Here is a 57671-nt window from a genome sequence, read left to right on the forward strand (position 1 = left end):
CCTTCCGACGGCAGAGTGCCTGGGCTTACAAGAGGCGGCCATACCCCTACCACCTCGTTTTCGGCCCGGCCGGCACTGTGATCTGCCCTGATGCACCTGGGCGGGATTGCTCGCCTGGAGGTGAAGTAAATGCAGGCGCACCGGGCTGAAAACGCTTTGTCAACGCGACGAAAACGCAGCGCCTTCCACACTGGATCCAGGTGCCCCAGGCGTCTGCACAGGACTGCCGGTAGCGTCCGGGCGCCACATTCAGCAGCGCCACCGAGCGCAGGCTAGCCGATCCATTCGGGGAAAGGAGGAACTCCCTCGCCGAACCAGTGTCCCTCGCGCCGATCCGCCCCAGTTCCCGCCTCTCGCCCGATGCCCCGGCATCAGGAAAGGAACGTCACCATGCGGACTCCCCAAACCCTCAAGACCCTGCTGCTCGCCGCCCTGTCTGCCGCCGCCCTGGGAAGCCCGGTCTCCGCTTCGAGCGTCTACGTAAACAATCGCCACGGTCCGAGTGGAGCGATCAACGCCTATTGCGACGGCGTTCTCATAACCTCCAATGTCCTTCCCCAGATGTTCATGATGTTTCCCATTGAAGTGAGCCCTGGGCCGCACGTGTTCGTGGTCACTCCGAGCAATATGGCGTTGGGTCAGGGCGATCTGGCGCGGGCCTCTGTTAACGTTGAGCCCAACGTTACCTACACGCTCAGGTACTTCTCGGAAAAGGGCACTGACCCAGCCTCCGCAGTACTCAAACTGCAGAGGGGCAGCTTCGGCAACGGCTGAAGGTGCCAGGCCAACCGTAGGCGGGGAACCTGTGACAAGGTCCCCCGCCGATGGGTTTTCAACCGCCACCCTCAGTCAGTTGCCAGCACTTCCGCTTCCGACGCAGTGGGCGAGTGGCCTGCAGTTCAGGCCGCCCGCTGCCCATGGAAGTGGGGGCTGTCCTCCCCTGGAAAGGCAGCCACCCGACACAGGGTGAAGGGTTAGCGGTGACAGTGGCATCATTGATCGTCAGCCCACCCTCCGGGCCTTCGTCAACAATGCTCAGAGGAGCAGGGCCGAGGTCAAGGATCACCAGGTCAGGGCTGTGCTCACGTGCGCTGGTGAGGCCGGTCACGCCGTCTGGCGCAGTGAGGACCTGGTAGCCCGCCTGTTCCAGCTCGTACTGAACGACGCGGGTGATGTCGGGGTTGTCTTCGACCAGCAGGATGCGTGGAATCATCGGGTTCGTCTTTCTCCGGAGGACGGTGAAGTGCGGTCGTGCTTCATCGTAGGGGAAAGGCGTTCCAGGGCGGGAGCTCAGGAATTTAGCGTTCCCTATGGCTGCACCCAGGCTCGCCTCCGGGTCGACCGCCTGAGGAAGCCGTGACCCGGCCATCATGCGGCCTGCGGTGAGGCGACGGATGGCGATCTCCGAGAAGCGTTGGGGGACAGGTCAGCAGCTGTTTCCAGAGTGAGGTCACAGCCCTGCCGTGAACCTGGTGGGGCGGCCCAGCACAACCTCCGCTCGGTGAACTCGGGGCCCTCACTGAACTCCGCCCGGCCCTCAAAGCCTGCGGGAGGCGAGGATCAGACCAAACGTCAGACCGTGGCGAATCCGGTCGTGGGTCACCTGCGCATCCGCCTCCTGCTCCGTCTCCGCGAGAGCGAGCAAAAGATGGCCGAACACCCGACCCGGACGAGCCCTCAGCCACCGCCGGAGGAAGCGCGACGCCTGCTCTGCGGAGGACGCCGCAATCCCGATCCGGGCGATCCCGGTGCGAGGGTCGGCCTCGAGTTGTCCCACGCACCGCAGGCTCTCCTCCCGCGGGAGCTGCTGCACGCTCGTCCCCCAGTTCACCGCCACGACACCGGACTCCTGGCGTGCTCGCTCAAGTCATCCTGAGCGGCATAACCGATGACTGCCATCCACGTGAAATACGGACCGCGGGTGAGCAGGGCCAGCCCGCAACGAACCCGCCCCGGGTGGTCCTCCACCAGCTACACGCCGCTGACTTGGCGGTCGACCAGCACCCACATCGCCGTACCGTCGTCCGGTCTCCGGGTTGGACATGTTGATGCCGCGGGCGGGGTCGAGTGTGCCAGCCCAGAGCCCCTCGGCGTGCAGACCTGAGCACCAACACATTGGCATCAGTTCTAGTTCGGTATCCGGCACGCCCACCCCAACCGTCAGGTCGAAGCCCCTGCCCTCCCACACCTGTCGCGCCGTCCCCCAGTCCTCCGGGACGGTGGCCGCGAGGCTGAGGTCTCACTGGGCCCGCACGTCTTTCAGAAGCAACTGGGTGGCGAGCGCGCTGACGCGGCGGACGGCGGTCCAGTCGCCTGCCTGCTTGTGGATCTCCGCCAGGCAGAGGACGAGTTTGGGTCAGTGCGCACGGCGGTGCGGGTCCACCAGGTGGCGCGGGCAGGGTGACCGGCAGCGAGGCGGCGGGAGGCGAGGTGGAGGAGCAGGGCGGGGGAACGGGCGAGCATCCCCTCTTGATGGTACGGGCCCTTCGGAACACTCAGACCTTTTTGATTCGAGGAGAATCACGTACAAACTTCGGCAACGTTTACGGAAATGACCGAGTGAAACGGTCTGCACTGCCTGCACCCCCCCGGGGACCTTCATGGCCAGGAAAAAACAACCGCTGCCCCACTACCGCAACACCTACCCCGACTCCCTGGCGACGCAGGAGGAGCTCAAACTCGAGGGCCTGAAGCCCGGCCGTCCGGAACCTGCAGCACTCCTGGAGTACGAGCGGGGGGACATCAGTGGTCTGTGCGGGCTGCACGAACGCGCCGAAGCCGTCCCGCTGGACCAGCCCTCCCCTGCCCCGCGTACGGACCAGTAACGGCCAAGAGCGCCTTGAGAACCGTAATTCTCCCCTGTCTGGAGGATGTTGTCCTGGTGTACCAGCTCTATAAAGGTCGGTCGGGTTCTGGCAAGTGAACGAGGTGCAGGCCAACGTTCCTGGCGGGCCGCCTGAAGTTCAGGCGGCCCGTTGCACGACATCCCAGACGTGCAGCGCATTCCACAGATGGCGTCTCGCTATCGGGCAGACACCGTGGCGCGGGGGTGCGGGTGAAGGTTCGAGACTCGGGCGTGCAGGGCGAGAAATTCCTGGGTCCGGCGTCGTCGCCCCAGGCCCAAGTGTTGCCGTTCTTGTTGCCGGGTCGAGCGGTGCGACTGCAGGGTCAGGTTGTTCCACCCTAAAGCCGAGGCGACCTGGACGTGCTCCACGAGGTGGAGCACGGAAAGTCCCCGGATGGCCACTCCGCCCTGGAGCTTGTCGCTATGAATCACCTCGGGCACGTCGTCCTCACCGAGCAGCCGAGTCAAGAAGGTCCGGGCCACCTCCGTGTCCGGGTGCGGTTGGAGCAGGAGGTCGAGCACCGCCCTGCTCGTCCACCGCACGCCAGAGCCCGTGTTTGACCGTTCCTCCTGGCCCGCAAACCTCGTCGAGATGCCACCGGGAGGGGACTTCGGGGCTCCCGGTGACGCAGCGGAGCAAATCTGATGTTCCACAGCCGCGGGGTTTCGTGACTGACGGTGCTGCCGCGCCATTTGCAGCAACTCCTGAACATCCCGTTGGCTGAGGGGGAAGCGGTAGTAGAGCCACAGGGCGTAACCGATGATGCTCAGGGGGAGGGCGACGGCGGTACGGCTTGCGGTCAAGCACAGCTCACCACCCTACTCGCCTTAACCTGCCACAACCGGTGCGGGCTCTCCACGGCGTGACCTTCTGAGGCGCGCGTCAGTGCAGGGTGGTGAGATGGGGCGGGCTGCTGCAGCCCGCCCCATCCCACCTCAAGGGTTACTTGACGCTCCAGTTCTGATACATCAGTCCCCAGACAGGGTGACGCTCGAAGTTCTGGATGCGCGGGTTGACGAAGTCGTACTGCACGGGGTGGTAGAGGGGCACCCAGGGGTAATCGGCCAGGATCATCTTTTGTGCCTTCTGGTACAGCTTCACGCTGGCGGCCAAGTTCACCCCCTGCGCCTGGTCGAGGATGCGGTCGACTTCCTTGTTGGAGTAGCCCGAGAGGTTCCAGCCGCCCCGCGTATATGCCGTCGACTTGAACAGGATCGGCAGGAAGTCCGACGCGTCGGGGTACGCCTGATACCAGCCGGAGAGGCCGATCGCTGTGGCGCCAGGAGTGGTGATGGTGTTGATGTACTCGGCCTGCGGCAGGGCCTTGATGTCCGCCTTGATGCCAATGACGGCGAGTTGCTGCTGAATGGCCTGCGCGATCTTTGTAAAAGCCTCGTCGTTGAGGGTGATCAAGGTCGTGGTGACGTTCGTGAGCCCGGACTGCTTCATCAGGGCTTTGCCCTTCTCGGGGTCGTAGGTGGTGTCCTTCACCGTCTCGTCGTGCCCGGCGAGGCCAATCGGCAGAATCTGGCTGGCGACCTTGCCGCGCCCGTTCACAAGCTGCAGGATGCGTTTCTTGTCGATGGCGTGCGCCACCGCCTCGCGGACGAGCTTGTTGTTGAACGGCGCCTTTTGTGTGTTCATGTACAGGTAGTTCGTGCCGATCTGCACCGCGTCGTGCACATATCCCTTATACCTGGGGTTCTGCTGAATTGCGGCGAACTGCGCCGTCGGGATACCGTTACCAAGCACGTCCACATCACCGCGCTGCGCGCGCAGCAGCGCGACCTGCTCGTTCAGGCTGAGCAGAATCTGAATCTCGTCGACCTTGGCCGCGTTGGCCTTGTCGAAGTAGTTCGGGTTGCGCGCGAGCACCATCTTCTGGCCGGGGACCCACTGCTTCAGAACGAACGGACCGTTGGCGACCACATGGTGGGAGTAGTCGGAGCCCCACTTCTCCACGGCCTTGCGCGGGACCGCTGAAGCGAACGGCGTCGCGAGATAGTTCAGGAAGGTGCGGTCGGGTTTCTTCAGCTGGAATTGGATCGTGTAGGGATCAAGGAGCTTGATGCCGCTCACGTCCTTCGCCTTGCCGTCCACAAAGGCATCCGAGCCGACGAGGTTCCCGAACCAGCCGTTCTTGCCGCTCTGCGGGGACTTGCTCTTGGGGTTCAGGACCCGCTCGATGGCGTATTTGAAGGCGGCTGCATCGGTGGGTTCACCGTCCTGGAAGGTGATGCCCTTCTTGATCTTGAAGGTGTAGGTCTTGCCGTCCGCGCTGACCTTACCGTTGTCGGTGGCAGCCCACGGCACGAGCTTGGTGCCCTCACGGTAGGTGAGCAGCGTGACAAACAGCGCGTGCTCGACCGGCCAGTTCTGCACGTCGTCCCCGATGGCCGGGTCGAGCGTGTGGAAGTCCGAGGGGTACGCGACCGTGACGGTCTTGCCAGCGGCGAGCGCGGCGCTGGCGGTGAGAGCGAAGGTCAATCCGAGCAGGGAAACGATACGGCGGTGCATGAGGGCTCCTTGTGAGGGCTGTGGCCTCGGGTGGGCAGCTGGGCGACGGGCGGAACGCGGACAGGCTGCCGGGCGTGCTGCGACACGCCGAGCGTCAGGAGACGGAGATGCGCGGGTCAATCACGCTGTAGAGCATGTCGACGATGATGTTGGCGAAGACGATGCACGCCGCGGAGAAGAGGACGGTGCCCATGATCATCGGCAGGTCAATGTTCTGCACGGCCTGCCACGCGAGCGTCCCGATGCCGGGCCAGCCGAAGACCTGTTCGATGATGAGGGCACCGCCGAGCAGGACGCCCAGGTCGAGGGCGGTCATGGTGAGCAGCGGGCGCAGGGCGTTGCGGAACGCGTGCTTGAGCATGACCTGCGCGGGGGCCACCCCCTTAGCGCGTGCCGTGCGGACGTAATCCTCGCCCAGCACCTCGAGAAGGCTGGCCCGGCCCATGCGGGCGTAGTAGCCAGCGCCGGAGAGGCCGAGGGTGAGGGCGGGAAGAAGCAGGCTGATGGGCCCGGCGTCCGCGCCCCCCAGGGGCAGAAGTGGGTACTTGTAGCCGAAGACGTACAGCAGGATGATGCCCAGCCAGAACGACGGCACGGCCAGGGTCAGCAGGACGAAGGTGCTGGCAAGGCCGTCGATGGCGCGGACTTTCGTTCCAGCGGCGAGCAGGCCGACAGACGCGCCGATCAGGAGCTCGAAGGCGAGGCCAGCGAGGGCCAGCGCGAGCGTGTAGGGGAAGCGCTCGAGGATGGTAGGTAGCACCTTCTGCTCCGTCTTGTAGGAGCGTCCGAAGTCGCCCTGCACGGCGTGCCCCAGGAAACGGCCGTACTGAGCCAGGAAGGGTTGATCGAGGCCGAGCTCGTGGCGGATGCTGCGTACCGTTTCGGCGGTGGCGTTCGGTCCGGCGATCATGCGCGCCGGGTCGGCGGGCACCTTGTAGCCGATGAAGAAGGTGAGGAGGGACGCGCAGAGCAGCACCAGCGCGCTCCACGCCAGGCGGCGCAGGAGGAAGGAGAGCATCAGATGGCCTTCTTTCCGCTCTTCGGATCCAGAGCATCGCGCAGACCGTCGCCGAGCAGATTGAAGCTGAGAACGGACAGGCCGAGGAACACGCCGGGGAAGATCACGAGCCACGGACTGACCGTGAGGTACTGCGAGCCGTCGGCGATCATGTTGCCCCAGTCGGGCGTGGGGGGCTGCACGCCGATCCCGACGTAGGACAGCGCGGCGACGAACAGCACGGTGGTGGAAAAGTTGAGCGTCCCGTAAACCAGCACCTGCCCGAGCACCTGGGGAATCGCGTGCCGGAAAAGGATGCGGGCGTCACTGGCGCCCAGGGCGCGCGCGGCGTCAATGTACTCGCGGTGCCGGATGGAGAGCAGTTCGGCGCGAATGATGCGGGCCAGGTAGAACCACGACACGCCGCCAATCACGGAGACGATTACGCCGATGCCGGGCCGCAGCACGGCGGCGAGGAACGCCGCGAGCAGCAGGACGGGAAAGCTGATCAGGATGTCCGTGAGGCGCATGATGAGCGTGTCGACCAGCCCGCCGAAGTATCCGGCGATGGTGCCGAGCGTCAGGGCGACCGTGGTCGCGATCAGGTTGGCCAGGACGGCGATGAGCATCGAGGTGCGCGTGCCGTAGACCAGGCGACTGTACACGTCGCGTCCCAGGGCGTCGGTGCCGAACCAGAAGTTGTGCGTGGGGGGGAGGGGCGACCCCATGTCGGAGAGCCCGTTGGGGTACTGCACGCTGGGGTCGTGCCCGGTGAGCCACGGCGCGAAGATGCAGATGAGCAGCAGCACGGCCGTGATGACGAGGCCCAGCACGCCGCCGGGGTGACGGCGGAAGCGGCGCCAGAAGGCCTGGGTGGCGCGCTCGGCGCGTGGTGTGGGAGTGACAGGGGTGGGCGTGGCCGTCATGGCTTTCACAGGACCTCCGGGGGCGGGTTCCGGGTGACGTGGCGGCCTCAGGAGCGCGGCGTGCTGGGGAACGCGCCGCACTCGACGTCCTGCAGGAAGGTTCTGAGGGCGGTGAAGTACGTTTCGGCGTCGTCCCACATGCTGAGGTGGCTGCCGTTCTCGCAGATAGACACGCGGGCGTTCGGGAGGCGCCGCCCCATCTCCTCGATGTCGGCGGGGTTCATGGAATCGTGCCGCCCGACGGAGAGCAGCGTGGGCACAGTGATGCGGTGGAGGTCGTCCCAGCGGTCCCAGGTCTTGAAGTTCCCGACCACCACGAACTCGTTGGGACCCTGCATGGTGTTGTACACGGGGGCGGCGAGGTGCTCGAACATGCGCCCCACGGGCTCCGGCCAGGGCACGACGCGGCAGATGTGCTGGTTGTAGAGCCCCATCAGCAGGGCCTGGTACCCGGGGTCATCGAGCGTCCCTTCCGCCTCGTGACGCTTCATGGTCAGGACGTCCTCGGGGGGCAGGCGCTCTCGCAGCACGTTGAGATAGCGCTCGTACGACGCGATGCTCGCCGTCATGTTGCTGACGATCAACCCCCTGAGGTGCTCCTGGTACTTCAGGGCGTATTCGATGCCCAGCATCCCGCCCCACGAGTTGCCGAAGAGGTAGAAGTCTTCCAGGCCCAGGGCGGCGCGCACCTGCTCGACCTCCTCGCGGAAGCGCTCGACGGTCCAGAGGCTGGGGTCGTCCGGCTGGTCCGAATAGTACGAGCCAAGCTGGTCGTAGTAGTAGAAGGTGTACTCGTCCGGGGAGAGCCATTGCTCGAAGCACTCGAAGTACTCGTGGGTGCAGCCGGGGCCGCCGTGGAGCAGCAGCAGGGTGACCGGGCCGTGCCCGACCTTCTTCGTCCAGACGTGGTAGTGGCCGTCCACGGGGATCAGGCGGACGTTCGGGTCTTGGGCGGTCGTCATGCGCGGCTCCTTACGAATGGAATGTCGTGCGTGGGAGCGGGGATTGGGCTGGTGACGCCGGAATGCTACCGAATATTGACTACAAATTCAAGAATAGCATCTGAAGTTGACTAAATATGCGAGTTCGGTAAGTAATCTGGCGTTTGCCCAGCCAGGCCGTGGTCATCCGCAAGCGGAGTCGCGGGCGACACCAGTTCAAACGCTGCGCGTGACGGCAGGGCCACCTATGGCGCGTTCAGCCCCGTCCAGGCTGTACAACTGCAGCGCGTTCCCGCGCAGCACGCGCCACGCGGCTGCCTCCGCCTCCTGCGCCGTCAGGTCGCCGTCGGCGACGGTCGCGTCGAGCACGCGCTCCAGCACGCGGCGGCCCCACAGGGCCGCGAGGTAGTAGAGTTCCGGCGTGCGGGACGCGTCGGTGGACAGCAGCACCTTGCTCAGCGGCGCGAGATGCAGCGCCTCGTGGACGTGCGTGCGCATCGCATGCTGGCTGGTGAAGGGAATCGTGAGCCCCAGGTCGAGGAACACGCCCGGGTAAACGCTCGCGAGGTACCCCGCCTGCCGCGTGTACGGATAGCAGTGCAGCAGCACCACCTGCAAGCCGCGCAACCCCGCGTCCTCGATGACGCCGCGCAGGTGCAGGGGGTTGGCGAGGCGCAGGTCGAGGTCCGGGTCGCCATACCCGGTGTGAAACTGCACCGGCAGCCCCAGGTCGCGCGCCACGCGCAGACCGACGCGGAGGGCCGTGTCCAGCAGGGGCTTGCTCGTCAAGCGCGGCAGGCGGCCCGGCACAAGGCCGCGCTTCAGTTGCGCGTACTCCGCCTCCACCTCCGGCCCACTCCACGTCTGCACGTCGAGCCCAGTGCGGTAGGCGATGACGCTCTTGAAGCCCACGATGCCCGGGCTGACGGCGCGCAGGCGTTGCTCAAAGGCATCGAGCAGCGCCTGCGCGCCATCGTGCTGCGCGACCAGCGCGGCGAGCTCGACCTCGAGTCGCAGCACCCGCCGCGCTCGCCAGGGCAGCAGGGCGTCGCATTCCGCGACGCTGAGCAGTTCGTCCGGCATGAACCCGTCATCCAGCAGGACCTCGTCAATGTTCGCCGCGCGGATCAAGTCCCGGGCGAGCGTCAGGTAAGGCCGCGACGCACGCGCCAACATCACGTCGTCCAGTGTTGGCGCGCAGCCGTAAAATGCTGCGAGGTCGCGCAGCGAGCGGCGGTAGAAGATGGCGTGCGGGGTGTGCTCAGCGAGGACGCCCGCGTCGTACGCCTCGGTGAAGTAGGCACTCAGCGGCGTCGTCCGCCACACGTCCTCACGAAAGATGGCGTGGGCGTGGTGATCAAGGAGGGCGATATGGTCAGTCTTCACTGGAAACTCCTTACGCGGCAGGACTGCCGCCGTCCGCTCAGTAGGCGAAGCGGTGCAGGGCGAGCTCGACGTCCTCCGGCTGCTGGGCGAAGTAGGCGGCTTCGGCCTCCCGCACCGCCGTGAAGGACCGGGTGAGGTCGGGGCCGAGCGCCTCCAGCAGCACGGCGTCCCCCCGCAACGCGGCCACGGCGTCCGGCAGCGAGGACGGCAGGGGGCGGATGCCCCGCTCCTCACGCTCCGCGTCACTCAGCGCTCCGGGCGCGACCGCGAGGGGCGGGCCTGGGTCGAGGCGGCGACGCACCCCGTCGAGGGCGCTGGCGAGCAGTCCCCCCAGCGCGAGGTACGGGTTGGCCGCCCCATCGCAAGTCTTGAGCTCGAAGTTGGTGGAGTTCCCGCTGGCGCCGGGCAGGAGGTGCGTGCTGGCAACGCGCACGCTCGCCTCACGGTTGTCGAGGCCGTAGCAGGCATACGCCCCCGCCCACCAGCCAGGTTCCAGGCGCCGGTATGAGTTCACCGTCGGCACCGTGAGGGCACACAGCCCCGCCTGGTGCTCCAATACGCCCGCGATGGCGTGGCGCGCCACGTCCGACAGCCCCAGTTCTCCTTCCGAGTCGTGAAAGGCGTTGCGCCCCTCCCGCCACAGGCTGAGGTGGATGTGGCAGCCGCTGCCCGCACCCGTGAGGACGGGCTTCGCGGCGAAGGACGCCCGCAGCCCGTGGCGCACCGCCACCGCGTTCACCGTCGCCTTGAACAGCACCTGCCGGTCGGCGGCGCTCACTCCGCGTGCGGGGGTGATGGAGATCTCCTGCTGGCCCGGGCCCGCCTCGGGGTAGTACATCTCGGGCGTGAGGCCCTGCGCGGCCAGCGCCGCGAGGATGTCGAGCGTGACCTCGTGGGCGGGCACGAAGCCCGCGAGGGTGGCGTAGGTGCTGTGGTCGAGCGGCTCGTCTCCCCGGAACAGGTAGTACTCGTTCTCGAAGCTCGCCATCACCTCAAAGCCCAGCCGGGCCGCCTCCGCCACCTGCCGTTTCAGGAAGGCGCGCGGGCAGTGCCCCCAGGCTTGCCCGTCCAGGGTTCGCATGTCGCCGATGGCGGCGGCGATCCCGGGCAGGTACGGCAGCGCGACGAGCGTGTCAGGATCGGGCACGAGGCGCACCTCCCCGACGGCGCTCAGGCCGCTGGCGGGCTGCACGGCGTCCATCATCATCGGCAGGGCCTGCTGGCCCATGCTGATTCCCACCCCATTCCGCAGGGTATCCGGCCAGGTCGCCCCCGTGACGGACTTCGCCCGGGTGAGGCCCGCGTTATCGCACCACAGCACCCGAGTCAGCGGCGCGGGCGTGTCGCCAGGTTGGTGTGCCGAGCATTCGGGTGAAACGTGAACGGTCAAATCTGCCTCCTCGTACGTCCCGCATTAACCGCGGTAACAAATATTCCTTTCAAGCTTCATCAAGTTACGATTCCTTCCGAATGGACGCAACTCTGGTGTATAGAATTCACTCTCGGTGCGTCATTGGATTGACAGCCTGTTGGCGGGCGTGCTGATCTGGGGCATGGACAGCATCGACAGGCAACTGCTCGCCGCGCTGCAGGACGACGCCGAGGTCAGTCACGCGGCCCTCGCGCAGGTCGTGGGCCTCTCCCCCGCGGGCGTGCACAAACGCCTCGCCCGCCTCAAGCAGCACGGGTACATTCAGCGCACCACTGTCATCCTCGACCGCAGCAAACTCGGTCTCGACCTGATGGGATTCCTGCTCGTCAACTTCCGCTCAAACCTGCGTGCGGACAACCTCGATGCCCTCAAGACCGCCGTGGTAGGCATTCCCCAGGTGCTCGAGTGCTACACCCTCACCGGCACCAGCGACGCCATCCTCAAGATCGCCGTGCGCGACCATAAGGAACTGCGCCAACTCCTCCACACCCTGGCGCTGGCCCAGGACGTCATCGAGCGTGTGCAGACGTGCATCGTCCTCGAAGAGTTCAAGGAAGGCCCGAACCTGCCCCTCCCGGGCACCCTCGAGGCGGGAGCATGAGCGCCGCCCAGCTGCCCCGCCCTCGTGGTGACGCCCCATAACGCCGGTGAAGCGCCCGCTGGGATTCTCAGCGCCGCCCTCGACCCGCTGCTGGGCGAGGGTGACCCCGACACGAACCTGATCTTGCATGCGCCGGAAGCCCACACCCTGCACGCCAGCGTGAGCCGCTTCGTGGTCGACTTGAACCGTGACCGCGCCGAGGGCGACGACAACGGCATCATCAAACTCACCGACTTTGAGGGCGAACCCCTGTACTCGCCCGACTTCCACCCAGGCGGAGCGGCGTCTCCAGCGCTACTGGGATCCCCTCCACGCTGAAATCGAGCGGGTCCTCCGCGAGGACGGCGCGCGCCTCATCGTGAACGGGCACACCATGCAGGCGCGCGGGCCCGTCATCGGCCCGGACCGCGGCGTGCCGCGGCCCGCTCTGACGCTGCTGACCGGCGGTGACACCCACGGTGAGCCCGTCGCTGGCCGCCACACCAGCGTGCGGCCTGCAGCGGCGCGCGCCCTGAGCGGACTCCTCGCGTAGCACTTCACCCCACTGCGGCGCGGCGCCGACCTGCCCCCCCGTGATCGCCCTCAATGATCCCTGGTCCGGTGATCAGCTCAGCCTGCGCTACGGTCACCCGCACCGCGCCCGCCTTCGGCCTTGGGGTCAGCTGTACCTCACGCCGTCCGATAGCGCTACCCCTGACGAGGACTCCATTCGCACGCTTAACGCCGCCTTCCGCATGTTCCTGCACGACGCCGCTAGCCTCCTCACTTCCACCTGATCGGTGACCCCACCCGGCCGCGCGCCTCCCCACTGGCGACGTCCCGGGCCGCAGGTACCCGACTCCGGCCCGGCGATACTTATAGTGACCGAATGCACTCCAAGGACGCGCAGGCCACCGGGACCAAAGCCCACATCACCACCACCCTCCTCGGTTACCTGGAGCGCCTCGTGGCCCTCACCGGCCCCAGCGGCTCCGAGGAGGACGTGGCGCGCCTCGTGCTGCAGCTCGCACGGCCGCTAGCGGACCGCGTCAAAGTCGACGCCTTTGGGAACGTCTTCGCCACTCGCCATGCCTCCGGGAGCGGCGCGCGGCGTGTCGTGATTGCCGCGCACATGGACGAGGTCGGCTTCCGCGTGCGGACCATCGAAGCTGACGGCTTCCTACGCCTTGAGAAGGTCGGCGGGACCGACGACCGCGTCCTTCCCGCGCAGCGCGTGTGGGTACGCACGGAAAGCGCGCGCCTGCTGGGCGTGATTGGTGCGAAGAGTGCACACCTCCTCACAGACGCCGACCGGCAGCGCGTCACACCGTACGAGGAGCTGTACGTGGACGTCGGCGCTCGCACCGCCGAGGATGTCACTCGCATGGGTGTGCGCCTTGGCGACCCGGTCGGATTCGTCGGGGACCTCACCGAACTCGGGCAGGGCACGGGGCGCTACACGGCGCACGCCATTGACGACCGCGCCGGATGCGCCGTACTGCTCGCCCTGCTCGAAACCTTCCGGGATGAAGCGCCGCCCGTCACGCTCACCGTCGTGTTCAGCACTCAGGAAGAGGTCGGTCTGCGTGGCGCGCAGGCGGCCGCCAGCCAGCTCGACGTGGACGTCGCCCTTGCCCTGGACATGACCGCGGCCGATGACACGCCCGACACGACGGCCCGCGTGAAAGGACGTCACCTGCAGCTTGGCGCGGGACCTGCGGTCAAAGTGATGGACTTTTCCACCCTCGCGCACCCCGCCGTGCGCCGCGGCCTGCTTGCCGCCGCGAACGCCGCGGGGATTGAGGTGCAGCACGAACTTCTCAAGGGCATCGGCACGGACGCTGGTGCACTGCAGCACGCGAGCCACGGCGTGCCCACCGGTACTGTTTCTGTCGCCAACCGCTACACGCACACTGCTGTGGAGGTCGTGGATCTGGCCGACCTTGAGGGGGCTCTCCAGGTGCTGCTTGCCTTCGTGCGTCAGCTCCCCGGCATGGACCTGCAGTTCATCAGCGTCGAGGACGCCTGAGGGTTCTGGCAAGTTGTGTGTCGAGCTGAGCCTTGGAAGCTCGGCTCGTCACGCCCACTCGAGCTGGCCAGCCTGCTCGCAAGGAGGGTCCTCCAAGGTCGTGGGAGTACCTGGATTTTGAGTACCTGAGGAAACGCCCCGAGAATCTGAGCGAGGTGGGCTGTGAGAGAGCGGAGTGTGGTGCTCGATATCCTGCTCCAGCCACACCAAGACACCCAGGCAGCTCGCAGCTTCTTCGCTCGGCTGCTCGGCGAGGACGACGTTCCCCAGGTCATTTATACCGACAAGCTGTGGAGTTATGCGTCGGCCGTCCGGGACCTCCCGTGCTCCACGGCGTGGGGCACATTCGGGTTGCCTCGACTGCACGCTGAAACAAGCTTACCCTGCAATCGCACCGTGCCATCCAGCAGCAGGAGCGACAACAACTGGCCTTCAAGCGACGACAACGGGCCCAGGAATTTCTTGCCTTGCACGCCAGAGTTTCGAACCTTCACCGGCACACCCGCACCACCGTGTCTGCCTCGGTTCGACGAAGTCACCCGGAGGCTGCACGGCGGACCTGGAGTGGGATGGTGCAGCGGGCCGCCTGAAGTTCAGGCAGCCCGGTCAGCCTGCTCGTCCTTAACTGGCCAGAACCTGAATGCCCGCCGTCGCGACGGCGGGCATTCTTCTGCGGGCAACCTCAGTCGGTCGCCCCCAGGGAGGTGGCTGGGATGGGCCGGGGGCGGGGCGTCAGGAAGGCAACGATGGCGCTGAGGACGCCCACGGCAGTGAGGAGCCCGAACGCGAGGCGCAGTCCATTCAGGAAGGGGTCGAGGGTGGCGGCGGGCAGGTTGGAGGCGAGCCCCGAGAACACCTCCAACATGACCGGCCGGGGCACGCTGGCGACCACGATGCTCATGGTGAAGATGATGGCAATGACGCTCCCCATGCTCATCAGAAGGCTGCGAATCCCGGCGGCGATGCCCCGGCGGTCGGGCGCGACGCTGCCCATGATCATGCTGGAATTGGGCGAGTTGAACAGCCCGTTGCCCACCCCGTTGAGGAACATCAGGGTGGCGGTGAGCCAGTAGGGCGTGGTCAGGCTGACGGTGAGAGCGAAGCCCGCCAGCGACAGCGCGGTGAGCACCAGCCCGGCCTGCATCAGGAGCCGGGGGTTGACCCGGTCGGCTAGGCGACCGGCGATCGGCGAGGCGATCAGCATCCCCGCCGCCACGGGCACCAGCATGATGCCTGCGACCACGGCGTCGAGACCTTTGGCCCCCTGGAAGAAGAAGACGAACAGGAAGGTGAGCGCGAGGCGGGTCAGCGCGTTGAGAAACACCGTGACGTTGTTGAGCGTGAAGCTGGCATCCGTGAACAGCCGCAAGTCGAGCATGGGAGCCCGGACCCGCCGCTCGATGAGCACGAACGCGACCACCCCGAGCAGGCCCAGCCCCAGGAGGGGCAGCACACCCGACCACGACTGGATCCCCCCCTCCGACAGACCGATCATCAGGAGGGCGAACCCCACCGCGTAGGTGAGGTTCCCCAGCACGTCCACCCGGTCCCGGCTGTCCTTCCTCGCCGTGTCGCGCAGGGTGAAGAGGGCCCACACGGTGGCGATCAGGCCGATCGGCACGTTGAACCAGAACACCCACTGCCAGCCCAGCGAGGTGAGCCAGCCGCCGACGATGGGTCCCAGGATCGAACCGACGGCGACCATCATCTGGTTCGTCCCGATGGCGAGCCCGAGTTCCTGACGCGGGAAGGCGTCGGTGACGACGGCGCTGGAGTTGGCGATCATGAAGGCGCCGCCGACACCTTGCAGGGCGCGCAGGGCGATCAGGAGCGGGACGTTGGCGGTGAAGCCCGCCAGCAGCGCGGCGAGGGTAAAGACCGCGAAGCCCAGGACGTACAGGCGTTTGCGGCCGTACATGTCGCTGAGCCGCCCGACGTTGAGGACGAGCACGGTCTGGGCGACGTTGTAAGCGAGCAGAATCCAGATCAGGTTGAGCAGCGTGGTGTGCAGGTCACGCATGAGGGTGGGCAGCGCGATGATCAGGGTGCCCGAGTTCATGCTCGCCATCAGGGCACCGAGACTGGTGACGCTGAGGGCCAGCCATTTGTAGGGCAGGGGTTCACGGCGGGTCATGCGGAGACCTCCGGGGAGCCAGCGGTGAGCTGGGATTCGAGACGTTCGAGGAGACCAAGGAGAGCGCTGACCTCCGCCTCTTCCAGACCAGTGAAGAGCGTGGTGACGTCGTGGCGGACGCCGCGGACGATCGCGGCGGCCCGGCGTTCCCCCTCCCCGGTGAGGCGGAGGAGGACGTAGCGGCGGTCGTCGTCCCGGCGCTCGCGCTGGAGCAGGCCGCCCTGTTCGAGCCGGTCGAGCACACCCGTCAGGTTTCCGGGCGTGACGCCCATGCCGTCCGCGAGCACGTTCGCGGGCTGGGGGCCCTGCTCCCAGAGCCGCCGCAGAACGCCGTACTGCGCCCGCGTCAGGTCGTGCCGGGCGAGAATGTTGTGGACCTGCCGGGACAGGATGCTGTGGACGCGATCCAGGCTCGTCCACAGCCTCACTTCAGGGGGAACGGACTCACTCATATGCTATAAGTCTAAACCTTATAGGCTTATAGCGTTCAGTCCTCCCAGACAGCCTGGAAAGAGAGGGCCCGCTGCGCGAGCCCCGGCTCTCCACTCGCAGTCATGAACAGCTCCACAGCCCCTGGAATCCCTCAAGAGTCTTGGAGCTGTCCTCTTCCTGCAACATCCAGTCGACAATACGATGCCAGCCCTCCCCCGGCCCACAGCTCCGGACGTTTGCCCAGCCCCAGCAGCATCAGGGAGGAAACCCCTGTAAGACCAGCGCGTACCCGTAATCCAGCCAAGCCTGAACGGACGGCAGTCGGGCCGCCATGGATGTTGAGGATGGGCGGGCAGAGTCCTCCGGCAAGGCCCGCACGTGCGCGGCCTGCGTCCCGGCATTACGCCCTCCAGGATCAGGCCGGGAGGGGTGTGTGCTGAGCGTGGACGTGGTCCACCCCAGATCGACGCACAGCCGAGGTCAACTTCCAGCTCTATGGCTGGGCAGTGACTCGGTTCTCCGCCTGCCCCTGGGGAACACCCAGCACCCCGCGCAACCAGATGTTGGCCTCCTCCAGCGCCATCCGGGTCTGGTCGTACACCCCCACGCCCCCGAAGAACCCATGATGCATCCCGTCGTACCGCGTGAAGGACGCCTCCACCCCCGCCCCCCGCAGCGCCCGGGCGTAGTCCTCCCCCTCGTCCCGCAGCGGGTCGTACTCCGCCGTGATCACCAGCGCGGGCGGCAGATCCGCCAGACTCTGCGCCTTGCTGGGCGACGCGTGCGGGTGCATGGCCTGGGCGGGATCCGAGAGGTAGTGTCCCCGGAACCACAGCATGTCCTCGGTGGTCAGCCCGTAGCCCTGCCCATTCTCACGCCGGGATTCGGTCTCCCCGTAGAGATCCGTGGAGGGGTAGATCAGCAGCTGGCCCCGCAGGGCGGGGCCGCCCTCGTCCCGGGCACGCAGGGCCACGACCGCCGCGAGGTTGCCCCCTGCACTGTCCCCCGCCACGACGATCCGCTCCGGGTCTCCTCCCAGCCCCGTCACGTGCTCAGCCACCCACCGGGTCGCGGCGAAGCAGTCGTCGGGCGCGGCGGGAAAGGGGTGCTCGGGCGCGAGGCGGTAATCCACACTCACCACCACCGCCTGAGCTCCCGCACACAACTCACGGCAGATCGGGTCGTGGGTATCGAGGGTGCAGATGGTCCAGCCACCCCCGTGGAAGTACACGATCAGCGGGAAAGGACCCTGCCCTTGTGGAGTGTAGACCCGGATGGGCAGTTCTCCGGCAGGACTGGGGACGCTCCGATTCTCGACCCCAGCCACGGGGGCGGTGGAGGTGGGCATCAGGTGGAGGGAGGCGGCGATCCCCTGACGCACCACGTCGACGGGAAGCGTGGAGAGGCGGGGCAGGGCGGCTTGCTGGTCGAGGGTGGCTTTAACCTTGGGGTCCAGGGGCATGACAGCGGTCCTTTCCAGAAAGCAAGTTGGGTTTGGCAACGGGAACACTCGGAGCATACACAACTCGCCTGGCCAGGACGAACGGCGGCTTCGAAGAGGTTCCAGTCCCATGCTGCCGAACCCCTCGGGCACCATCACCTGCCGCGTTCAACCCTCCGGCCACTGAAAGAGCTTGTGGAACTTCTGGAAGGGGTACTCACCCAGCTCCTGGATCAGGACGCTCTGGCTGGTGACTTCCATCACGGTGTAGAGCTTCCCGCTCTCGCGCCCCTGCCACTGCTGGCCCGCTTCCACGACGCTGAACTGGGCGGCCTGCGCCTCCTTCTCCTCCCGGGTCAGGTAGGCGCCGGGGAGGGTGACGACGCTGCCCGCCCCGCCACCCTTCGTCCGGGTCGGCGCGCCGATCAGGCGGTCGAGGCCACGGATCGCCAGCGTCTGGAAGTTCGCCCCACTCGCCCTGGCCTCCACCTGCGCCGTCATGCGGACGAGGTCCAGCTCCGCCTCGGTGAGCCTAAGCCAGTCCCGGCGGGACAGCGCCCCGCTCGGCGTGAGCTCGTCCAGGAGGCCCGCCTCCACCGCCCGCTTCCCACCCACCATCCCGACCACCCGGCGGTACGACGGGTTCCCAGCAGTCGCCCGGGGCCGCCCGGCTAGCTCGGCGGGCGGAACGGGAACCAGCGCGTCCACGGTGGCGGGCGCGGCGACCTGCGGAACTTCAGGGACCGTTGCGGCCTCTTGCCCGCCTTCGGCTGGACCGAACAGCAAGGCCAGATCTGCGTCCGTGATCGCTATATCAGCGGCCCTGCCAGCAGGCGGCAGCACGGCGACGCTCGTGCCTGGCTCCCGCTGGGCCTTCAGGGTCGTGTCTGCCGTTCCCTCTCCTGAGGCCGTGGTGGTGTGCGGTCCCGGGCTGGGCTCAGCGGCCTGGCAGGCGTCCCGCTGCTCGCGCGCGTCATCTTCCAACTGAAATACACCACCTTCTCGTGGACAGGAAATCTCTGGGGAAGTCTCGTGATATATGTCCCGGAATTTTGGGAGGTCGCCGCCGGGATTTTGGGAGGTTGACCTCGCAAAATTTCGGGAGGTCGACTCCTGTCCTCCCCCGAAACTGAACCCCCCAGAATTCCGGGAGGTCGATTCCGGGGCAGGGGCGAGGACGCTTTCCCCCTGGTCGGCCACCCCCGTGTCCTCGGTGAGAGGCTCGTCGGCCATCCCGGCTTGAACATGCCGCTCCCGCTTCGCCCCCTTCGCCTTGACGCCCGGGTCGACGTCGGGGCCCTGAAGGGTCACCGCGATGGCCTCGGGGATGGGTTCGACGTAGACGACGTTATGGAGCAGGCGGCCCTGGACGCGCTCGGTCCGGTACTCTATGCGGATCAGTCCGGCCTTCTGCGCCCGGTTGCAGGCTTCGCGCATCTCACGCTCGGACATGCCGAACACGGCCGCCCGGCGCTCGTAGTTGTACTGCAGCATCTCCCGCTGGAACTTGCGCTCGTAACCGACGACCAGGCCGCCCCGCTCCTCATCGCGCACCTCGGAAGGGCGGTACCAGTAGAGGATGTCCGCGACGGCCGTGATCATGTTGCGGTCCGGGCGGTTGGCCTCGGAGCGGAACTCGGAGCGCCGGTACCAGACGTGCGGGGTGACGTTCCCCGTGATGTTCAGCCTGCCAATGGCAGCGACGACAGGCGTCATGGGTTTTGCGACATTCACGCTGAAGTCCTCAGGCGGCCCGCCAGTTCCCGCCAGCGGCGAGGGCCAGGGCTCACGCCCTGAGGGTCAAGGATTGACCCTCACCCGATAGTGCGCCTAAACTACGGGTGGCCGCGACCCGAAAGGGTCGTTTGGTTCAGAGCCCGAGAGAACTCTGTTGACTGTGAGCTCCCCTTTCCCGAGGGGAGTTCCTCTTTTTGGTGTTCCCGCACCCGTCGGAGGGGAGGGCAGCGTACCACGCTCAGCCCAGCTTCAGGCACCTCAACCTGCCCAGTGGATGACGACGAGGGCTCCTTTCCGGAAGGCCACCCGGGCGCCGACCTGCGGCGTCCAGGGCTCCGCGTGGGGGACAGTTCCCACACGGCCACAGTAATGGATCCTGGGCCGGAGATCAAGCGAAAACACTGTCCAGGACATACTTTTTAGGTATTCTGCACCCCAAATGCACCTGTACCGGCTCGGCCACCGCGGCCCTGCTTCCCGGAGAAGGCATGGCTGACGCCCTGATCGGTTTTCCTCTCCCTCACGAGGTGACCCACCCCGCAGGAGGGCGACTTCGCCGCTTCCCGGAGAGAAGCCGGGGGTGTTCCGGGAAACGCCAGTCTCCCCTCCCCACCTGACTGCGGCCCATTACCCCCGAAGAGCCCTCAGGCTGCTCCTCGCGGCAGACGCTCCAGCTCTGGCCGCCCCCCAGGGCCAACTGGCCTATCCCTGCGGCCAGAAAGTCTCGCCACAGGAAACCGCGCACTGTCCAACCCTGTCGCCAGCAACAGAGACCGTGGCCTACTTCAAGGCCACGACGACAACCTTGAGAACCTGACCGTTCGGGGAGTGCGATTGCCCCGGCCCAGCACGGCTCCTCAGGTTCTCCCAGGACAACGGCACTCCGCGCCTCCACAGTGGTTGAGGTGGACGGGCGGACGTTAGAGGCAGACAACAATGCAGGCGGTCTCTCCCTCCGGTGGGAGGCTTCACCCTTGATTCCGAGAACGACACTCTGGACGTGCCCCGTGCGCTCAGGGGCTGGCGGAACTCACCACGGGGATCGGGGTGCGGGGATACGCGTACGCCTGGCCCTCGCCTCATCTGGTCTTTCAAGATGTGAGGTGTGAGGTTCACGAAGAAGGACCGTGCAGAACAACCGATTCGGCCTCACTCCTCTGCCCCCGCTCGACCTCACATCTTACCGTGAATAGGGGTTGCAGTTGGGGGGGAACTAGGGTAAAGGGATGAGATCGCAGAATTTGAGGTTATAGGTCAGGACGAGAAGGGCGACCTTGAGCCGGGGTGTCGCGCGTGTCTTGACCTGCCCCCAACGCAGCCCCATCGCCTCCAAGGCGGAGAACGCGGATTCGATGACTTTACGCGCCGCTCCATATTCTTCCTGCCATCAAGGGTCAGGGTGCTTCGCGTTCTTCTTCGGCGGCGTAAGGTCAGTGCCTGACGGGTAGCCTTATGACCGATGGGATGCCGCATCCAGTTCGGTGCCCTATGCACACCGGCGCCGCTCTATTGTGGTCCATCGTGCTCCGATGACCCCATTTCCGCTCGGTGGTGTCCCGGCGCGCCTCATCGCCACCAGGATGGTTCACGATGCCCTGTGCTGTCCCTTGCAAGGTCAGTTGCACACGTTTCTTTCGTGCTGGGCTGCAACAGCAGGGAGCGCGGCATGCCGCGCTCCCTGCTCGGGCGAGAAGTTTAGTAGCTGCCGCCCCACATGCCGAATTCGAAGGCGCTGGTGTCGTTGTTGGTGAATTTCACCCAGAAGGTGCCGTTGGGCGCGGCGCTCCTGGCGACGACGATCCGGCCCCCCCTGTTGCTGGTGGTGGTGTCGGCGTGCGGGGGCAGCGGCGTGCCGTTCAGGGTGTTGTAGGCCACGACACTGATATTGTCGGGGGCGTTGTCGATTTCATTCTCCATGTACCCCAGGAACAAGTTATCGCCGGGTTGGGGGAAGGTCACGTAGTCGGCTTTGATCCACAGCGACTGGCCGGGCTGGAGGACGAAGCCGCCATAGCCACCGCCCGTGCCGTAGACCGTGAGGTAGTTCGTCTCGGGCTCCGTGGGCTCGGTGCTGGGCGCGGAAACGCTGACCGATGGGGTAAGGCTGCTTTCGTTGCCCGCCGCGTCGCGCGCGACGATGAGCAGGGGGACCGCACCGACCGTTTCGGGCGTCCAGGTGGTGCTCCAGTTACCGTCGGCGTCGGTGTCAATGGCGTGCACCCCGTCGGCGAGTTCGCCGCCGGTGGGGTTGGTGGCGGCGACGAGGGTGTTGTCGTCGTACACCTGGATGCCAGCGACGGCGTGGTCATCGCGCGCGGTGCCGCTCAGCGTGACGTCCTGGCCGGTGCTGACCGTGCCGAGGGGGTTCAGGGTCAGTTCGTAGGGGGCCACGGTGTCGGCAACCACGGCACTCGTTGCAATGGCGTGCTGGAAGGCAGGCAGGTTGACCGGCTGGAACACCGCGACGTCGCTGTTCCCCTGGCGTACCCAGGCGCTCAGGTTCGCGGTGACGCGCAGGTTGGGATCGTCCACGGTTCCGCGGGCGGTGAGGGTCACGCCGACGGCGCTGCCTTTGCGGGTCGTGTCGGCGCCGCTGACGGTGTAGGGCACCTGGGGGTTCATGACCAGGTCGCCCAGCGGCAGGGCGAATTTCTGGCCCTTGACGGACTCGCTGTACGCGTAGAGCTTCAGGTTGACGGTGTCGTTGGTGAACACCTTCTGGGTGTTCATGGCGAAGTCGAGTTTGCTGTTGGCGAGGTTCAGGACGCCGTGGAAGCGCAGGTTGACGACGTTGGTCTGCTCGTCCAGTGCAGCGGTGTTTTCTTCGGCGCTGCCGTAACTGAGCAGGGCGTTGGTCTGCTGGTCTTCGTATTTGCCAGCGTTCTCGAAGCTGTACTGGCCCTTGGGCAGCAGCAGCGTCTGAGCGAAGCCGTTGCTCTGGTCGAGCACCACGGTGTTGCTGGCGCCCGGCACGTTCTCGCCGCCGGGGGTGTAGACGCCGTCTCGCAGGTACACGGCGTTGCCGTTCGCGTCGCGGACAGTGACCTTGATGCCGGTGAGGGGGGCGTTGTTGGGTAGGCCCAGGGCGCCCAGGCCAGCGCTCTGCTGCGAGAACGCGGCGCTGCTGATGTGAACTTTAACGTTCGGGCCGCTGGCGGTGAGCGCGTCGGGGGCGCTGGGCATCTGGCCGCAGGCGGCCAGAGTGAGCAGGGAGGTCAGGGCCAGCAGGGGGGTTTTCTTCATGCACGCTCCAGAGTGATCTGGCGTCCTCTCCAGGGTGGCGGTCCGCGCCACGCCCTTCATGAAAGCGCCTTTATCTGGTGCACACAGTAGAGGCGATCTTCTAACAATCCGATGACAAACACGGCCGATCCGGACGGCCCGGCGTCTCCCTGAAGCCAGCGCCTGCCCGCTGGACTTCGCTGCTGCGGGCGCGCGAACTCGTTCGAGCCACCCGAGGACAACGCCTGCGCCTGCCCGGGTTGAAACCCACTCGGCACGGCACGAAATTCGCGGAGACTTCAACATCGAGCCCCACCCCGGGTGGGGCTCGACGTTCCGGTGTCGGGGCGGCGTGCGCGTCGCGTCCGCCAAGACCTCGAGGTGTACGGCACAAACAAGCTGCCTTTGAACTCGATTTGGTACGTGGCTGGCGCCAGGCTCACGTCGCCCTCCCCCTGCTTAAACCTTCTCTTTCGCGCGACAGTTTGGGCAATGCATCCGGGAAGTGTTCAGCTCGCCGGACCGCTGCACGAAACGGAATGAGCTCAGAGGTCCAGGACGGAGTGGGTCGGCAGCCGTGTACTCGCCTTCCAGGCAGAGAGCTTGTCATGGTCCCCGCAATCCCCCTCCCTGCTGGGATTCAGTCCTCGAGCAGGCTTAGCAAAGCCTCACCCCGTGCGCTCAGCGCATGGTGTACCAGGCGGCCCGAGCGCTGATCTGTGACCACACCAATGCGGCGCAGGTCGCTCACCTGTTGCGACACGGCGCCAGGCGTCACACCCAGTCGACGAGCCAGTTCGCTGGTCGTCGTCGGTACTGCCAGCTCACGCAACAGGACCGCGCGGCCGTGCCCAAGCAGCATCCGCACGGCATCCTCCGCTGCGTGCCGTTCCTGCCACAGCCGGAACGCGCCCCTCGCTGGGTACACGATCATGGGCCGCCAAGGCTCCGCGAACGTCCATCCGGGCGTATGCCACCTGAACACAGACGGCACCAGGACCAGGCCGCGCCCGCCGAGAGCAATGTCCGCGTCCGTTCGGCGACTGGCAATTTACAGAACTCCCTCGTGGAACGTCAGGCCCGGGTGGAGCTCCGAGAGCAAGTCCTCGGGTCCGTCACCGGCGAGGCGCAGCGCCCGCTGCGCCATATCCGCCTCGAGCGTCGCGCGGATACGCCGCCAGTACGGCGCGAGTGCCCCCTCCCAGCACGCACTCAGCGCCTCGACGAGACGCTCGAGCGCCGCGTCGGATGCATGGAGAAAGGGAGTGACGCCGTCCTCAGAATGACCGTTGCTCATGCAGAGCAGCCCTTCAACCTCACGACGAATGAGCGTCCGGTCAGTGACAAGCACGGCACGAAGCTGGTCTTCGAACCCGGGTGACGGTCGCTGTGGCGGCGGCGCGAGAAAGTCTGGCACGTGAACGCCATTGCCCATCAAGGCTCTCAGCGGTGTGAGTTCGACGCGCTCCAACGCCGTTCGCGCCTCAGTTGACCACCTCGTAAAGGGCGCCTGCCGCCAGGCGGGACCGTTCAGCACATCGACGGCCTCCACAACCTCGCCGAGCGGATGCAAGGCCAAGCGTACGCGGCCGAGATCCTCCGGGGTGAAATGGACTCGAATTGGCATGGGGATGGCGTCATTGTGCCTCGCGAACGCCCCACTCGTGACGATTTAGCCGCGCACTAAACCGTTGGAATGAAGCGGAAGCGGGTTTTAGCCTGGGTGTCTCCGGAACAATTCCGGAGCAGGAGGAGAGCATGCGTGTCCAGATCATCACGTTTCAGCTTCAAGGTCTCTCCGCCGCCGAGTACCGCGAGATGTGCAGTGCGCTGGCTAAGTCCGTATCGGCGCTGCCCGGCTGCTTGAGCAAGATCTGGCTGGAGGACGAGGCGTCGAACCGGTACGGTGGAGTGTACGTCTGGAGGGATGACGCGGCGATGACCGCCGCGATGGCCTCGGACCTCATGCAGGCTGTCGCGAACCACCCCAACCTCAGTGGCTTCGAAACGCATGACTTCGGCGTCCTTGAGGAGCCAAGCCGAGTAACGCGTGGTCTGCCCGAACGGGTTCCCGGGTGACGACATGACGAGCAACGCGGCTCCCCCCTCCTTCGTTCGTCCGGAATTCTTGGTTGATTCCTCCTGGGTGTACTCCTGCCTTCAGGACCCAGGCGTTCGGATCGTGGATTGCGGTGACGCGAACGACTACGACCGCGCCCACATCCCGAATGCAGTGCCGCTGGGCTTGCACCCGTGGCTCAAAGATGAGGGCAGCCCGCATGTCATCAACCCGGACGCTTTCGCGCAGCGGATGTCTGAACTGGGAGTGTCGGGCAATACGACGGTCGTGGCTTATGACGGGAACACGGGGTGGTTATCCGCGCGCTTGTGGTGGGTGCTGCGACATTACGGGCATGACGACGTTCGCGTCCTGAACGGCGGATGGCGGGGATGGGTGCGGGCAGGATACCCGGTCAGCGTCGATATGCCGAAAGGTGAACTGGCGACGTTCGAGGTTCGGCGCAATAACGACATCCTGATCCGCGCAGACGAGCTCATGAAGAAGGTGGGGCAGGGGGACGTGCAGGTCGTGAACCTGCTGCTGCCCGCGGTGTACCAGGGGGAATCCAATCCGTTTGGCAACGCGCGGACCGGACACATTCCGGGGTCAGTCAACGTTCCGAACGAAACGTTCTCAGGAGAGGCAGGGCGATTCGAGTCCGCGGAAGCCATCCGGCGAGCGTTCGGGGAGGTGGGGGTGTCGCCGGAGCGGGAGACGATCGTGCACTGCCAGGCGGGCATCCGTTCCGCACACGCGTGCCTTGCTTTGACGCTGGCGGGCTGGGAGCACGTGAGAGTGTACGACGCTTCGCTCGCGGAGTGGGCCAACCGCGAGGATACGCCCCTGGTTCATTCGTCTTGATGCTCTCTGGCTTCCATTTCGTCCGCAGACCTCAGTGATGCTGTCCTGGTGCGAGAATATGCGGGAGTCACTCAGGTGGAGGACCGCCAGATCAGCTCTCAGGGTCAGGTCCGCTACAACGATCACTCGAATGAGCGGTGCCTCTGAGGTGGCCCGGAAGTCTCGTAGAGCCCCGCTGGAGTCCCCGCGCTTCCCGCCGGGGGGGCCCGGGGCATCGTGTTTGCACTGGAGGTCCGCTTATGACGCAGCCGCAGGTCGACCTGGAAGCCCTCAAGTCACGCCTCAAGCTGACCTGGATGAGCGGGGACTACGGCACCTTCGCCCAACCGCTCCTGCCCGGCGCACTGGAGTTCCTGATGCGGGCGAACGTCGGGCCCAGCGAGCGAATGCTGGATGTCGGCTGCGGCGCGGGGCAAACAGCGATTCCCGCCGCGAAGGCCGGGGTGACCGTGACTGGAGTAGACATCGCCACGAACCTGATCGAACAGGCGCGCACTCGTACGCAGCAGGAGTCGGTCGAGGTAAGGTTCGAAGAAGGTGACGCCGAGAACCTGCAATTCCCCGACGGGAGCTTCGACGTGGTGCTCAGCCTGTTCGCGGCGATCTTCGCCCCGCGGCCCGAACTCGTCGCGCACGAACTGACAAGGGTGTGCCGGACAGGCGGGCGAATCGTGATGGGCAATTGGACACCGGACGGCTTCATCGGACGGATGTTCAAGGTCATCGGTCGGCACGTCCCACCCGCCCCCATGCCCTCCCCGATGTTGTGGGGGCAGGAGGACACCGTCCGTGAACGTTTCGGCGACCGCGTGCGCGACCTGCTGCTGGAGCACCATCCGTACCCCCTCAAGTACGCCTTTCTGCCCGAGCAGGTCGTGGAGTTCTTCATTCAGCATTACGGACCGATGGACCGGGCGTTCGCGTCACTGGACGAGGCCGGGCAAGCCGCGCTCAGGCGGGATCTGGTGGCGTTGTGGTCAGAGAACAACGAGGCGCAGGATGGTACGACGCTCGTGCAGAGTGACATGCTTATCGTGCAAGCCGTGCGGGCGTGACGGCTGGAGTGCGGCGTGGGACCGAGCGAGAGGCTACCTGGCACAGCCATACCGCGAAAACCTTCGATTTCGCCTGCCCCTAACGGCACTTGGACTGTGCTACCCCACCCCACGGGGCCTCCCCACGTCTTCACGGCTGTCCCCTCAAGCGGTCTTCACGCGGACATTCCGCCCCTTCGGGCCTGCTGCCACGCCCGGCCGGACCACGGTCGCGACGGAATCGCGCTGCACGAGCGGACAGGGCAGCAGGACCCGTTCTGGTGCTGTTGTTTCACGAAGCAGTTCCTCCACGCTGCGTCGGCCCATCTCGTAGTGGGGAAGTTGCAGCGTGGTGAGCCCCGGCCGCAGGTGAGCAGACAGGAGCACCTGGTTGTCGAAGCCGACCACGGACATGTCACTGGGAATGCTGAGGCCGTGCTCGTTCAGCGCCGCGTAAGCCCCCATGGCCATGCGGTCATTGAAGCAGAAGAGGGCGGTAGGCAGGTTGCCTTCGGCCTCCTTCAGGAGAGTCACGGCGGCGTCGTACCCTGCGGCCTGGTCACTGCCCGTCGCCCGCACCACCAGCTGCTCATCCTCAGCAATGTTCGCGGCCCGCAGCGCCTCACGGTAGCCAGCAAGACGCAAGCGCGTGGCAGGAATGTCATCCACGTTGTTCAGGTACGCGATGCGGGTATGCCCGTGGTGGATCAGGTGCGTCACGGCATCGAAGCCACCCTGAAACTCGTCGGGAATGAAGATCGGGACCGGCCGCGTGGTCGTGAAGCAGTTGGCCAGCGCGACCGGAACGTCCTCCAGGACCCCGGGAACGTCAATCCCCCGGTGGAACATGGTCGCCAGGACCACGCCCTCCACACGGTGCTCGACCATCACTCCACCAACCTGCTCCATGCTCCAGGGCTCGTCGGTGACCGTGAGCACCACCAGCAGTTTCCCGGCTGCTTGCGCGGCGTCCTGCGCGCCCTTAACAATTTCGACGGCGTACGGGGTCGTGATGATTTCGTCCGTGATCAGGCCGATGAGGTTGGAGGTCCCCCGGCGGAGCGCCTGTGCCACCGCGTTGGGGCGGTAGCCCAACTTCCGCATGGCGTCCAGGATGCGGGCCTTGGTCTCGTCCGAGATCCCTGCCTCCTCCCGCCCATTCACCACGAACGACACGGTCGTTTGCGAAACGCCAGCGAGCCGCGCGACATCGTGCATGGTGGGCCTGGACCCCGTCGACCTCCGCCGCTTGGGCGTCCCTTCACTCATCTTCTCTCCATGGTAATACGAATAAGTTCGTCTGCTGGGCGTTCTGTGCAGGGAACAGCCCAGAAGCAGCTCGTATGGGCTCGCCCAGGACGAACGGGGTCACTGCTGTGGAAGGCGTGAGAGGCCCGAGGAACGCGCCCTCTCACTGGGGGCCGCGTTCCTCGGAAACTTGTTTCCCTGGGTCCAAAGAGTTAAGGTCCCCGGCGCGAGAAGTGGTCACCCCGACGGACGGTCCACAGGGTGAGCGTGGCGCGCGTGTCGCGTTCAGCAGTGATCATGCCGGTGGTGGTGTCACGGCGCGTGGGGTACACGCGGCTGGTCAGGCAGGCCCGGCCGTTGGCGTACACTTCCAGCACACTGCCGTCCAGCAGCAGGCGCAGGTTCAGCCCCTCTCCACGCTCCAGGGCGATGTGAGTGCGCTGCGAGTCACGGGCCGTCCGGTCATCCAGCGAGCTGCGTGCACGCCGCAGCTTCAGGAGTCGCGCACTGGGATCGAACGTCAGCACGGTTTCCTCACTGCCGTCCGGGGCGCGCAAGACGGTCACATGGACCGGGTGTTCGATGTCCGGCTCCAGTTCGAGATGCAAATCAAGGTGAGTCCCATCGAAAAGCAGCGGGGTGCCGGGCTGGAGGACGACTTCGCCGTCGTGCAGCCGCTCCTCGTGAAGCTGGGCCAGTTCCCTGGCCGGTTGCACGCACAGGTCCCCGTTCCGGAGACTCAATTCTCGCGGCACGCTCAGGGCCCCTGCCCAGCCGTCCACGTCGATCAGGTCCTGGTGGCGCTGCTCGTTGATCCACGCCCACTGAAGCACACGTCCGTCCGCGCCCTGCGCGGTGAGGTGCGCGAAGGCGCCGCCGTCCCCGTCGATGACGCCCTCGCGTTCGGCCTGAAAGCGTTTGTTCTCGAAGGTGCCGACGAAGTACCGGGCCCCCAGTCCCGGCCAGACGGAGACGACCAGCACCCACCGGTCCCCCACCGGGAAGAAGTTCGGACACTCCCACATCACGCCCTGGTCCGTCCGGGTGGCCTCGTACAGGACGTGCAGGTACGTCCACCGTTCTCCATCCTCCGTGCCGTACAGCAGCACCGCACCCCGGTCATGATCGAGGGAGGCTCCCAGCGCCATGTACCACCGCCCCGCGTGCTGGAAGACGTACGGGTCACGGAAGTCGTCACTCCGCACCCGCCGGGGTGGGTGCGGGATGATGGGGTTCCGGGGGTGCTTTTCCCAGGTGATGAGGTCACGGCTGGTCGCCATGCACTGCGTCTGCACGCCGCCGGACCAGCCGGTGTAGTACAGGGTGGGGGTGCCGTTCACCAGAGCGAAGGATCCCGAGAAGCAGCCGTGCTCGTCCGCACCGCCCGGTGTGGGCGCCAGGGCCATGGGTTCGTCCCGCCAGGTGACCAGGTCCTCGCTGCTCGCGTGCCCCCAGTGGATGTCGCCCCATTGCGGGCGGCGGGGGTTGTGCTGGTAGTACACGTGCCAGCGGCCGCCATGGTGGGCAATGCCGTTCGGGTCGTTGAGCCAGCCGGAGGGCGCGGTGAAGTGGTAAAGGGGGCGGTGGATGTCCTGAAGGGTGGAATGTTCTGGCGCGGGCATGGTGGGAGGCAAGGTCATGGCAATATCCGTTCAGGAGGGAATGGGGGGAGCTGCTTAGCCCTTGAGGCCGCCCGTGGCAACACTGCGGACGAAGAAACGCTGGAACAGGATGAAGATGATCAGCAGCGGGAGCGTGACCAGGCTGGAGTACGCCATGATCTGCCCCCATTCCGGGGACCGCGTGAAGAACTCTTGGATGCCGGGCATGACGGGGCGCGCCTCGGCGCTCTGCACGGCCATGATGGGCCACAGGTACTGGTTCCACATGGCCAGGGATTGCAGGATCGCGACCGTCGCGATGACGGGCTTGGCCAGCGGCATGACGATCTTCCAGTAGATCTGGAAAGGTGTGGCGCCGTCCACGCGCGCGGCCTCGTCGAGTTCCTTCGGCAGGTCCAGGAAGAACTGGTAGAAGAGGAAGATCGTGAAGGCCGAAGCGACGAAGGGGAAGATCTGCACGATGTGGGTGTTGAACCATGAGTCGGTCAGGGTCATGCCCTCTGCGCCGAACGCCACACCCGGCAGGCGGCTCACCATCAGCAGCATCGGGATGGCGATCGCGTCGAACGGCACGACCAGCAGGGCGACGATGGCGAGCATGACGGCCGAACGGCCGCGCCAGCGGAGCCGGGCGAGGGAGTAGGCCGCCATGCTGTTCACGAGGATGCTCAGGGCCACGGTGCTCCCGGTGATGACCACCGAGTTCAGCAGGTAGCGGGGGAAGTTGCCGCGTTCGAACACATACCGGAAGTTGTCCCAACTCAGGTCGCCGACCGGCAGGAACGCGCGGATGGAGCGCAGGTCCGCGAAGATCGCCTCGTTCGCTTTCAGGCTGGACACGAACATGAACAGCATCGGGAAGATGAACAAGAACGCGAAGAAGATCAGGACGGCGTACGTGAGCGTGATGTTCAGGACCCGTCCGGCCTTGACCGAGCTCTTCCGGCGTCTGAGGGTGGTCATTTGTTGCCTCCGAGCACCAGCCGGCGCTGGATGAATGCGAGCATGAGGATCATCAGGAAGAACACGACCGTGATGGCGCTGCCGTACGCGATGTCCTGCTCGCGGAACCCGCTGCGGACCGCGTGCAGCATGATCGTCGTGGTCGCCCCGTTCGGGCCGCCCTGCGTCATGACGTCCACCTGCGTAAAGAGCCCCAGGGCCGCGATGGCGGTCGTCGTGAGGACGAAGACCATGGTGTTGCGCAGGCCGGGAAGCGTCACGAAGCGGAAGCGCTGCCAAGCATTCGCGCCGTCGAGGTCGGCGGCCTCGTACAGTTCCTGGGGTATGCCTTGCAGACCGGCCAGGAAGATGACCATCTGAAAGCCCATGCCCTGCCAGGCGCTCATGATCACGATGGCGAGCATCGCGGTGCTGGGGTTACCGAGCCAGTCGATCGGCGCGACGCGCCCGAAGCTCGCCGCGGTGAGCAGCTGGTTGATCAGGCCGAACTGACGGTCGTACAGGAAACTCCAGACGATACTCAGCACGACCATGGACGCGACCACCGGACTGAAGAAGACCGTCCGGAAGAACGGCACGCCGGGCAGTTTCTGGTTCACCAGCATGGCGAGTAGGAGGGCCAGGCCGCACTGAAGGGGCACGACCAGCAGCGCGAACGTGAGGGTGTTCAGCAGGGCCCGCCAGAACACCGGGTCCCGAGCGATCATGGCCACGCGCCGGGTTCCGACGTCGAGGGTCAGGACGTCCTTGTAGCCGTCGAGGCGGTCGTTCCCACGGATGACGCTTCGCACGCGGGGGAAGTCGATATGGCCTTCCTCATCGCGTAGCACCTGGCCGCTGGCGTCACGGGGCGCGGGGATAACCAGCGGGCGGACGCTGAGGAGCCGCGTGTAGTTCTGCAACCCCACGAACTCTGTGGGGTTCGGGGACAGGAGGCGCTGGTTGGTGAAGCTGAGCGACACCGCCAGCACGAACGGGATGACGACGAACAGGATCAGGCCGAGCAGGGCGGGCGCGACCATCAGCAGGGCCGCAGGTCCGTCCGAGGAGCGCGGGCGAGGCTGCCTGACGCGCGCGGAGGCCATAGTGGGGGCACCATCAAGGTGACGGGGTTCAGACCTGGTCATGCGGACTCCTGCGTTCACCGATCGAAGGGTGAGGGTTGTGCGTCCCTCACCCTGACCGTCCTGACGCCGTGACGTCTTTAGAAGCCGTAGTTCTTGTTGCGCTTGATGTTGCTGTCGATGGCGTCCACCGCGTCATCGAGGGTGTCCTGCACGTTCGCACCCGTGACGATGGCGCGCAGGGCCTTCTCAAAGGAGCTGGTCAGGATCGGGTAGGCCGGGGTGGGCGGGCGGCTCAGGGCGTAGTTCTTGGCGAAGTTGTAGAAGAAGCGGGCGGGACCGCCCGTGCGGTAGTCAGTGGTGAGGCCAGCGGCACTGCCGGTGGTGGGAATCAGGCTGGTGGCCTTGCTGATCGCCGCGACTTCCTTGGGGCTCATGACGAAGTTGATGAACGCGGCGGCGCCCTCCGGGTTCTTGCAGCTGGTGCTGATCCCCCACTGCCACGAGCCGCTGCCGATCTTCGGTCCCTTCCCGAAGTTGGGCGAGGGCAGGACGAGCAGGTCGCTTCCCCACTTCTTCTTGTAGTCCGCGTAGGACCAGCTGCCGTTGTAGTCGAGGGGAACGCGGCCCACCAGGAAGGGGGACTCCGTGACGGTCGGCTTCTTGTTCGCGTAGCCCTTCGTGAACACGCTCTGGAACCACTCACCGAACCGGACGGCAGCGTCCCCGTTGAGGGCGCCCTCGGCGGTCGTCATGCTCTTGCGGTCGATCAGGTCCCCGCCGAAGCTTTGCAGCCAGGGGCTGAAGGCGTACGACCACCATTCCCCGTCGTTGCCATTGTGGAGGTCGATGGCGTACTCGTACGTGCCCAGACCCTTGAGTTTGGCGAGGGCGCTGTTGAACTCCGCGAGCGTCCAGGGCTGGGCGGCGGTGGGAATGCGCAGCCCGGCTTTTTGCAGGGCGCTCTTGCGGGCGAAGAGGGCGAGGGCGACGTCGAACTGCCCGACGGAGTAGAGCTTGCCTTTGTAGGTGCCGCGGGCGCCGGAACTGAGGTCGTTTTTGATGCTCGCGTTCAGGTAAGCGTCCAGGGGGCGCACGTAGCCTGCCCACGCGAAGTTCGGCACGGTCGGTTGGTCCATGTCGAAGACGCAGGGCAGCTTCTTGGCGAGGGCAGCGGCGGTGATCGCCTCGGTGTAACTGCCTTTGGGGAGGTTCTCCGCGACGACCCGGTACTTGTTCTGTGAGACGTTGAAGCGCTGGATGGCGGCTTTGGTGGCGGCGACTTCCTCGTCCCCGCTCTCGTGTCGCCAGAGCGTGATGGTGACGGGCGCGGCAAGGGCTGGTGCGGAGGCGATCAGGGCGAGGGTGGTCAAGGCGATTCGCTTCATACTGTCTCCTAATACGTATTAGGGTGGCAAACGAAGGGAGGTGGCGGCATAGGGTGGGGACGCGGGTGAACGCTTCCTCTTTACTTTTACGTATTAGCTGGGTCTTACTCTGGCATTCCCTGACCACCTTGTCAAGTCACCAAACCGATTTCTACTTTCGGAACGCGAATGCGCCAGCCCACTGCATTGCTGAAAGAGCGAGAGGGCTAGGCCACCGTAGCCCCTCACATCCAATCAACCTGACCCGTCACCTGGCGGCAAGCTCAACGGGGACCATAAGAGAGAAGGGGTACGTTCGTGCTGCGCGGCCCAGGTGCTCCCTGGGGAAGCACCACCAGGGAGCACGCCCGAACAGGGTCCCTGGAGGACAACAGGGCGACCCAGCCAGCCGAGGCTGTTGTGGAGATACTGATGGTACGAGCAGAACGTCGGGCCGTGACTGTTCCTGGTTAAGGCCGATCTCCCTGGCACGCCAACCACGACGGGGAGCGGGGCTCAAGTGACGGAGCGTGCGGCGAAAGGAAAGGTATGTCACTCGGTTGAAAACGCTTCGTTGTCGCCTGGGTGCCACACCGGGGTGTGGAGGAACTCCCGCATGGGCCGGGCGCGCAGGTTCCCGCAGTGCAGCCGCACCAGCCAAGGCGGCAGACGTGACCATCGAGCATGGGGGCGCTGACCGATACATCCCGGCGGGGGCGCGCGTGATTCTGGACATTCTCAACGCCGACGCCTCGGTGGTTGGCGCCGAGCCGCTCACGTTCTGCCCGCACCGCGCCCTGCAGGAGCAGGCTCTGAGCTTTGGGGACGGCGCGCACCGTTGCCCCGGCGCCTTCCTCGCCATCCACGAGAGCGACGTGTTTCTCCACCGTCTGCTGAGCCTGCCGCTGCGCATCGTGGGCACGCCGGGACTGACCTTCAGCGAGATGCTGATGAGCTATAAGATCCTATAAGATCCGCGACTTCACCGTTGAAGTTCATGAGCAAAAGGACGAATGAAAAGCGTCAGCGTACGTGTTGAGCCAGGCAGCACACCATGAACTGTACTTCGGGGCGTCTTCGCCAGCGCCGTCCCTCTCGCATTTCTACCCCCAGAGGCTGCCAAAAGAGGGGTCGAAGCAAGGAGGGTTGAGTTCGGTCGCATCAGAATGTTGAGGTGCCGCGCCTACCCCAGCGACATCGACGACGACACCTCCCACTTCCTGGTACCCTACCTCGTCCTGAAGCCTGAATTTGCGCCCCAGCGTCGTCACCCCCTGCGCGAAGTCTTGAACGCCTTGTTCTGGGTCACTCGGACAGGAGCGCAGTGGGCGTACCTGCCGCACGACTTTCCGCCTGCGGAAGTGGTGCGCTCCCAAGTACAACGCTGGTTCGAGGCAGGCTGCTTCGAGAACGCAGCTCACGATCTGCGGGTCCTCTCCCGAGTCCAACAGAACCGAAAGGGTGACCCCACGGCGGTCGTCAACCCGCTTCTTGGGAAGCTCGTTCGGTAGCTTCTAGCCCAACAACTTGCCATAACCTTCTACCCCACAGGCGAGTAGTGTCCCGGTCAGCACCTCCGACATTCCAGATCCTTGCCCCGTCGGCTCATCCTTTTGATGGATTACCCCCCAGATACCCCAACCCGAGTTACATCCTTCGCCCGATGACAGTTCAACCCGTAAACGTTCACTCTGGCCCCATTAGGAAGGCCGTTGCAGGACGCCCGCCACTGAGCACACCACGCGGCCGAACCGCTTGGTCATATCCGGGGTGTAGCGCCCGCAGTCGTAAGCAGTACTGAAAAGGAGGCGTGTGATGAAGATTCGCCAGCTTCGAAGCGTCATCGCTCTCGCTGAAGAACTCAACTTTACGCGGGCGGCAGAACGCTGCAATATTGGCCAGCCTGGCCTGACCCGGATTGTGGCGGACCTGGAGAGCGAACTGGGTGTTTCGTTGTTTCACCGCGACAAACGAAGAGTCGCCTTGACACCGCAAGGCGTGGGGTTCGTGGCGAGTGCCCGCGCCGCGCTGCAGGAGTTGGAACGTGGTGTGCAACGCGTCCGGACCGGTCGTGCGCATGCGGAATTGCGCGTCACGATGGACGAGTACGCCTACGGAACCGTCCTCGGACCAATTTTGCGCCGTTACCGTCAGACGTCCCCGGAAGTGCAGATTATCCCTGTCAGTGATAATGGCCTCGCACGGGTTGATGTTCTCCGCGCCAGACAGGCAGACGTCGGCGTCATGTCGCTCCCGGCAAACCTGACCGGCCTCGAGAGTGAGCTGCTGGCGAGGGAAAGCCTCTGCGTCTACCTGCCGTTCCAGCATCCTCTCGCCTCGCGCACGCACCTCACGTCGCAGGATTTGGTGGGGCTGACGCTGCTGGCGTTCGATGCGACCTCTAGCAAAGCGACACACGAGCACGTCACGCAGGCCGTCGCCGCCGCGATGCCGTACGCCGCGGTGCGGTGGTTGGGTCGTGACGCGCCCGCACCGTCAATGCGTGAGATGTGGCGCCTGATTGCCGCTGGCGAGGGGGTACACTTGGGCCTCGCTGCGGTCGGGCGCTGCTTAGGATTGCCCCCCAGCCTTGTGGCGCGCCCATTGGTGGGCCCCAACGCGCACGTCGACCTGGTGGTGGCCTGGAGTGTCACGGACGCACGGATCGCGAGGTTTATGGAAGTGCTGAGATTGTTCCGCGACGTGACGCCCGACCAGCGTTATAGCTCTACGGACCCCGTGTGGCCCCCCGCACCTGCGCCGAAGCTCACGGTTGCCGTGTGACGGTTCAGAAGTTCGCCATTCCAGGGAACGCCAACTCGCACTTCATTCGGGGTGTCCGGAATGCCATCTTGTCATGTGTCGTTGCGTTGTCGGCTAGGGCCCTGAACGTCACCTCGAACGCCTCGCATTGCACCTGCAGTTCAAAAGGGCTCGCGCCTGAGGCCGGGTGACCGTCACCCGGTTGATGAAAATGGCGTGATCACCAATGATGCTTTATGGATACCCGGCAATTGCGCTGTATGGTCGTGCTTGCTGAAGAGTTGAGCTTCAGTAAGGCTGCGCGGCGTTGCAACGTCACCCAGCCTCACCTCAGCCGCTTGATCCACGAGCTTGAGGCGTGGGTAGGGACACCGCTGGTCGTGCGGGCACGCGGCCGCCGGGAGGTGGAACTCACTCCTGCAGGGCAGGCGTTTGTCGTGCGTGCCCGCCGGGTGCTCGGGGAACTGTCGATGGCCCTGGAGGAGGCGCAAGCGGTCAGCACGGGGCGAGCCCTGGACTTGCGCATCGGCCTGAGCAACTATGGACGGCTGAGCCCCTGGCAAGACATCGTGAATCGCCTCCTCGCACGCCAGCCAGACGCGAGGCTGAAGTGGCACGAAATGCAGGCGTCCCGCGAGCATGCCGAACAATTGCTCGCAGGACAGTTGGACGCCGCCTTCATCGCGCCGTACGGCTATGAAGGACGACTTGCCATGCAGGAAGTCTGGCAGACGAACCTGGTGGTGCTCCTTCCTGCGGACCACCCACTCACGGCCTTGACGGAGGTGCCATTGGCGGCGCTGAGGGAATCCCTGCTGTACCCGGTACCACCCGCTTTGAACCTGGGGCTGTTCGACCACATCAACCGGTTCACGCGCAGCGTGGGATTTGAAGTGCAGCCAGCGCCCAGCGTCATTGGATACACGAACGTTCAGGATAAGCTCCATCTGGTCGCCCTGAACGGCTGGGTTCTGCTGGGCTTGCCGGATTACCTCAACGAGCTTCCGGTGGGTGTGGAGGCCCGACCCATCGTCAATCCCACAGTCCCATTCGCCATCGTCTTGGCCTGGGACGCCTTCAACCATCACCCGTTGCTGCGCCACTTGATCGACACGGCACGCACCCGGGAGGTCTCCTGAGATCGAAGCAACCGCCGGGGTGAACCCGGAACAGAACGGCGAAGCTCTGCCGGAACCACCTCGGTTAAAGTCGTCCCGTTAATCCGGGCTCGTCTGCTCGAGCACGGCAATCCTCCAGGACGCGGGGGGCGAGAGGCGTGCGCTATAGCGAAGAAACGCCCTGCAATGCTGCTGACACCGCCCCAAATGCATTCACGCACGCTCGGATCGGTTTGGCGGGTCCCTTCACCGTTGCGGCACGCCCATGCGCGACACTGGACATGCTCTGGACGGTCGACGCGACGGTACGTGCTCGGAGTGCAACTCGCCTTCGATTTGCTTGGCCCCGCGCCTGTGGAGACCGTGCGGATGATTGACACGGTGGGTTGACGAGCTCAAGGGCCGATGTGTAGGGCAACTCCTACCCGGTCGAGGCGAGCGAAAACACAGGCCAACACCGACCACTGTCAAGCACGAACAGAGGTTTTCAGTTGCTGAACACGCTTGGCAGGGTAACGCCGACTTAACGGGGTGCGGCCTAGCCTGCAGTGTGCGTGAGGACGGGCACTTGCGCCTGAGGCTCTAGTAACCGACTTGGAGGTTCACGCACCTGAAATCAGTCCGGTTCTGTCCGGTCGGGTGTGCTCCTCTGGCAGGAGAGTGGAAATGCCTGAGGCCAAGCACAGAGGCGCTTGGTTGAGGTTCCCTGGTAAGGACGTGGAGGAGGAGGCTCATGCTCAGCCGATGGAGTGTCGCCCTGGCCGCCTGCACCTGCACCCTCGTGCTCTCCGCTTGTGCTCCGGCGCACACACCAGGGAGCTCGATCACCCCCTCGTCCGCCAACCAGCCCGTGAAAGGAGCCCTCATGAACTTACCGTTCATTCCAAGCGGTCCCGGCTCGGTGTCCGGCGCCCCGAATCTCCCTACCGGATTCACCGATACGTTCACGAGCCGGTACATCGACGTCGGTGGGGTACGCCTGCACGTTGTGATGGGAGGCAAGGGGCCACCGCTGCTGCTTGTACATGGCTGGCCCGAGACCTGGTACGCGTGGCGCTTTGTGATGCCCGCACTGGCCCAGAACTTCACGGTTATCGCGGTCGATCAGCGCGGCATGGGGCTGTCCGACAAACCTGAGAGCGGGTACGACACGGCCACCCTGGCCAACGACCTCGTTGGGCTGATGGACGCGCTCGGCCACAAGCAGTTCGCCGTGGTCGGTCACGACACTGGGTTCAGTATCTGCTACGCGTTGGCCGCTGACCATCCTGACCGGGTTGCGCGTGCGGCCCTCGCCGAGATTCCAGGCTCTCCAGGGGCGGCTCCCTTCCCACCCCTGCTCGTCCCCGGACCGCTGAATAACCGGCTCTGGCACCTCTCCTTCAACCGGATAGACAAGCTCAACGAACAGCTGGTCACGGGCCGTGAGGACATCTTTTTCGGCTGGGAGTTCACGGTTCAGGGCGGAAAGCTCCCCGACGACGTGATCAAGTACTACGTCGGGCTGCTCTCCAACCCCGACTCCCTGCGCGGCAGCTTCGGCTGGTACCGGGCGCTCGACGCGACCATCGCCCAGGACCAGCAGCGCATGACCAGGAAGCTGCCCATGCCTATTCTCGCGATCGGCGCGGCGAGAAGCTTCGGCGAAAGGGTTGGGGACGCGCTGAAACCCGTCGCCGAGAACGTGCAGAGCGTAGTCATCCCCGATTCCGGCCACTTTGTCGCGGAGGAGGCGCCCGAGAAGCTCCTGGCGGCACTTACAGCGTTCCTGACGCCGTACCACGAAAGCGCCCGCACTCCGGCCACCAGTCGCTAAGCACGGGCACACCGCCGCCAGGACCGTGCCGTATCGAAGCGTCAGCAGGGAGAGTTCCCAGGAAAGGGGTCACCGTGACCGAAGTCGTGACGGCCACCACACAGGCGGAAGTCCGTCCGTTCCGCATCAACGTTTCGGAGGAGCAACTCGCCGACCTGCGTCAACGGATTCTCGCCACACAGTGGCCCGAAAAGGAAACCGTTCCCGACCAGTCTCAGGGCGTGCCACTCGCGACCATGCAGGAACTCGCCCGGTACTGGGCGTCCGAGTACGACTGGCGCAAGGTTGAAGCGCGGTTGAACGCCCTGCCGCAGTTCATCACCGAGATCGACGGGCTGGACATTCACTTCATTCACGTGCGCTCACAGCATGAGGACGCCCTGCCGCTGATCGTCACTCACGGCTGGCCCGGCTCGGTCATCGAGCAGCTCAAGATCATCGAGCCGCTGGTGAATCCCACAGCCCATGGTGGGAGCGCCTCGGACGCCTTCCACGTCGTCATTCCCTCCATGCCCGGTTATGGCTTCTCCGCAAAGCCCACCAGCCCCGGATGGGGTCCTGAGCGGATAGGCCAGGCGTGGGCAACACTCATGCGGCGCCTGGGGTACGCGCGGTACGTGGCGCAGGGCGGCGACTGGGGCGCGTTCGTCGTCGATCAGATGGGTTTGCAGGCTCCTGAGGGATTACTCGCCATTCACACCAACATGCCAGCCACCGTTCCTGCCGACGTCGACCAGGCCCTCCAGGCGGGCAGTCCGCCGCCAGCAGGGCTGGCGGACGACGAACGCCGGGCGTATGAGCAACTCGTCAGGACGTTTAAGCAAGTCGAGTACGCCAAATACATGGCGGCCCGCCCGCAAACCCTGTACGGCATCGCGGACTCGCCGGTCGGTCTCGCCGCCTGGCTGCTCGACCACAACGACGCCGACGCGCAGCCTGCGGCAGCGGTCACCACTGCCCTCACCCGGACCTCGAGCGCCACGGGCGAACTGACCCGTGACGAAATTCTCGACAACATCACGCTGTACTGGCTGACGAACACGGGCGTGTCCGCGTCTCGCCTGTACTGGGAGTACAAGGGAGGTTTCTTCAACACCAAAGGCGTCTCGATTCCGGTGGCAGTCACGGTCTTTCCCAGCGAGCAGTACGAGGCGCCGCGAAGCTGGACCGAGAAAGCCTACCCCAAGCTTATCTACTATCACCAGGCCGAGAAGGGCGGGCACTTCGCGGCCTGGGAACAACCGCAGCTTTTCGTGGATGAGCTCAGGGCGGCGTTCAGGTCGTTGCGTTCATTGTGAAATCACAAAGGTGAACCCGCGCCCAAGGACACGAGGAAAAGGAGGTTGAACGGACGAGCCGAAGCATGTCCTGACGTGACGGCGTTGTTGTTAGCTTGGCCGACTTTCTTTCGGGGTACTTGAGAAGACAAGAGAAAGGGGACCCCATGACCCAGGCTCCTCAGATGCCCACCATAACTGGCCAGGAAGTCCGCCCCTTCCGGGTGAACGTGCCGGAAGAGGACCTTGTCGACCTGCGTCGGCGCATCGAGGCGACCCGGTGGCCCGACCGGGAGACGGTGCCCGATCGGTCGCAGGGGGCGAAGTTGGACGAGTTGCAGGAGCTCGTTCGGTACTGGGGCACGGACTACGACTGGCGGAGGGCCGAGGCGCAGCTCAACGCCTGGCCGCAGTTCATCACGGAGATTGACGGGGTCGACATCCACTTCTTCCACGTCCGCTCCCGGCACGAGAACGCGCTGCCGCTGATCGTCTCACACGGGTGGCCGGGCTCGGTCTTTGAGCAAATCAAGATCATCGGCCCGCTCACTGATCCGGCCGCCTTCGGGGGTCAGGCGGAAGACGCCTTCCACGTCGTGATCCCGTCGCTGCCGGGCTTCGGGTTCTCCTCGCGGCCGACCGAGTTGGGCTGGGGGTTGGAACGCATCGGCCGTGCGTGGGACGTCCTGATGAAGCGGCTGGGGTACACGCAGTACGTGGCGCAGGGCGGCGACTGGGGCGGGGGACTCGTCGAGGTGATGGCGCGGCAGGCTCCGGAAGGACTGCTCGGCGTCCACACCAACCTGCCAGCCGTGTTCCCACCCGAGGCAGCCGAAGCGGTCGCCAGCGGCGGGCCCGCGCCGGAGGGACTCTCCGAGAAGGAACGTGCCGCGTTCGACGACGTGAGGGGGTTCATCCAGAATGGAGGCTGGGCCTACCTGACGATGATGAGCTCGCGGCCTCAGGCGGTCGGCTACGGCCTGACGGACTCCCCCGCCGGGCTCGCGGGGTTCATGCTCGTGCACGGCGGGTTCGCCAAGTGGTCGTACGGCAAGGATCCGAACCAGTCGCCGACGAGGGACGAGGTGCTGGACGACCTCTCGCTGTATTGGTTGACGAACACCGCGGTGTCGGCCGCCCGCCTGTACTGGGAGAACCGCAGGGTGAACCTGCTCAGTGCGGCGGCGCAGAAGACCCACGAGATCACGCTCCCGGTAGCCATCACGGTGTTCCCGAACGACGATCTCTTCCGGGCCCCGGAAACGTGGGCCCGTCGTGCCTTCCCCAGCCTCAGCTACTTCCACGAGGCTGGAGCAGGCGGACATTTCGCCGCCTGGGAGGAACCGCAACTGTTCTCCGAAGAAGTCCGCGCGGCATTCAGACCACTGCGCTAGTTGGGGCGTACGGGCACCCGTTATGCTGTACGCCACCGCCCGCGCGGGGCAGCTTGAACGCGAGTCCAGTCGAAGAGTGACGACCGTTCGGGGCAGTCCATCTTCTGATCGGTTCCGGGTCGCAGACCGAGGCCGGGGATGGACAAAGGAGGTTCTCAAGGGCTCTTCCTCCATCCCACTGTCCACCCCGCAAGTCCAGAGGAAGCGAAAGCTACCCCAGGGTCCGCTACCTGAGCCGGTCACCGTAACCCTCGTCGGTTGCGGGAACGAGCTGACTGACAGATTGTCTTTGCCGAGCGTACTGACAATAGCCGCGCCGTGCTGGCCGCTCTCGCCCTCGACCCTCTCGGAGTGCAGACCGATGTCCGACCTTAAAACGCCTGACCCCGTGACCACCACGTTCGGCGCGCTGAAGCAGATCGACGCCGGGGTGCTGAATGTTGGATACGTGGACACCGGCCCGGCCAGCGGTCCCGCAGTCATCCTGCTCCACGGCTGGCCGTACGATATTCACAGCTTCGCGGATGTCGCGCCAATGCTGGCGGCAGCAGGTTACCGGGTCATCGTCCCCTTCCTGCGCGGCTATGGCGCGACGAGTTTCCTCTCCGGCGGAACCTTCAGGAACGGTCAGCAGTCCGCGCTCGCGGTAGATGTCATCGCCCTGATGGACGCGCTCAAGTTGGAGCGGGCGATTCTCGCGGGTTTCGATTGGGGAGCGCGGAGCGCCGACGTCGTCGCGGCTCTCTGGCCGGAACGCTGCACCGCCCTCGTGGCTGTCAGTGGGTACCTGATCGGCAGCCCCGCGAGCAACACCCTGCCGCTCCCGCCAGAAGCCGAGTATCAGTGGTGGTACCAGTACTACTTCGCCACGGAACGTGGCGCCCTCGGCTACGACAGGTACCGGCGCGAGTTCTCGCGGCTCATCTGGCAGATCGCCTCCCCGCAGTGGAGCTTCGATGACGCCACGTTCGAACGCACGGCAGCGTCGTTCGACAACCCGGATCACGCGAAGCTCGTGATTCACAATTACCGCTGGCGCCTCGGTCTGGCGCAGGGTGAGCCGCACTACGACGAACTGGAACGGCGACTCGCCGAGAGGCCGGTGATCACCGTGCCCACCATCACCCTCGAAGGTGATGCCAACGGCGCGCCACACCCGTCCGCCAGCACCTACCGCGAGAAGTTCACGGGACGGTACGCGCACCGAGTGATCACGGGCGGCGTCGGTCACAACCTGCCGCAGGAAGCCCCTCAAGACTTCGCTGAGGCCATCCTCGACGCCGACAGGCTGGCGTTGGCATGAGCCTGTGGAGGTGCTACCCGCCAACATCGTTTCGATCCCCTGGCTTGACCGAAGGACGGGCCGACCAGGACCCACCCGCACTCTTCCCGCTCCATCCAGGCTTCACGGAAGCCAGAAACCAGGTGAGAACATGACCACGAACCCGCAAGCTGGCGCCCGCCCCACCATCATGCTCGTTCACGGCGCGTTCGCCGACGCTTCAGGCTGGAATGACGTCGTAGGGCAGCTCCAGGCAGAAGGATTCACGGTGATCGCCCCTGCCAACCCACTTCGCGGCATCACCCATGACGCCGCGTACGTCGCCAGCCTGCTGGGTCAGATTCCGGGTCCAGTTCTCGCCGTGGGCCACTCGTATGGTGGCGCCGTCATCACGAACGCCGCCTCCAGGGCTGGCAACGTCGTCGGCCTGGTCTACGTCGCGGCCTTCGCCCCCGATGAGGGCGAGCGCCTGATCGACATCGAGAGTGACTCCAGGGACAGCGTCCTGAACACGGCCCTGGTGCCACGCCAGTACCCGACCGGACAGGGCACACAGACAGCGGTAGAATTCTCGATCGATCCCGCAAAGTTTCATGACGCCTTCGCCGCCGACCTGCCTGCCGAGCAGACCGTCGTGATGGCCGTCACCCAACGCCCGGTCGCCGAACTGGCATTCGCCGAGTCCTCTGGAAGGCCCGCGTGGAAGAACCTGCCGTCCTGGGCAGTGGTCCCGACCGGCGATAAGGCCGCAGGTTCAGACGCCGTTCGTTCCATGGCTCAGCGCGCCGGGGCCACCATCACTGAGGTGGCAGGCTCCCACGTGATCATGATGTCGCAACCACGGGTCGTCTCGGATGTGATTCTGAAAGCCGTTGCAGCGGTCACACAGGGGGTGACAGCACCACAGGGCGCTCAGTAAGGGCAACGCCAAATGATCGTGGGGGGGCAGAGGTGGGGCCTTTCTGGACCAGATGACCCCGGGTGCCGACGTCACCTGAATCCCCACCCCCTGGATTGTCCGGCACCCCCACAGCAGCACGAGACCATTGCGAGGTGCATCTCCCCGGCCGTTTGGTGAAGTCGTCGTGGTTGTACTGGCGCACGCGCCCATCCCTCGTCCTCTTCTGAAACACGCAAGGAGATGCCATGAGCCAACCCTCCCGCTCCGATCCCCCCCGCCTGGTGGTCTGTGCCATCGCGGGTAGCCTGCGCCGCGGCTCCTACAACCGTGCGCTGCTCCGGGCCGCTCAGGAGGTCGCCCCAGACAGCCTGGATATTCGCATCTTCGACCATCTCGGGGCTGTCCCACCCTACAACACCGACGTCGAGGCCGAGGGGGACCCCGGGGCCGTACGGGTGCTGAAGGACGCCATCCGGGAAGCGGACGCGCTGCTGATCGCCACCCCCGAGTACAATCACAGCGTCCCCGGCGTCTTGAAGAACGCCATCGACTGGGCCTCCCGGCCTCCCGGCCATTCCGTGCTGGCGGGAAAACCGGCGGCCGTCCTGGGCGCGAGTACCGGCCTGGGCGGCACGGCTCTTGCCCAGAACGCCCTGCGGCAGGTCTTCGTGTTCACCCAGAACCCGGCGATGCTGCAACCGGAGTTCCAGCTGGCCCGCGCGCACGAGAAGTTCGACGAGGCGGGGCGGCTGACCGACGAGGGGACCCGCACCTTCCTGAGGCAGTTCCTGCTCGCGCTGGAGGCTTGGACGCTCCGCCTGGGGGTGGACGGACATGGCAGCACGGAACAATGGCCCGCGAGGCGCATGACCCCAGCCGTTCGGTGAAATCGTCCAAATCCAGCAACTCGCCCCCGCGGCTGTCGTTAAGAATCTGCGAGAGACCCGGGGGCGACGAACCCGGCGGGGTGGCACCACAAGAGCCTCGCGCCGATCCGCCCTTGTAGCAGAGCGCCTGAGGGCCAGCCCGACATCCTGCTGGCCCCCCTGTCCTTACAGGAGGTGGATGTCATGAACGTACGTCAGCTCTTGCTTGCCACAACCCACCCCAGATTGCCGGTCGAAGGAGCCTTCCCTTCTCTTGAAGGCGCGACTGGGTGGCTCAACTCATCACCTTTAACGGCCGCCGACCTGCACGGGAAAGTGGTCCTCGTCAGCTTCTGGACCTATACCTGCATCAACTGGCTGCGTTCCCTTCCATACCTTCGGGCGTGGGCAGCGAAATACAAAGATCACGGGTTGGTCGTGATCGGTGTGCACACGCCAGAATTCGCCTTCGAGAAGGACGTTGACAACGTCCGCCGGGCCGCGAAGGACATGGGCGTGGAGTACCCCATCGCGATCGACAATGATTACGCGGTATGGAACGCCTTCGACAACATGTACTGGCCAGCCCTCTATTTTGTGGATGCACAGGGGAACATTCGGCATCACCAGTTCGGCGAGGGTGAATACGAAGAGTCTGAAATGATCATTCAACAATTGCTGACCAGTGCCGGGAACAGCCACCTTGATCTCGACTTCGTTTCGGTCCATGCCACTGGCGCTGAAGTCGCCGCAGACTGGGGCCATCTGAGGTCCCCGGAAAACTACGTCGGGTACGACCGCACCGAGAATTTTGCGTCCAACGGCCCAATAAGGTTGAACGAGCCATATATCTACGAGATACCGGCGCGGCTGATGCTCAACCACTGGGCACTCTCAGGTGAGTGGGCGATTGGCAGGCAAGCGATCGTCCTGAATCAGGCCGGAGGGCGAATCGTGTATCGCTTTCACGCCCGTGATCTTCACCTCGTCATGGGACCCACGGTGAAAGGAACAACCGTCCGGTTTCGCGTGTTCCTGGAAGGACAGGCGCCGGGCGCTGCTCACGGCGTTGACGTTGACGACCAGGGCAACGGCAGCGTGACCGAACAGCGGCTGTATCAACTGATCCGACAACCGGGGCCGATCACCGACCAGCAGTTCGAGATTGAGTTTCTGGACGCGGGCGTGGAGGCGCTGGCGTTCACGTTCGGCTGAATGGGCGCGGGGCCTCGAACGCTACGGCCTGTCAATCATGCACCCCGAGACCAACCTGGACCAATGCGCAAATGGTGAGGCGGAATGACTCAGCCGTCAAGAACCCCGGCGAGGTGGGGCGCAGGGTCTGGGGGCACTGCCCGGCGAGACCCGCTTTCAGGTCCGCCTGCCGCTGGGATGAGGGAGGGAGGCATGTTGGAGCGTGTGTGGCGGGGTCTGTTCGGCCCACCGGCCCGGCTGCGGCCCCTCCAGCAGCCCGAGACGGGGCGGCACGCGAGCTGGCTGGAGCTGTTCTTCGACCTGGTCTTCGTGGTCGCCGTCTCGCAGGTCGCCCATCTGCTGGACGGGGAGCTGAGCGTGACGGCCCTGGCACAGTTCGCGGCGCTGTTCACGCTGGTGTGCTGGTCGTGGCTGGGCTACACCGTCTACGCGGACTTCTTCGAGTCCGACGACCTGTTCTACCGCCTGACCATGTTCTCAGGCATGTTCGGCATGGCGGCGCTGGCGGTGAGCGCGCCGCACGCCCTGGACGGCGGGGCGGTTCCCTTCGTGTGGTCCTTCCTGGCGGTGCGCGCCTTCCTGCTGCTGCTGTACCTGCGGGCGCGGGTGCAGGTGCCGGTGGCCCGCGCCTTTGCCGACCGCTTCCTGCTGGGCTTCGGGGTGGGGGCGGCCTGCTGGTTCGCCTCCCTGTTCGTTCCGGATTCGCTGCGGCCGTGGCTGTGGGTGCTGGGCTTCGCGGTCGAGGCGACGTTTCTGTGGGTCCGCAACGGGCAGCTTCGCGCGCTGCCCTTCGACAGCGAGCACATCCCTGAACGCTTCGGGCTCTTCGTGATCCTGGTGCTGGGCGAGGCGGTGCTGGCCGTCACGGGCGGCATCGCTGAGGAGGAGTGGAGCGTCAGCCCAGTGGTCGTGGCCGCGCTGTGCTTCGGCCTCGCCGTCTCCCTATGGTGGTTGTACTTCGACCACACCAGAACGCCGCGAACACGGGGAATCCGGTCGTGGCGCACTCAGGTCTACATCTACAGCCACCTGCCGCTCGCGCTGGGCTTGGTGCTGGTGGGCGTGGGGGCTGAACACGCGATCCTCGCGGCGCGGGAGGAAGTCCTGCCGCAGGACGCCCGCGTCCTGCTCGCGGGGGGCTCGGCCCTCGCGGTGCTCGCCATGACCGCCCTGCGGCTCACCGCTGGAGAGCGCCGCCTGCTGGGGGAGCGCGGGGTGGTGATCGCCGCGCTGACCCTCTGGCTGGGGCTGGGCACCTCCCCGATCCTCTGGGTCGCGGGGGCCCTGACGCTGCTCGCCGGACTGGTGGGTTTGGAGACCCGGGCGGCCAACCGGCTGGGTGGGCCCGAGGGAACCGCCGAGGGTCTTCCGCTGGAGGACGAGGAGCAGACAACGTTTGGCCGCTGCGCCCACGTCATGAGGGGTGACCCGGTCGTCGCCCTCTCGGACGGCTGCGAGGACTGCCGCCGCCTGGGGGACCCCTGGGTCGAGTTGCGCGTCTGCCTGACCTGCGGCTACGTGGGCTGCTGCGACTCCAGCAAGAATCGCCACGCGACCGCCCACTTTCACGCGGAGGGGCACCCGGTCATGCGTTCCTTCGAGCCGGGCGAGCGCTGGGCCTGGTGCTACGCCGACCAGCGCTACGTCGACCCCGGGGTCGAGGTGGAGGGCGCCCCGGCTTATTGATAACGGCTTAGGTTCGGAACGCCCATTGCGCTTCTCGCCCCCGTGGTTCCGGCCAGCAGGGGCTCTCAACCCAGGGTCACGTCTCAAACCAAGCCCGGAATCAATAGCTTTACGAGGAATTGCGCTCCCAGGAACCCATGTCGGGGTTCTGGAACCCATCTCGACCAGGAACATCGACCCTCTTGCCGTCAACTTGATAGAACCTTGCTCATTTCCCCACGCTGGACGAGGTGGTCGAAGACACGAGGCGCGACCCACGGCAGGCCTGCTCGAAACCGAGCCGACCAGCGCCAACCGGACCAGGTCTGCCTATGAGGACGCAGCCGTCAGGCCCTTCCACGTCCAGTTCTTCACCTCGGGCAGGTCGTCCCCGAACTCGCGCACATACGCACAGTGCATCAACAGCTGGTCCGACAACGCCTGCCTCACGTGCGCCCCAGCCGCCTGCAACCGGGGCACGCGTTCGATCACGTCTATCGCGAGGTGGTACCGGTCCAGGTCGTTCAGGACCATCATGTCAAACGGGGTGGTACCTTCCTCTTTGTATCCGCGCACGTGCAAATTTCGGTGGTTCGTCCGGTGATAGGTCAGCCGGTGAATCAGCCAGGAATACTCGTGGTGAGCAAAGACGATGGATTTTTCCGTCGTGAACAGCGCGTCGAACGCGGCGTCGCTCAGGCCGTACGGGTGCTCGCTGCTCGGTTGAAGCGTCATCAAGTCCACCACGTTCACCACCCGCATTCGCAAGTCTGGAAATGCGTCTTGCAGCAAGGCCACCGCCGCGAGCGTCTCCACTGTTGGCACGTCCCCCGCGCAGGCCATCACCACATCCGGCTCCACTCCCGCATCCGTGCTGGCCCAGGTCCAGATCCCCACGCTGGCCGTGCAGTGCTTCACGGCTGCGTTCATGTCGAGCCATTGCGGCGCGGGCTGCTTGCCCGCCACGATCACGTACTGCCTGCTGCGCAGACAGTGGTCCGTGACGCTCAGCAGCGTGTTCGCGTCGGGGGGAAGGTACACGATGTCGCCCTTCAGCTCGGCGTCCCTGGTTTCCCTCGTACTGATGGGCCTTCCTCGCTAGGTGAAGTACCCGCTCTTGGTAACGCCGAGCGTCCGGCACATCACGTCGAGACGAAACTCGTCTCGGTGCGCTTCGATAAACTCGAACGCGCTCATTTGTCCTTGGCGAAGAAGGCCACCGCTTCTTTCAGCACATCACGCTCCTCGCGTGCGATGTCCAGTTTGCGTTGCAGCCGCTTAATTTCTGCCTGCTCGGCAGTCAGGACCTGCTTCCCATGACCAGGAAAGGCGGCTTGACCCTGCCCCTCAAATTCCCGAATTCAGCGATGCAAAGCTGAGTTGCTGATTCCCAGGTTCTGGGCCACCCGGAGGACGCTGCGGTCCGGCTCCTTGGCCAGCCGGACGGCTTCATGCTTGAACTCTTTGCTGTACCTCTTCCACTCTCCCATGTCCCACCTCGTTCTGATTCTCGAGGCGTTTCCTCAGGTACACAAAATCGGCTCTTCCGTGATCTCGGTGCAGCTCCTGACGCGGTGTGCCAGACCTGGGAGAAAGCGTCCTGGAGCGATTCTTTCCGACCTGGACGTACGCCCCGTGAGCCGTTCGCCTGTGGGGGCGGTGTGGAGCAACAGCCATCTGGAGGGCATGGCCAACACGGTGAAAGGTGTGAAGTGCCAGCTGGAGGGTGGGAATCACTCGAGGTGCTGCGCTGGCACGTCCTGCTCGCCGCTGGACCAGCTGCATCGAGATCGCGGAAGAGCCACAAAATCGAGGTACTCCCAGTGTCTCCTGCAGAGGGGAACGGCGAGGATTCGATGGGGGGCTCAAGCCGCTGGATCTCTGGTGGCGTTGCCTTCCGCCGGTGTTCCTGTGCAGTTGCGGAAGTCAACTGGTTCGCGTAGCGCCTTGTTGTGCTTCGAACAGGAACCACGTGCGCTTCTCGGCCTCGTCGATGAATACCTCCAGCAGCCCAGCCGTGGCATAGTCCCGGTTTTCATCGCAAACCTCGTGCGCTTCACGCAGCCGGGCGGCGAACTGGCCATTGTCGTACATCAGGTGGTTCAGCATTTCCAGTGGGATGCTGAACAGGTTGTCCGTGTCGTCCTGCACGCGCTGCAGCATGCCCACATGCCGGATGGAGCGCAGGGTGGTTCCACCGATCTTTCGCACACGCTCCGCGAGCGGATCGATCATGGCCAGCAACTGCTCGGCCTGCTCGTCGAACAGCAGGTGCAAGTCGCGAAAGTGAACGCCGGACAGGTGCCAGTGATAGTTCTTGCATTTCAGGTACAGCGCGAACGCGTCGGCAATAAGGACGTTAATTGTGGCCGTGACTACGCGCGCCTGCTCGTCCGTCAGGTCCGAGGGGGTGGCGAGCCGCTTCGGGGCGGGATAGTCGGGGATGACGTTGGTGGTCATGGCTTCCTCCTGAATCGGGGGGCAGAAGGTTCGGCTGCGCGGGCTTTGCGACGCGCTCACCCGTCCGCGGCTCCCAAGCTGCGCGCACGATGAGGTGACCCACGTCGCTGACAGCAACGCGATGCTTCAGACTCGACCAGCCCAGGCGTTCGAGGAAGCTGCTCAACCATCCCGAGTTCCCGTCGAGGGCGAGGGTCTGCCGAATCTCCTGGGACCAGGCTTCCAGCAGGCGAATGGCGGTCAGGTCTTGACGACACCCCACCGAGCCCAACATGGAGAGGAAACCCACCTCCCCGAGCACCTCACTGAGTGTGTGGACGTCCAGCTGGTCGAGGAGATCGGACAGGGCGGTGCGTCCGGGGGATCCCCGCTGTGAGGGGAACCCGAGTCCGGGCAGCAGGTCCCGGTGTTCCTCGCCGAAGCGGATGATATCCCGCAAGGAGCGGTTCCCACAGAGCAGGGCCAGCAGCACCAGTTCCAGCAGGGCAGAGAGTGGGTACCGCCGACCACGCCGTCCCCTGGGATCGGGTATACGTTCAAGGGCACTTCGCAGGTTCCCCGATTTCAGCGGAAGGGCTGTCTCGGCTTGCTTCAGAGTCCGGGCGAGGACAAGGGTCTCCTCCAGGGGTGCAACACCCAGTTCGTCGAGGAGCGCTTCGCGGCAGCGCAGCAAATAGGCATGCGCCGCTTCAGGCTGGCCCTGACGGTAGTGAATGCGCATGGCGGTGCAGTAGGCGCTCTCGTTGAGCCGGTCCTCACGGAGCAGTGCCCGGACGAGATACAGGGCCTCGTCATAGCGACCCGCACCTTCGAGTTCCAGGGCGCGGTGATGGAGGGCCTCAAAATAAAGCGTCTCCAGCCGGGTGCGTTCGACCTCCAACCAGTCGGTGAAGGCGGGGGCGCTTGAAAGTTCCAGCCCCCACAAGAACGCCCTGCGGCTCTCAGCTGGCGGCTGCGCGGACCGCCACAGGTCGAGGGCCTCGCGCCAGCGCCCTTGTTGAACGGCCAGTCCAAAGGTGGCTGCGTCGGAGCAGGCGACCACCCCGACCTCATGCCCGGCGCGGAGCCAAGTGCCCGCTCCTGGAAGGCGGCGCAACTGGTGCAGGGCTTGGCGGAGGCTGTTGTTGCTGCGCGGTCGCCAGAAAATCTCTTCCAGTTCGCTCCGGTCCACTACCTCCCCTCGCGCGACCAGGTAGTAGAGCAATGCCTGAAGCTTGGGCGGGAGCAGTTCCAGCGGGAGGCGGTGCCAGTGAAGCGAGGGACGTCCCAGCAGCTTGACCTCCAGGCTGGGCAGCCCCGTGTTCTGCTGTGGTGCAGGCGCCTCTGGCCGTGTGGATCGGCGGTGCGCCGGGTTGAAGCCCTCAAACGTGTCTGTATGGCGGTATCGTTGAGAGGGCTGGGCCCGGGGTATTACGGAAACGGCATGCTCAAGGCTCATGGGATATTCCCTCCTTCAACAGAGGCAGCACGCCAGACCAGGAAGCTTGAGGTCATAGAGGCCGGGCGGCGCGTGAAATCCAGCCAGCCGAGGTAGGTGTGACCCGGCGTTCAGGCACCAGCTTTGGCCGTGGTCCCGCACACCGCCGACTGCCTGACCATCTGTCCGGTTACTCCGGGCAGCAACGGTGGGATGGCCGCCGAGCGCCTGTGACGCCACGCTTCCAGTTCACGGCACGCCAGCATGAACGCGGACGCGCAGGGGATGACAACCACCGCAACGCCAGGCAGGTACGGTGCCACCAGCTTCTGCTCACCATCGCCAGGTTCAATCCGGTCAAGGCTCGAGGTCAACTTGGCGTGATTCGTGGAGAACCGGGCCGACCATCCGTCTCGCAGGGACGCGCCGATCACACCGCGGAGTGTGTCCTCCTGCTGAACTGGAACCAGGTTTCCAGGCCATCAATGGCGGTCGTGATAGTGGGTACGCCGTGGACCGCATCCCACTGGACCTTCCGGTCCATGCACCACCTCCTTTCCCAGTCGAATTCACGGCGGGTCGCCGCAGGCGGGACAACGAGGCATCCTTCAAGGCCGGAAAAGCGTGATCGTTCGGATGCGCCACAACTCCTGGCAACGATGAGGCGCCCTTGCCAGATCAGTACGGTTGGCACTGGTGAGCGGCGGAACGTCCGTGACCTGCGTGCAGTTTCCGGTCTCAACCGCACAGTAGCTGCTCCACGCGCGCGTCGTCCAATTCTGCTCGTGTTGCGAAATAGACACGTTTCGCATGAGGGCTGGCTCCCACATGGCGTCCGATGGGTGCCGGGGTGATGCAGCACGAGCCCAAGAGTGACGCTTCCGCCGCGCAAGCCGAACATCACCAGGGCATGGCGACGCCGACCGCATACCCCACGCTCGTTCGTCGGCCGCAGCGGTGGGTAGCATGAGACCATGCTCGACCTGCAACACGCCCTTGGTCTTGCCGCGCCCGTCATCTAGGCTCTCATGGCGGGCGTACAGGACCACCGGCTCGCCGCGGCGGTCAGCAACGCTGGTGCACTCGGGTCCCTTCCTGCCGCCCTGCTGGACACGGGTGGGCTGGAACGTGAACTCCGTGCGTTTTACACCCTGAGTGGTGGCCCCCTGAACGTCAACTTCTTCTGCCACGTGTTGCCGAGCCCGACGCAGCACGTGAGGCGGCGTGGCGAGCCACGCCCGCGCCCTACTACCGGGAGTTCGGCCTCACCGCCGAGCCACCAGCCGGGCCCCTTCGGCGACCGTTCGGGCCGGACATGGCGGACGTGCTCGAAACCACGCGGCCGCAGGTCGTGAGCTTCCACTTTGGCCTCCCGTCACCCCACCTGCTGGCCCGCGTGAAAAGCTGGGGCAGTCTGGTGTTCTCCTCAGCAACCACGGTCGAGGAGGCGCTCTGGCTGGAAGCGCGAGGAGTGGACGCCGTGATCGCGCAGGGGTTCGAGGCAGGGGGGCGCCGCGGGATGTTCCTCGACCGTAACGTCAACACTCAAATTGGCACGTTCGCGCTGCTGCCGCAGGTCGTGCGCGCTGTCCAGGCTCCCGTGATCGCTGCGGGCGGCATCGTCGACGAGCAGGGTGCCGCGGCCGCCAAGGCGTTCGGCGCCTCAACTGTTCAGCTGGGCAGGGCCTTCCTCTGCGCGGACGAGGCCACCACGAGTGAGGTGTACCGAACAGCCCTGACGTCGCTGACTTCACGACTCACGGCGCTGACCAACGTGTTCTCAGGTCGTCTGGCGCGCGGCAGCGTCTACCGTGCGGTGCACGAGTTGGGTTCCATCAGCGAGGTCGCACCGGACTTTCCACTGGCCTCAGCCGCCCTGTCGCCCCTACGTGCGGCGGCTGAGGCGCGGGGGCGTGACGACTTCACGCCGCTGTGGTGTGAGCAGAACGCGCAGGGCCTGCGCAGCTCTCTCGCCAGCGAGGTGGGGCGGGAGTTCATCGGGGCCTGGTGGACCGGCTGACAGCGCACCGGACTCCTTGTGCCCGTTTTGAGGCCACGACGAGCGTCATTCAGGCCATCCCGAGGACCGCTCTCGTCCCACGCTGGGGACGTCATGTGGCCCAAGGCTCGCTTGCCCGCTCCAGTTTGATTCGTGCGCTATCTGGGCAGGTCTGTCATGATGAGCTCCCTCGCGCCATCGCTGTCGAATAAAAGGAGGAAGGGATGACGACGCACTTTCACCAACAGCCTCCTTTGCAAATAAGGCTGCAATGCACCGTGGTGGCCCCGGCATGCGCAGCGCTGACCATGGAGAGCCCTCAACTGGCATCCTTCCACCGTGAAGTTGCCCGGGCCCTTCGCTCTCGTGCGTTTGACGCGGAACGGTCAGCGGCAGTGAGGTCGATCGCGCGGCGACATCCGTGACGTGACACTGGTGGGACCTGCTGCCATCCAACAGGGAGGAACAAGCATGTTCGAGCAGGAGCAACTGCTGGCCACCAAGTACCACCTGCCCCGCACTGCACAGCGTCAGGTGCCCCGGGCGCGGCTCACCGCTCGACTTGAAGGCGGCCTTGACCGCCAGCTCACCGTGGTGCGGGCACCAGCCGGGTACGGCAAGACCACCCTGGTGGCCTCGTGGGCTGCTGCTCGGGCCCACCACGAGCCACGCGTCAAGGTGGTTTGGGTCTCCCTGGAGGCTTCCGACAACCAGGTGCTGCGCTTCTGGCGCTACGTCCTCTCAGCATTGGAGCAGGTAATCCAGGAGCGTGTGGCGCCAGCACAGCGCGCGCTGGAAGCGCAGGCCCCTATCAACTACATCATCGCGTCGTTGGTCAATGAGCTCGAAGCGGTTGACGAGCCGTTCGTGCTGATTCTCGACGACTACCATCAGATGGACGACCCGGTGGTGAACCGGTCCATGTCCTTCCTGCTCGACCACCAGCCACGCAACCTCCACCTGGTCCTGCTGACACGCAGCGCCCCGGCCTTTTCCACCGCGCGTCTTTTGGCGAACCGGCAGTTGAACGAGATCGGCGTGAACGATTTGCGCTGTACAGAGGACGAAGCGGCCGAGTTTCTGCGCGTGGTGATGCGGTCTGAACTACCGGCGCACTTCGTAGCTGAATTGAACCGGCGAACGGAAGGATGGCTGGTCGGCTTGCAGTTGTTCGCGCTTTCGATGCAGGGGCGCCCGGAGACAGCCCATTTGCTGAACGAACTGCGAGGATCTCACCGATACGTCGTGGACTACCTCACGGATGAGGTTCTACGGCTGCAACCCCCGGACGTCAAGACGTTCTTGCTGGGCACTTCCATCCTCGAGCGTATGACTGCAGAGCTCTGTGACGCCGTGCTGCAGCGCGAGGACAGCGAGCAACTGCTGGACACCGTGGAACGCGAGAACCTGTTCCTGTTCGCCCTGGACGAGCGCCACGAGTGGTTCCGTTACCATCACCTGTTCGTGGAGGCGTTGCGCACGCGCTTGCGACGCGACGACCCCGCGCAGTACCGCGAACTGCATCTTCGCGCCAGCGAGTGGTACCGGACGCATGGGGATGGAATTTCCGCGGTGAAGCACGCGCTGGAAGCTGGCGATACGCTCCGGGCCGCCGACCTGATCACCGAAATGCCCCCTGAACTGACGTTGAACGCGGCGCTGAGTCCCATGGTCGCGGGCTGGCTGGATCAACTCCCGCGCGACGTGGTTTACGAGCGGGTCGCCCTGTGGGGCGTGCAGATGGCCGCGCTGCACTACACGGGTCAACTCGCGGGCCTGGACGAGTGGCACCGTGTGCTGAGCGAACGGCTACGAACGCCCAGCGGCAGCACCGCCCTGCAGGGCGTGCCCGAAGCACAGCGCCAAGCAACGCTCGGCTATTTGAATGCGGCCCGCGCGTCCGTCGTGGCGCTGCTCGGCGATCCGTCCCAGGCGAAGGCGCTCGTGCAGGACGCCTTGACGCTGCTGCCCGAAGGTGCCGACGACGAACGTGTGCTGGCCTACAACGCCACCAGCATCGCGGAGATGTACGACGGGCACGTGCTCGTGGCCCAAGCGTACGGGGATCAGGCCGCGCAACTGATGCTGGGGCTGGGACAGGAGTGGAACTGGTTCAAAATCACCAGCACCTTCTCGGTGTACCGCATCTGGGAAGGGCGATTGCACGAGGCATGGAGGATGCTCGACCATGCGTCGGCGCGCATGATGCGCCCCAACGATCCACCCGTCGCGCCCGCCGCGTACTGCTACGTCTACCAGGCGAAGATCCTGCACGAGTGGCATCGACTGGACGAGGCGATCAAGCTGGCCGAACAGGCCGTGACGCTGTCCGAACAAAGTGAAATCGACCCGGCGGCCGCCCTGGGTTACGCGTTCCTCACGGCGTCCCACCTGGCCCGCGGCGACTTTGCGGCTGCGGTCAACGCGATGGACCTGGCGCTCGCGACCGCACCGTTAAGAGGCAGTCGGCGCTTCCAGGCGGTTTACCTCAGCAGCACCCGTATGAAGCTGTGGTTGGCGACGGGCATGCATGACCGTGCGCGGCTGTGGTGTCGCGAGTTGGACGAGAACCCCGCTTCCTCCGCACTTTATGAACGCGAGTGCGATGATGTGGCGAAGGCCCGCTACCTCGTGACCAGCGGAGCACCGGACGACGCGGTGCAGCTCCTTGCAGGGTACCTTCCGGGCGCCCTGGAGGAGCAACGGGGGCACAATGCGTTGGAGATGCTGCTGCTGAGTGCGGTTGCCCAGCAGCAACGAGGTGACCGCCAATCAGCGCTGAACACCACGTTCCAGGCAGTCCAATTGGACACGCCGAACCACCACGTGCAGCTGTTCCTGGATGAAGGGCCGGTCATGCGCGACCTGCTCATGGAACTTCGTGACCGGCGACCGGAGAACCTCGACTTGGAGTACCTCTCCACGCTGATCTCGAACTTCGCTCCCGCACCCGCCGAGAACCTGGCGAGCACGAACGAAGATCCGCGGGGGTTCCATGCCAAACGCTCACAGAATCAGGCCGCGAGCGGCAGCTTGAGCCTGCGCGAAATAGACGTGCTTCGCTTGCTGGGACGTGGAATGACCAATGAGGACATTGCCCATGAGCTGGACATTTCGCTTCCGACCGTGAAGACGCATGTCAGTAACGTCTTGCTGAAGCTGGACGCGCGCAACCGTACCCAGGCCGTCGCGCGCGCTCAACAGTTGCAACTGCTCGACCACGGTGATGGAAGCGTCGGGATGGGCCGCTGAAGGGTCAAGCTCGGTGAAGCCGACCGCTGGCATACCCATTGCGCACGTCGAGCGAGGGGCTTGATTCGAGCCGCGAGGCACGCTCTTGGAACGCTTCACGCGGACTTTCCCGGTCAGCATGAAGCGTTCTGCCAACTCAATCTGGGCAGTGTCGATTTCTCCAGCGTTCGAGCTGATGGTTGAGTCGCAGCTCAACCGCTTCCGGCCGGGCACGAAACGCCCGGGACTGATTTCCGCGTCAGATGAGCTTGCCCCGGTTATGCGGCTCGTCCGCGATCTCGATGCAGCCGGTGCGGCGGCGAACGGGACGTACCGGCGCAGGATCTCGAGCGATCCCCACCCCTCCAGCTGGCACTTCACACCTTTCACCGTGTTGGCCATGCCCTCCACACGGCCCCCCATCCCCATAGGCGAACGGCTCACGGGCGTATGTCGAGGTCGGAAGGAAGCGCTCCAGGACGCTTTCTCCTAGGTCGGGCACACCGTGTCAGGAGCTGCACCGAGATCACGGAAGTGCCGCAAAATCGAGGTCCTCCCAGTACGGCACCGACCTTGCGAGGGCCAGCGAACTGTTGGTTTTGCATCCACCCGGCCGAAAGTTCGGCGGAGAGCGACAGGACCGGGACATGTGAGTCAGCCTTTCTCCTAGTGGAGTGCGCTCGGAGCGACTGCGCTTCATCGAAACGATCGAGGACCCAAGCGAGGCGCCGAGTTTGATACCGGGATGGAGCTGGAACATCGGCCTGCTGCGTTGCGAGAGGTTGCCGGGGCCGCGTCAGGAGATGGTAAGGGCAATGTTGAGGGCTGAGGGCTGTTGTTCATGCAGTCGGTGCGCCTGCACTGCGGCAGCGAGGGGAAACGTTTCGTCCACGTCGACTTGCCATAGTCCCTGCTCGATCAGTTGCGTCACATATTCCAGTTGAAAGCCACCAGGGTGAATCTGAAGGGAAGTGACCTGCGGGTGCGGTGGACCGGACGAAAGGCCGTTCAAGAGCTCCACGATGCGCGCGCCGGGCTTCAAAACGCGAAGCGTGGGTTCAAGGGAACCTCCTCCGATCAGGAGCGCGCCGTCCAACATCAAGCCCCCCTCAGCCGGGCCGACGACGCGAAGACCCTGCTCGCCAGCGAGGAGCGCGGCGAGGGTGACGACACGGGCCGATGTCGAGATGATCGCCAGGTGCGCTCCGGGGTTGAGGTGCAAGGTATCCAAGCCCTGTATGACGGCGAGCGCTTCGGCGGGAACAGTAGCGGCCGCGGCGTGGGAGATGTTCCTGGGTTTGAATGCCACGTCCAGCATGGGGACGCTGATGTACTCCGCGTACGCCCCAGATCTCTGCGGAGAGCCAGCCATGCCGTACACGAGGTCGCCCCGGCGGAAACGCGTGACGTTCACGCCCAGGGTGTC

The 57671-nt window shown here is 65.3% G+C and carries 44 protein-coding genes and 8 pseudogenes (1 of these 52 running past the window's edge); 25 read left to right on the plus strand and 27 right to left on the minus strand.

What is annotated here, in order from left to right:
• Positions 1–390 precede the first annotated feature (390 nt).
• The gene (locus F784_RS23430; RefSeq protein ID WP_019587697.1) at positions 391–774 is read left to right on the plus strand and encodes a hypothetical protein; all 384 of its coding nucleotides are present in this window, start codon (positions 391–393) and stop codon (positions 772–774) included.
• 274 nt (positions 775–1048) lie between these two features.
• Here the strand turns inward: F784_RS23430 and F784_RS27870 are convergent.
• Together F784_RS27870 and F784_RS0115825 are read right to left on the minus strand one after the other, a co-directional pair.
• Positions 1049–1213 (minus strand): annotated as a pseudogene (locus tag F784_RS27870) (response regulator); the annotation flags it as partial.
• 324 nt (positions 1214–1537) lie between these two features.
• Positions 1538–1837 carry a hypothetical protein gene (locus tag F784_RS0115825; RefSeq protein WP_019587699.1) on the minus strand — a complete coding sequence of 100 codons (300 nt, stop codon included), beginning with the start codon at positions 1835–1837 and terminating at the stop codon, positions 1538–1540.
• 763 nt (positions 1838–2600) lie between these two features.
• On the opposite strand from F784_RS0115825, the gene F784_RS0115830 reads away from it, so the two are divergent.
• Positions 2601–2825, plus strand: coding sequence for a hypothetical protein (locus F784_RS0115830; RefSeq protein ID WP_019587700.1), 225 nt, complete (start codon positions 2601–2603; stop codon positions 2823–2825).
• A gap of 197 nt (positions 2826–3022) precedes the next feature.
• On the opposite strand, the pseudogene F784_RS27250 reads toward F784_RS0115830, so the two are convergent.
• From F784_RS27250 to F784_RS23445, 7 genes and pseudogenes are all read right to left on the minus strand, one after another.
• Positions 3023–3653: pseudogene (locus F784_RS27250) on the minus strand (IS6 family transposase).
• Between the two features lie 135 nt (positions 3654–3788).
• The gene (locus F784_RS23440; protein ID WP_019587702.1) at positions 3789–5363 is read right to left on the minus strand and encodes an ABC transporter substrate-binding protein; all 1575 of its coding nucleotides are present in this window, start codon (positions 5361–5363) and stop codon (positions 3789–3791) included.
• A 94-nt stretch (positions 5364–5457) separates the two neighbouring features.
• Positions 5458–6381 carry an ABC transporter permease gene (locus F784_RS0115845; protein ID WP_019587703.1) on the minus strand — a complete coding sequence of 308 codons (924 nt, stop codon included), beginning with the start codon at positions 6379–6381 and terminating at the stop codon, positions 5458–5460.
• A complete protein-coding gene (locus F784_RS0115850) occupies positions 6381–7286 on the minus strand; it encodes an ABC transporter permease (protein WP_019587704.1) in 906 nt (301 codons plus the stop codon). The genes F784_RS0115845 and F784_RS0115850 overlap by 1 nt, the downstream gene beginning before the upstream one ends.
• Positions 7287–7333: 47 nt before the next feature.
• Positions 7334–8248, minus strand: coding sequence for a proline iminopeptidase-family hydrolase (locus F784_RS0115855; protein ID WP_019587705.1), 915 nt, complete (start codon positions 8246–8248; stop codon positions 7334–7336).
• 195 nt (positions 8249–8443) lie between these two features.
• The gene (locus tag F784_RS0115860; RefSeq protein WP_019587706.1) at positions 8444–9613 is read right to left on the minus strand and encodes an amidohydrolase family protein; all 1170 of its coding nucleotides are present in this window, start codon (positions 9611–9613) and stop codon (positions 8444–8446) included.
• A gap of 37 nt (positions 9614–9650) precedes the next feature.
• Positions 9651–11003, minus strand: coding sequence for a glutamine synthetase family protein (locus tag F784_RS23445; RefSeq protein ID WP_211211908.1), 1353 nt, complete (start codon positions 11001–11003; stop codon positions 9651–9653).
• A 115-nt stretch (positions 11004–11118) separates the two neighbouring features.
• Here F784_RS23445 and F784_RS0115870 point away from each other — a divergent pair, with 115 nt between their 5' ends.
• From F784_RS0115870 to F784_RS26320, 5 genes and pseudogenes are all read left to right on the plus strand, one after another.
• Positions 11119–11646, plus strand: coding sequence for an Lrp/AsnC family transcriptional regulator (locus F784_RS0115870; RefSeq protein ID WP_245557904.1), 528 nt, complete (start codon positions 11119–11121; stop codon positions 11644–11646).
• A gap of 27 nt (positions 11647–11673) precedes the next feature.
• Positions 11674–12178, plus strand: a pseudogene (locus F784_RS27255) (N-formylglutamate amidohydrolase).
• Positions 12179–12218: 40 nt separating this feature from the next.
• Positions 12219–12422: a hypothetical protein gene (locus tag F784_RS0115885; RefSeq protein ID WP_019587711.1), complete on the plus strand. Its 204-nt coding sequence runs from the start codon at positions 12219–12221 to the stop codon at positions 12420–12422.
• Between the two features lie 92 nt (positions 12423–12514).
• Positions 12515–13654: a M42 family metallopeptidase gene (locus tag F784_RS0115890; protein WP_019587712.1), complete on the plus strand. Its 1140-nt coding sequence runs from the start codon at positions 12515–12517 to the stop codon at positions 13652–13654.
• Positions 13655–13813: 159 nt separating this feature from the next.
• Positions 13814–14244: pseudogene (locus tag F784_RS26320) on the plus strand (DDE-type integrase/transposase/recombinase); the annotation flags it as partial.
• Positions 14245–14336: 92 nt separating this feature from the next.
• Here the strand turns inward: F784_RS26320 and F784_RS0115895 are convergent.
• The 8 genes and pseudogenes from F784_RS0115895 to F784_RS24740 form a co-directional block, all read right to left on the minus strand.
• Positions 14337–15788, minus strand: a complete 1452-nt coding sequence (locus F784_RS0115895) for an MFS transporter (protein WP_019587713.1) — start codon at positions 15786–15788, stop codon at positions 14337–14339.
• Positions 15785–16240 (minus strand): MarR family winged helix-turn-helix transcriptional regulator, encoded by a 456-nt coding sequence (locus tag F784_RS23455; protein ID WP_019587714.1) that lies wholly within the window; start codon positions 16238–16240, stop codon positions 15785–15787. Before F784_RS23455 ends, F784_RS0115895 begins: the two co-directional genes overlap by 4 nt.
• Before the next feature lie 473 nt (positions 16241–16713).
• The gene (locus F784_RS0115910; protein ID WP_019587715.1) at positions 16714–17682 is read right to left on the minus strand and encodes an alpha/beta hydrolase; all 969 of its coding nucleotides are present in this window, start codon (positions 17680–17682) and stop codon (positions 16714–16716) included.
• 147 nt (positions 17683–17829) lie between these two features.
• Positions 17830–19395: a hypothetical protein gene (locus F784_RS24730; protein WP_157465309.1), complete on the minus strand. Its 1566-nt coding sequence runs from the start codon at positions 19393–19395 to the stop codon at positions 17830–17832.
• A 1216-nt stretch (positions 19396–20611) separates the two neighbouring features.
• A pseudogene (locus F784_RS25465) lies at positions 20612–20848 on the minus strand (IS982 family transposase); the annotation flags it as partial.
• 245 nt (positions 20849–21093) lie between these two features.
• Positions 21094–22641 carry an Ig-like domain-containing protein gene (locus F784_RS0115925; RefSeq protein WP_026332523.1) on the minus strand — a complete coding sequence of 516 codons (1548 nt, stop codon included), beginning with the start codon at positions 22639–22641 and terminating at the stop codon, positions 21094–21096.
• Positions 22642–23260: 619 nt separating this feature from the next.
• Positions 23261–23554 (minus strand): ArsR/SmtB family transcription factor, encoded by a 294-nt coding sequence (locus tag F784_RS24735; RefSeq protein ID WP_019587717.1) that lies wholly within the window; start codon positions 23552–23554, stop codon positions 23261–23263.
• 117 nt (positions 23555–23671) lie between these two features.
• Complete coding sequence (locus tag F784_RS24740; RefSeq protein WP_157465310.1) at positions 23672–24193, minus strand: hypothetical protein; 522 nt, start codon at positions 24191–24193, stop codon at positions 23672–23674.
• 185 nt (positions 24194–24378) lie between these two features.
• On the opposite strand from F784_RS24740, the gene F784_RS0115935 reads away from it, so the two are divergent.
• The 3 genes from F784_RS0115935 to F784_RS0115945 all read left to right on the plus strand — a co-directional run bounded on the left by F784_RS0115935 (position 24379) and on the right by F784_RS0115945 (position 26598).
• A complete protein-coding gene (locus tag F784_RS0115935; RefSeq protein WP_019587719.1) occupies positions 24379–24699 on the plus strand; it encodes a YdhR family protein in 321 nt (106 codons plus the stop codon).
• A gap of 4 nt (positions 24700–24703) precedes the next feature.
• Entirely contained in the window at positions 24704–25543 is an 840-nt protein-coding gene (locus tag F784_RS0115940) for a sulfurtransferase (protein WP_157465311.1), read from the plus strand.
• Between the two features lie 239 nt (positions 25544–25782).
• A complete protein-coding gene (locus tag F784_RS0115945; protein ID WP_019587721.1) occupies positions 25783–26598 on the plus strand; it encodes a class I SAM-dependent methyltransferase in 816 nt (271 codons plus the stop codon).
• Between the two features lie 144 nt (positions 26599–26742).
• Here F784_RS0115945 and F784_RS23470 read toward each other — a convergent pair whose 3' ends face one another.
• The 5 genes from F784_RS23470 to F784_RS0115970 form a co-directional block, all read right to left on the minus strand.
• Positions 26743–27846, minus strand: a complete 1104-nt coding sequence (locus tag F784_RS23470) for a LacI family DNA-binding transcriptional regulator (protein WP_211211909.1) — start codon at positions 27844–27846, stop codon at positions 26743–26745.
• Positions 27847–28037: 191 nt separating this feature from the next.
• Complete coding sequence (locus F784_RS0115955) at positions 28038–29465, minus strand: glycoside hydrolase family 32 protein (protein WP_019587723.1); 1428 nt, start codon at positions 29463–29465, stop codon at positions 28038–28040.
• A 36-nt stretch (positions 29466–29501) separates the two neighbouring features.
• Positions 29502–30410: a carbohydrate ABC transporter permease gene (locus F784_RS0115960; RefSeq protein ID WP_019587724.1), complete on the minus strand. Its 909-nt coding sequence runs from the start codon at positions 30408–30410 to the stop codon at positions 29502–29504.
• A complete protein-coding gene (locus F784_RS0115965) occupies positions 30407–31537 on the minus strand; it encodes a carbohydrate ABC transporter permease (protein ID WP_211211910.1) in 1131 nt (376 codons plus the stop codon). The genes F784_RS0115960 and F784_RS0115965 overlap by 4 nt, the downstream gene beginning before the upstream one ends.
• 77 nt (positions 31538–31614) lie before the next feature.
• Entirely contained in the window at positions 31615–32862 is a 1248-nt protein-coding gene (locus F784_RS0115970) for a sugar ABC transporter substrate-binding protein (RefSeq protein WP_019587726.1), read from the minus strand.
• Positions 32863–33512: 650 nt separating this feature from the next.
• Here F784_RS0115970 and F784_RS0115975 point away from each other — a divergent pair.
• From F784_RS0115975 to F784_RS23495, 12 genes and pseudogenes are all read left to right on the plus strand, one after another.
• Positions 33513–33812 carry a cytochrome P450 gene (locus F784_RS0115975; protein ID WP_019587727.1) on the plus strand — a complete coding sequence of 100 codons (300 nt, stop codon included), beginning with the start codon at positions 33513–33515 and terminating at the stop codon, positions 33810–33812.
• A 198-nt stretch (positions 33813–34010) separates the two neighbouring features.
• Positions 34011–34322, plus strand: a pseudogene (locus F784_RS23475) (transposase); the annotation flags it as partial.
• A 334-nt stretch (positions 34323–34656) separates the two neighbouring features.
• Entirely contained in the window at positions 34657–35625 is a 969-nt protein-coding gene (locus F784_RS24745; protein ID WP_019587729.1) for a LysR family transcriptional regulator, read from the plus strand.
• Positions 35626–35840: 215 nt separating this feature from the next.
• Entirely contained in the window at positions 35841–36743 is a 903-nt protein-coding gene (locus F784_RS0115990; protein ID WP_083939255.1) for a LysR family transcriptional regulator, read from the plus strand.
• Positions 36744–37587: 844 nt separating this feature from the next.
• Positions 37588–38538 carry an alpha/beta fold hydrolase gene (locus F784_RS0115995; RefSeq protein WP_019587731.1) on the plus strand — a complete coding sequence of 317 codons (951 nt, stop codon included), beginning with the start codon at positions 37588–37590 and terminating at the stop codon, positions 38536–38538.
• A gap of 74 nt (positions 38539–38612) precedes the next feature.
• Positions 38613–39836 (plus strand): epoxide hydrolase family protein, encoded by a 1224-nt coding sequence (locus F784_RS23485; RefSeq protein WP_019587732.1) that lies wholly within the window; start codon positions 38613–38615, stop codon positions 39834–39836.
• Positions 39837–39982: 146 nt separating this feature from the next.
• Positions 39983–41209, plus strand: a complete 1227-nt coding sequence (locus F784_RS0116005; protein ID WP_019587733.1) for an epoxide hydrolase family protein — start codon at positions 39983–39985, stop codon at positions 41207–41209.
• Positions 41210–41570: 361 nt separating this feature from the next.
• Positions 41571–42512, plus strand: coding sequence for an alpha/beta fold hydrolase (locus F784_RS0116010; RefSeq protein WP_019587734.1), 942 nt, complete (start codon positions 41571–41573; stop codon positions 42510–42512).
• 169 nt (positions 42513–42681) lie between these two features.
• Positions 42682–43335, plus strand: a pseudogene (locus F784_RS0116015) (alpha/beta fold hydrolase); the annotation flags it as partial.
• Between the two features lie 302 nt (positions 43336–43637).
• A complete protein-coding gene (locus F784_RS0116020; RefSeq protein WP_019587736.1) occupies positions 43638–44279 on the plus strand; it encodes an NADPH-dependent FMN reductase in 642 nt (213 codons plus the stop codon).
• Positions 44280–44462: 183 nt separating this feature from the next.
• Positions 44463–45473, plus strand: coding sequence for a thioredoxin family protein (locus F784_RS23490; protein ID WP_083939256.1), 1011 nt, complete (start codon positions 44463–44465; stop codon positions 45471–45473).
• A gap of 192 nt (positions 45474–45665) precedes the next feature.
• Positions 45666–47159 (plus strand): low temperature requirement protein A, encoded by a 1494-nt coding sequence (locus F784_RS23495; protein WP_019587738.1) that lies wholly within the window; start codon positions 45666–45668, stop codon positions 47157–47159.
• A 309-nt stretch (positions 47160–47468) separates the two neighbouring features.
• Here the strand turns inward: F784_RS23495 and F784_RS0116035 are convergent, their stop codons facing one another.
• From F784_RS0116035 to F784_RS25475, 4 genes and pseudogenes are all read right to left on the minus strand, one after another.
• Positions 47469–48179: a phosphoketolase family protein gene (locus tag F784_RS0116035; protein WP_019587739.1), complete on the minus strand. Its 711-nt coding sequence runs from the start codon at positions 48177–48179 to the stop codon at positions 47469–47471.
• 60 nt (positions 48180–48239) lie between these two features.
• Positions 48240–48628: pseudogene (locus F784_RS27875) on the minus strand (transposase); the annotation flags it as partial.
• A 436-nt stretch (positions 48629–49064) separates the two neighbouring features.
• On the minus strand, positions 49065–49598 hold the full coding sequence (locus tag F784_RS0116050; RefSeq protein ID WP_019587742.1) for a Dps family protein: 534 nt from the start codon (positions 49596–49598) through the stop codon (positions 49065–49067).
• On the minus strand, positions 49498–51036 hold the full coding sequence (locus F784_RS25475; protein ID WP_083939258.1) for an AfsR/SARP family transcriptional regulator: 1539 nt from the start codon (positions 51034–51036) through the stop codon (positions 49498–49500). The genes F784_RS0116050 and F784_RS25475 overlap by 101 nt, the downstream gene beginning before the upstream one ends.
• Positions 51037–52043: 1007 nt before the next feature.
• Between F784_RS25475 and F784_RS27880 the strand changes: the two genes are divergently transcribed.
• From F784_RS27880 to F784_RS0116075, 3 genes are all read left to right on the plus strand, one after another.
• Complete coding sequence (locus F784_RS27880; RefSeq protein WP_211211911.1) at positions 52044–52370, plus strand: nitronate monooxygenase; 327 nt, start codon at positions 52044–52046, stop codon at positions 52368–52370.
• Positions 52331–53035 (plus strand): NAD(P)H-dependent flavin oxidoreductase, encoded by a 705-nt coding sequence (locus F784_RS23505; RefSeq protein ID WP_019587746.1) that lies wholly within the window; start codon positions 52331–52333, stop codon positions 53033–53035. Before F784_RS27880 ends, F784_RS23505 begins: the two co-directional genes overlap by 40 nt.
• 450 nt (positions 53036–53485) lie before the next feature.
• Positions 53486–56266: a winged helix-turn-helix domain-containing protein gene (locus tag F784_RS0116075; protein WP_019587747.1), complete on the plus strand. Its 2781-nt coding sequence runs from the start codon at positions 53486–53488 to the stop codon at positions 56264–56266.
• Between the two features lie 775 nt (positions 56267–57041).
• On the opposite strand, the gene F784_RS24750 is transcribed toward F784_RS0116075, so the two are convergent.
• Positions 57042–57671, minus strand: the 3' portion of a protein-coding gene (locus tag F784_RS24750) for an alcohol dehydrogenase catalytic domain-containing protein (protein WP_019587748.1). 213 nt of this gene lie beyond the right edge of the window; 630 of the gene's 843 nt are visible here — the last part of the coding sequence; its start codon lies off the right edge, out of view — the gene reads right to left on this strand; its stop codon occupies positions 57042–57044.

This window comes from Deinococcus apachensis DSM 19763, assembly GCF_000381345.1.
GTDB lineage: Bacteria > Deinococcota > Deinococci > Deinococcales > Deinococcaceae > Deinococcus > Deinococcus apachensis.

Excerpts from the sequence above, each read along its gene's own strand:
- F784_RS0115830 (WP_019587700.1), top strand. The coding sequence starts at position 2,601 with ATGGCCAGGAAAAAACAACCGCTGCCCCACTACCGCAACACCTACCCC.
- F784_RS0116010 (WP_019587734.1), top strand. The coding sequence starts at position 41,571 with ATGTCCGACCTTAAAACGCCTGACCCCGTGACCACCACGTTCGGCGCG.
- F784_RS0116020 (WP_019587736.1), top strand. The coding sequence starts at position 43,638 with ATGAGCCAACCCTCCCGCTCCGATCCCCCCCGCCTGGTGGTCTGTGCC.
- F784_RS24745 (WP_019587729.1), top strand. The coding sequence starts at position 34,657 with ATGAAGATTCGCCAGCTTCGAAGCGTCATCGCTCTCGCTGAAGAACTC.
- F784_RS0116075 (WP_019587747.1), top strand. The coding sequence starts at position 53,486 with ATGTTCGAGCAGGAGCAACTGCTGGCCACCAAGTACCACCTGCCCCGC.
- F784_RS0115845 (WP_019587703.1), bottom strand. The coding sequence starts at position 6,381 with ATGCTCTCCTTCCTCCTGCGCCGCCTGGCGTGGAGCGCGCTGGTGCTG.
- F784_RS0115910 (WP_019587715.1), bottom strand. The coding sequence starts at position 17,682 with ATGCCCCTGGACCCCAAGGTTAAAGCCACCCTCGACCAGCAAGCCGCC.
- F784_RS23495 (WP_019587738.1), top strand. The coding sequence starts at position 45,666 with ATGTTGGAGCGTGTGTGGCGGGGTCTGTTCGGCCCACCGGCCCGGCTG.
- F784_RS0115955 (WP_019587723.1), bottom strand. The coding sequence starts at position 29,465 with ATGACCTTGCCTCCCACCATGCCCGCGCCAGAACATTCCACCCTTCAG.
- F784_RS0115855 (WP_019587705.1), bottom strand. The coding sequence starts at position 8,248 with ATGACGACCGCCCAAGACCCGAACGTCCGCCTGATCCCCGTGGACGGC.
- F784_RS0115940 (WP_157465311.1), top strand. The coding sequence starts at position 24,704 with ATGACGAGCAACGCGGCTCCCCCCTCCTTCGTTCGTCCGGAATTCTTG.
- F784_RS27880 (WP_211211911.1), top strand. The coding sequence starts at position 52,044 with ATGGCGGGCGTACAGGACCACCGGCTCGCCGCGGCGGTCAGCAACGCT.
- F784_RS0115895 (WP_019587713.1), bottom strand. The coding sequence starts at position 15,788 with ATGACCCGCCGTGAACCCCTGCCCTACAAATGGCTGGCCCTCAGCGTC.
- F784_RS23505 (WP_019587746.1), top strand. The coding sequence starts at position 52,331 with ATGGCGGACGTGCTCGAAACCACGCGGCCGCAGGTCGTGAGCTTCCAC.
- F784_RS0115960 (WP_019587724.1), bottom strand. The coding sequence starts at position 30,410 with ATGACCACCCTCAGACGCCGGAAGAGCTCGGTCAAGGCCGGACGGGTC.
- F784_RS24735 (WP_019587717.1), bottom strand. The coding sequence starts at position 23,554 with ATGATCGTGTACCCAGCGAGGGGCGCGTTCCGGCTGTGGCAGGAACGG.
- F784_RS0115890 (WP_019587712.1), top strand. The coding sequence starts at position 12,515 with ATGCACTCCAAGGACGCGCAGGCCACCGGGACCAAAGCCCACATCACC.
- F784_RS23470 (WP_211211909.1), bottom strand. The coding sequence starts at position 27,846 with ATGAGTGAAGGGACGCCCAAGCGGCGGAGGTCGACGGGGTCCAGGCCC.
- F784_RS0115995 (WP_019587731.1), top strand. The coding sequence starts at position 37,588 with ATGAACTTACCGTTCATTCCAAGCGGTCCCGGCTCGGTGTCCGGCGCC.
- F784_RS0115965 (WP_211211910.1), bottom strand. The coding sequence starts at position 31,537 with ATGACCAGGTCTGAACCCCGTCACCTTGATGGTGCCCCCACTATGGCC.
- F784_RS0115925 (WP_026332523.1), bottom strand. The coding sequence starts at position 22,641 with ATGAAGAAAACCCCCCTGCTGGCCCTGACCTCCCTGCTCACTCTGGCC.
- F784_RS0116005 (WP_019587733.1), top strand. The coding sequence starts at position 39,983 with ATGACCCAGGCTCCTCAGATGCCCACCATAACTGGCCAGGAAGTCCGC.
- F784_RS23440 (WP_019587702.1), bottom strand. The coding sequence starts at position 5,363 with ATGCACCGCCGTATCGTTTCCCTGCTCGGATTGACCTTCGCTCTCACC.
- F784_RS0115945 (WP_019587721.1), top strand. The coding sequence starts at position 25,783 with ATGACGCAGCCGCAGGTCGACCTGGAAGCCCTCAAGTCACGCCTCAAG.
- F784_RS0116050 (WP_019587742.1), bottom strand. The coding sequence starts at position 49,598 with ATGACCACCAACGTCATCCCCGACTATCCCGCCCCGAAGCGGCTCGCC.
- F784_RS0115970 (WP_019587726.1), bottom strand. The coding sequence starts at position 32,862 with ATGAAGCGAATCGCCTTGACCACCCTCGCCCTGATCGCCTCCGCACCA.
- F784_RS0115935 (WP_019587719.1), top strand. The coding sequence starts at position 24,379 with ATGCGTGTCCAGATCATCACGTTTCAGCTTCAAGGTCTCTCCGCCGCC.
- F784_RS23430 (WP_019587697.1), top strand. The coding sequence starts at position 391 with ATGCGGACTCCCCAAACCCTCAAGACCCTGCTGCTCGCCGCCCTGTCT.
- F784_RS0115850 (WP_019587704.1), bottom strand. The coding sequence starts at position 7,286 with ATGACGGCCACGCCCACCCCTGTCACTCCCACACCACGCGCCGAGCGC.
- F784_RS25475 (WP_083939258.1), bottom strand. The coding sequence starts at position 51,036 with ATGAGCCTTGAGCATGCCGTTTCCGTAATACCCCGGGCCCAGCCCTCT.
- F784_RS0115990 (WP_083939255.1), top strand. The coding sequence starts at position 35,841 with ATGGATACCCGGCAATTGCGCTGTATGGTCGTGCTTGCTGAAGAGTTG.
- F784_RS23455 (WP_019587714.1), bottom strand. The coding sequence starts at position 16,240 with ATGAGTGAGTCCGTTCCCCCTGAAGTGAGGCTGTGGACGAGCCTGGAT.
- F784_RS23490 (WP_083939256.1), top strand. The coding sequence starts at position 44,463 with ATGAACGTACGTCAGCTCTTGCTTGCCACAACCCACCCCAGATTGCCG.